This window comes from Aquincola tertiaricarbonis, assembly GCF_000969605.1.
Classification (GTDB): domain Bacteria; phylum Pseudomonadota; class Gammaproteobacteria; order Burkholderiales; family Burkholderiaceae_C; genus Aquincola; species Aquincola tertiaricarbonis.
In genome coordinates this window covers 1-57671 of the sequence record NZ_JZUE01000005.1, presented here as the reverse complement: position 1 = coordinate 57671, position 57671 = coordinate 1, and the positions used below count along the sequence as shown (strand labels likewise).

Annotated in this window: 48 protein-coding genes, 1 tRNA gene and 1 riboswitch (1 of these 50 running past the window's edge); of the genes, 26 read left to right on the top strand and 23 right to left on the bottom strand. The window is 70.4% G+C overall.

The annotated features are described in order from the left end of the window. A protein-coding gene (locus VO99_RS07550; protein WP_046112226.1) for a DoxX family protein crosses the window boundary here: on the top strand, nt 1-238 show its 3' portion. Its footprint begins 218 nt before the window's first position; 238 of the gene's 456 nt are visible here — the last part of the coding sequence; its start codon lies beyond the left edge, outside the window; it ends in the stop codon at nt 236-238. Here the strand turns inward: VO99_RS07550 and tolA are convergent. Genes tolA through VO99_RS07525 form a run of 5 tightly spaced genes read right to left on the bottom strand, consistent with a single transcriptional unit; the run spans nt 235 to nt 3946 of the window. Beyond that, nucleotides 235-1215: a cell envelope integrity protein TolA gene (gene tolA / locus VO99_RS07545; RefSeq protein WP_046112225.1), complete on the bottom strand. Its 981-nt coding sequence runs from the start codon at nt 1213-1215 to the stop codon at nt 235-237. The genes VO99_RS07550 and tolA overlap by 4 nt on opposite strands. 6 nt (nt 1216-1221) lie before the next feature. Beyond that, nucleotides 1222-1647: a biopolymer transporter ExbD gene (locus tag VO99_RS07540; RefSeq protein ID WP_046112224.1), complete on the bottom strand. Its 426-nt coding sequence runs from the start codon at nt 1645-1647 to the stop codon at nt 1222-1224. Nucleotides 1648-1659: 12 nt separating this feature from the next. After that, nucleotides 1660-2340 carry a protein TolQ gene (gene tolQ / locus VO99_RS07535; protein ID WP_046112223.1) on the bottom strand — a complete coding sequence of 227 codons (681 nt, stop codon included), beginning with the start codon at nt 2338-2340 and terminating at the stop codon, nt 1660-1662. Then, nucleotides 2337-2753 carry a tol-pal system-associated acyl-CoA thioesterase gene (gene ybgC / locus VO99_RS07530; protein ID WP_046112399.1) on the bottom strand — a complete coding sequence of 139 codons (417 nt, stop codon included), beginning with the start codon at nt 2751-2753 and terminating at the stop codon, nt 2337-2339. The genes tolQ and ybgC overlap by 4 nt, the downstream gene beginning before the upstream one ends. Nucleotides 2754-2761: 8 nt before the next feature. Then, nucleotides 2762-3946, bottom strand: coding sequence for a pyridoxal phosphate-dependent aminotransferase (locus VO99_RS07525; RefSeq protein WP_046112222.1), 1185 nt, complete (start codon nt 3944-3946; stop codon nt 2762-2764). Nucleotides 3947-4140: 194 nt separating this feature from the next. Between VO99_RS07525 and VO99_RS28690 the strand changes: the two genes are divergently transcribed. The 3 genes from VO99_RS28690 (at nt 4141) to VO99_RS07510 (ending at nt 9788) form a co-directional block, all read left to right on the top strand. Then, the gene (locus VO99_RS28690) at nt 4141-4560 is read left to right on the top strand and encodes a response regulator (protein WP_052736178.1); all 420 of its coding nucleotides are present in this window, start codon (nt 4141-4143) and stop codon (nt 4558-4560) included. Next, a complete protein-coding gene (locus VO99_RS28685) occupies nt 4557-9062 on the top strand; it encodes a PAS domain-containing hybrid sensor histidine kinase/response regulator (RefSeq protein ID WP_052736177.1) in 4506 nt (1501 codons plus the stop codon). Before VO99_RS28690 ends, VO99_RS28685 begins: the two co-directional genes overlap by 4 nt. 8 nt (nt 9063-9070) lie before the next feature. After that, nucleotides 9071-9224: riboswitch (FMN riboswitch) on the top strand. Between the two features lie 78 nt (nt 9225-9302). Then, complete coding sequence (locus tag VO99_RS07510; RefSeq protein ID WP_046112221.1) at nt 9303-9788, top strand: 6,7-dimethyl-8-ribityllumazine synthase; 486 nt, start codon at nt 9303-9305, stop codon at nt 9786-9788. A gap of 39 nt (nt 9789-9827) precedes the next feature. On the opposite strand, the gene VO99_RS07505 is transcribed toward VO99_RS07510, so the two are convergent. The 6 genes from VO99_RS07505 to VO99_RS07480 form a co-directional block, all read right to left on the bottom strand. Next, on the bottom strand, nt 9828-10247 hold the full coding sequence (locus VO99_RS07505; RefSeq protein WP_046112220.1) for a hypothetical protein: 420 nt from the start codon (nt 10245-10247) through the stop codon (nt 9828-9830). 81 nt (nt 10248-10328) lie between these two features. Then, nucleotides 10329-10604: a DUF4212 domain-containing protein gene (locus VO99_RS07500; RefSeq protein ID WP_046112219.1), complete on the bottom strand. Its 276-nt coding sequence runs from the start codon at nt 10602-10604 to the stop codon at nt 10329-10331. 34 nt (nt 10605-10638) lie between these two features. Continuing rightward, a complete protein-coding gene (locus tag VO99_RS07495) occupies nt 10639-11763 on the bottom strand; it encodes a hybrid sensor histidine kinase/response regulator (RefSeq protein ID WP_232315298.1) in 1125 nt (374 codons plus the stop codon). Continuing rightward, on the bottom strand, nt 11763-12341 hold the full coding sequence (locus tag VO99_RS07490) for a chemotaxis protein CheB (RefSeq protein ID WP_232315297.1): 579 nt from the start codon (nt 12339-12341) through the stop codon (nt 11763-11765). The genes VO99_RS07495 and VO99_RS07490 overlap by 1 nt, the downstream gene beginning before the upstream one ends. An 80-nt stretch (nt 12342-12421) precedes the next feature. Further along, nucleotides 12422-13276, bottom strand: coding sequence for a CheR family methyltransferase (locus tag VO99_RS07485; protein ID WP_232315308.1), 855 nt, complete (start codon nt 13274-13276; stop codon nt 12422-12424). Between the two features lie 5 nt (nt 13277-13281). After that, nucleotides 13282-16440, bottom strand: coding sequence for a response regulator (locus VO99_RS07480; RefSeq protein WP_046112217.1), 3159 nt, complete (start codon nt 16438-16440; stop codon nt 13282-13284). Between the two features lie 132 nt (nt 16441-16572). On the opposite strand from VO99_RS07480, the gene VO99_RS07475 reads away from it, so the two are divergent. The 5 genes from VO99_RS07475 (at nt 16573) to VO99_RS28680 (ending at nt 24690) form a co-directional block, all read left to right on the top strand. After that, the gene (locus tag VO99_RS07475; RefSeq protein WP_052736174.1) at nt 16573-17988 is read left to right on the top strand and encodes a GAF domain-containing protein; all 1416 of its coding nucleotides are present in this window, start codon (nt 16573-16575) and stop codon (nt 17986-17988) included. Further along, nucleotides 17985-20141: an efflux RND transporter periplasmic adaptor subunit gene (locus VO99_RS07470; RefSeq protein ID WP_046112393.1), complete on the top strand. Its 2157-nt coding sequence runs from the start codon at nt 17985-17987 to the stop codon at nt 20139-20141. The genes VO99_RS07475 and VO99_RS07470 overlap by 4 nt, the downstream gene beginning before the upstream one ends. Nucleotides 20142-20167: 26 nt before the next feature. Then, a complete protein-coding gene (locus tag VO99_RS07465) occupies nt 20168-22126 on the top strand; it encodes a preprotein translocase subunit SecA (RefSeq protein ID WP_046112216.1) in 1959 nt (652 codons plus the stop codon). 90 nt (nt 22127-22216) lie between these two features. Next, on the top strand, nt 22217-23179 hold the full coding sequence (locus VO99_RS07460) for an efflux RND transporter periplasmic adaptor subunit (protein ID WP_052736172.1): 963 nt from the start codon (nt 22217-22219) through the stop codon (nt 23177-23179). Then, on the top strand, nt 23176-24690 hold the full coding sequence (locus VO99_RS28680; RefSeq protein WP_052736171.1) for a sensor domain-containing diguanylate cyclase: 1515 nt from the start codon (nt 23176-23178) through the stop codon (nt 24688-24690). Before VO99_RS07460 ends, VO99_RS28680 begins: the two co-directional genes overlap by 4 nt. A 9-nt stretch (nt 24691-24699) precedes the next feature. Here VO99_RS28680 and VO99_RS07450 read toward each other — a convergent pair whose 3' ends face one another. Next, a complete protein-coding gene (locus VO99_RS07450) occupies nt 24700-26766 on the bottom strand; it encodes a sodium-translocating pyrophosphatase (protein WP_046112215.1) in 2067 nt (688 codons plus the stop codon). 226 nt (nt 26767-26992) lie between these two features. Here VO99_RS07450 and ppa point away from each other — a divergent pair, with 226 nt between their 5' ends. Next, nucleotides 26993-27535: an inorganic diphosphatase gene (gene ppa / locus VO99_RS07445; RefSeq protein WP_046112214.1), complete on the top strand. Its 543-nt coding sequence runs from the start codon at nt 26993-26995 to the stop codon at nt 27533-27535. A 9-nt stretch (nt 27536-27544) separates the two neighbouring features. Here ppa and VO99_RS07440 read toward each other — a convergent pair whose 3' ends face one another. Further along, a complete protein-coding gene (locus VO99_RS07440) occupies nt 27545-28693 on the bottom strand; it encodes a GNAT family N-acetyltransferase (RefSeq protein ID WP_232315296.1) in 1149 nt (382 codons plus the stop codon). A gap of 200 nt (nt 28694-28893) precedes the next feature. Between VO99_RS07440 and VO99_RS07435 the strand changes: the two genes are divergently transcribed. After that, nucleotides 28894-29232: a P-II family nitrogen regulator gene (locus tag VO99_RS07435; RefSeq protein ID WP_046112213.1), complete on the top strand. Its 339-nt coding sequence runs from the start codon at nt 28894-28896 to the stop codon at nt 29230-29232. Between the two features lie 16 nt (nt 29233-29248). Here the strand turns inward: VO99_RS07435 and VO99_RS07430 are convergent, their stop codons facing one another. Genes VO99_RS07430 through VO99_RS07405 form a run of 6 tightly spaced genes read right to left on the bottom strand, consistent with a single transcriptional unit; the run spans nt 29249 to nt 32515 of the window. Next, on the bottom strand, nt 29249-29830 hold the full coding sequence (locus VO99_RS07430) for an LOG family protein (protein ID WP_046112212.1): 582 nt from the start codon (nt 29828-29830) through the stop codon (nt 29249-29251). Nucleotides 29831-29832: 2 nt separating this feature from the next. Further along, on the bottom strand, nt 29833-30216 hold the full coding sequence (locus tag VO99_RS07425) for a diacylglycerol kinase (protein WP_046112211.1): 384 nt from the start codon (nt 30214-30216) through the stop codon (nt 29833-29835). Continuing rightward, entirely contained in the window at nt 30213-30746 is a 534-nt protein-coding gene (locus VO99_RS07420) for an RDD family protein (protein ID WP_046112210.1), read from the bottom strand. Before VO99_RS07420 ends, VO99_RS07425 begins: the two co-directional genes overlap by 4 nt. 10 nt (nt 30747-30756) lie before the next feature. Beyond that, nucleotides 30757-31500: a DUF3106 domain-containing protein gene (locus VO99_RS31810; protein ID WP_052736170.1), complete on the bottom strand. Its 744-nt coding sequence runs from the start codon at nt 31498-31500 to the stop codon at nt 30757-30759. Continuing rightward, nucleotides 31497-31943, bottom strand: a complete 447-nt coding sequence (locus VO99_RS07410) for a DUF3619 family protein (RefSeq protein WP_046112209.1) — start codon at nt 31941-31943, stop codon at nt 31497-31499. Before VO99_RS07410 ends, VO99_RS31810 begins: the two co-directional genes overlap by 4 nt. Next, complete coding sequence (locus VO99_RS07405) at nt 31940-32515, bottom strand: RNA polymerase sigma factor (protein ID WP_046112208.1); 576 nt, start codon at nt 32513-32515, stop codon at nt 31940-31942. Before VO99_RS07405 ends, VO99_RS07410 begins: the two co-directional genes overlap by 4 nt. Before the next feature lie 234 nt (nt 32516-32749). Here VO99_RS07405 and VO99_RS07400 point away from each other — a divergent pair, with 234 nt between their 5' ends. The 7 genes from VO99_RS07400 to pbpG all read left to right on the top strand — a co-directional run bounded on the left by VO99_RS07400 (nt 32750) and on the right by pbpG (nt 41869). Then, entirely contained in the window at nt 32750-34531 is a 1782-nt protein-coding gene (locus VO99_RS07400; protein WP_046112207.1) for an acetolactate synthase 3 catalytic subunit, read from the top strand. Nucleotides 34532-34700: 169 nt separating this feature from the next. After that, nucleotides 34701-35192 (top strand): acetolactate synthase small subunit, encoded by a 492-nt coding sequence (ilvN, locus tag VO99_RS07395; protein ID WP_046112206.1) that lies wholly within the window; start codon nt 34701-34703, stop codon nt 35190-35192. A gap of 74 nt (nt 35193-35266) precedes the next feature. Continuing rightward, nucleotides 35267-36283 (top strand): ketol-acid reductoisomerase, encoded by a 1017-nt coding sequence (gene ilvC / locus VO99_RS07390; RefSeq protein ID WP_046112205.1) that lies wholly within the window; start codon nt 35267-35269, stop codon nt 36281-36283. Between the two features lie 108 nt (nt 36284-36391). Further along, nucleotides 36392-37225: a CDP-diacylglycerol--serine O-phosphatidyltransferase gene (gene pssA, locus VO99_RS07385; RefSeq protein ID WP_046112204.1), complete on the top strand. Its 834-nt coding sequence runs from the start codon at nt 36392-36394 to the stop codon at nt 37223-37225. A gap of 211 nt (nt 37226-37436) precedes the next feature. Continuing rightward, nucleotides 37437-39116 (top strand): 2-isopropylmalate synthase, encoded by a 1680-nt coding sequence (gene leuA, locus VO99_RS07380; protein ID WP_046112388.1) that lies wholly within the window; start codon nt 37437-37439, stop codon nt 39114-39116. A gap of 54 nt (nt 39117-39170) precedes the next feature. Next, a complete protein-coding gene (locus VO99_RS07375) occupies nt 39171-40712 on the top strand; it encodes a 2-isopropylmalate synthase (protein ID WP_046112203.1) in 1542 nt (513 codons plus the stop codon). 161 nt (nt 40713-40873) lie between these two features. Continuing rightward, on the top strand, nt 40874-41869 hold the full coding sequence (pbpG, locus tag VO99_RS07370) for a D-alanyl-D-alanine endopeptidase (RefSeq protein ID WP_232315295.1): 996 nt from the start codon (nt 40874-40876) through the stop codon (nt 41867-41869). Here pbpG and VO99_RS07365 read toward each other — a convergent pair. Beyond that, complete coding sequence (locus tag VO99_RS07365) at nt 41853-42656, bottom strand: IclR family transcriptional regulator (RefSeq protein ID WP_046112201.1); 804 nt, start codon at nt 42654-42656, stop codon at nt 41853-41855. The two genes, pbpG and VO99_RS07365, sit on opposite strands and share 17 nt — an antisense overlap. A 213-nt stretch (nt 42657-42869) precedes the next feature. Here VO99_RS07365 and VO99_RS07360 point away from each other — a divergent pair, with 213 nt between their 5' ends. Further along, nucleotides 42870-43892, top strand: a complete 1023-nt coding sequence (locus VO99_RS07360) for a TIGR03790 family protein (protein ID WP_232315294.1) — start codon at nt 42870-42872, stop codon at nt 43890-43892. Between the two features lie 13 nt (nt 43893-43905). Here VO99_RS07360 and hpnE read toward each other — a convergent pair whose 3' ends face one another. From hpnE to hpnC, 3 genes are read right to left on the bottom strand one after another with little or no spacing between them, the layout of a single operon-like run. Beyond that, nucleotides 43906-45192, bottom strand: coding sequence for a hydroxysqualene dehydroxylase HpnE (hpnE, locus tag VO99_RS07355; RefSeq protein ID WP_157039481.1), 1287 nt, complete (start codon nt 45190-45192; stop codon nt 43906-43908). 2 nt (nt 45193-45194) lie between these two features. Then, nucleotides 45195-46043, bottom strand: a complete 849-nt coding sequence (gene hpnD / locus VO99_RS07350) for a presqualene diphosphate synthase HpnD (protein ID WP_046112200.1) — start codon at nt 46041-46043, stop codon at nt 45195-45197. Continuing rightward, nucleotides 46040-46900, bottom strand: a complete 861-nt coding sequence (gene hpnC, locus VO99_RS07345; RefSeq protein ID WP_083440427.1) for a squalene synthase HpnC — start codon at nt 46898-46900, stop codon at nt 46040-46042. The genes hpnD and hpnC overlap by 4 nt, the downstream gene beginning before the upstream one ends. A 179-nt stretch (nt 46901-47079) precedes the next feature. On the opposite strand from hpnC, the gene VO99_RS07340 reads away from it, so the two are divergent. The 7 genes from VO99_RS07340 to lon all read left to right on the top strand — a co-directional run bounded on the left by VO99_RS07340 (nt 47080) and on the right by lon (nt 57557). Further along, nucleotides 47080-48213 (top strand): efflux RND transporter periplasmic adaptor subunit, encoded by a 1134-nt coding sequence (locus VO99_RS07340; protein WP_046112198.1) that lies wholly within the window; start codon nt 47080-47082, stop codon nt 48211-48213. Between the two features lie 19 nt (nt 48214-48232). Beyond that, a complete protein-coding gene (locus tag VO99_RS07335) occupies nt 48233-51373 on the top strand; it encodes an efflux RND transporter permease subunit (RefSeq protein ID WP_046112197.1) in 3141 nt (1046 codons plus the stop codon). Nucleotides 51374-51441: 68 nt separating this feature from the next. Then, nucleotides 51442-51528: transfer RNA gene (locus VO99_RS07330), tRNA-Leu, on the top strand. 26 nt (nt 51529-51554) lie between these two features. Next, nucleotides 51555-52862: a trigger factor gene (gene tig, locus VO99_RS07325; RefSeq protein ID WP_046112196.1), complete on the top strand. Its 1308-nt coding sequence runs from the start codon at nt 51555-51557 to the stop codon at nt 52860-52862. 138 nt (nt 52863-53000) lie between these two features. Next, on the top strand, nt 53001-53609 hold the full coding sequence (clpP, locus tag VO99_RS07320) for an ATP-dependent Clp endopeptidase proteolytic subunit ClpP (protein WP_046112195.1): 609 nt from the start codon (nt 53001-53003) through the stop codon (nt 53607-53609). Between the two features lie 132 nt (nt 53610-53741). After that, complete coding sequence (clpX, locus tag VO99_RS07315; protein ID WP_046112194.1) at nt 53742-55010, top strand: ATP-dependent Clp protease ATP-binding subunit ClpX; 1269 nt, start codon at nt 53742-53744, stop codon at nt 55008-55010. A 123-nt stretch (nt 55011-55133) separates the two neighbouring features. After that, the gene (gene lon, locus VO99_RS07310) at nt 55134-57557 is read left to right on the top strand and encodes an endopeptidase La (protein WP_046112193.1); all 2424 of its coding nucleotides are present in this window, start codon (nt 55134-55136) and stop codon (nt 57555-57557) included. The last annotated feature ends 114 nt before the right edge of the window (nt 57558-57671 follow it).

Here is a 57671-nt window from a genome sequence, read left to right as displayed (position 1 = left end):
GCTGATGGGCACGGCGGGCGAGCTGGTGCTGCCGGTGTTGCTGGTGCTCGGCCTGGCCGGCCGCTTCGCCGCGCTGGGCCTGTTCGTCGTCAATGCGGTGGCCGTCGTCAGCCTGCCCGACATCGGCGAGGCCGCGCTGCAGCAGCATGTGTTCTGGGGCAGCCTGCTGCTCGGCCTCCTCCTGTGGGGGCCGGGGCGTTGGTCGGTGGATGGGTGGTGGGTGCGGCGCGGCCGCTAGTCGCCCCGCCGGAACACGATCTCCATCGACGACGGCACGCGCCCGTCCACGTCGCGCGGCAGGGTATCGGTGCGGTCGATGGCACGCAGCACCGCATCGTCCCAGGCCTTCACGCCGCTGGCCTTGACCAGGCGGCGGCCCAGGATGGTGCCGTCGGGCGCGGCGCGCACCTCCACCACCGCCACGGGGCTGCCGGGCACCTCGTCCGTCAGCACGATGTTGGGCCGCACACGGGCGATGATGCGGCCCGCATAGCTGGCCGAGGGGCCCGCGGCGCGCTGGGCGGTGCCGGTGGCATCCGGTGCGCCGGTGGCGCCGGCCTGGCCCATCATGCGGGCCAGCTGGTCCTTGCGCAGCTGCTCCCGACGGGCCTCGGCGGCCTTCTCGGCCTTGTCCCGCTCGGCCTTCTCGCGGGCGGCCTTGGCCTGCTGCTCGGCCCGTTCCTTCTTCTCTTCCTCCGCCTTCTCGCGCCGCGCCTGTTCCTCGGCCTTCTGGCGCTCTGCCTTCTGCCGGGCCTCGCGTTCGCGGCGCTCCTCCTGGCGTTCGCGTTCCTGCTCCCGCTGCTTCTCGCGCTCGCGTTCACGGGCCAGCTCGGCCTGGCGTTCCTTCTCCTTCTTCGCCTTCTCCACCGCGATCTCGGCATCACGCTCGGCCGGCGAGGGCCGCGGCGGGGGCGCCGGCACCGGCGCGGGTGCCGGGGCGGGAGGAGGCGGCGGGGGCGGCGGCTCGGGAGCCGGGGCGGGCGCGGGCGCCGACGTGGGGGCTGGCGGCGGCGGCTCGCCGCGCGGCGCGGCTTCGGTGGTGTTGGCGGCCCACAGCTCGGCGGTGGTGCCCTCGGGCTCGCTCACGCGCCACTTCACGGCCAGCGCGATGGCGCCCACCAGCGCCAGGTGCGCCAGCACCGCAGCCACGGCGCCGGCCCGCATGCCGCCCGGTTGTTGCGGGCGCAGCACGTCGACGGCTTGTTCGTCGGCCATCCGCGTTCAGCCCCCCGCCTTGACCGACAGGCCCACGCGCTGGATGCCCGCGCGCTGCAGCGTGTCCATCACCTTCACCACGGTGTCGTACTTGACGTTGCGGTCGGCCGCGATCACCACCGGCACCTGCGCGTCGCCGGCCTGCGCGGCGCGCACGTTGGCGGCCAGTTCCTTCAGCGTGATGCTGCGCTCGTTGCCTTCGGAGGCCAGCTTCATGCTGCCGTCCAGCGCCACCTGCACATCGATCTTGCGGCTCTCGGCCTGCCTGGCCTTGCCCACGGTGGGCACGTCGATGGTGGCGGTGGTGATGAGCGGCGCGCTGACCATGAAGATGATCAGCAGCACCAGCATCACGTCGATGAACGGGACCATGTTGATCTCGTTCATCGCACGGCGCCGGCGGCCGCCGCCTCGGGAGTTGAGTGCTGCCATGGTCGGGGCCCTTCAGCGCGCGGCGGGCTGCGTGGCGTTGCGTTGCAGGATATTGGAGAACTCCTCGATGAAGGTCTCCAGCTGCGTGGCGATGCGGTCGATGTCGCGGGCGAAGCGGTTGTAGGCGATCACCGCCGGAATGGCCGCGAACAGGCCGATGGCCGTGGCCACCAGCGCCTCGGCGATGCCGGGGGCCACCGTGGCCAGCGACACCTGCTGCAGGTTGGCCAGGCCGACGAAGGCATGCATGATCCCCCACACCGTGCCGAACAGGCCCACGTACGGGCTGACCGAGGCCACCGAGCCGAGGAAGCTCAGGTTGCTCTCGATCACGTCCAGCTCGCGCTGGTAGCTGGCGCGCATGGCGCGGCGGGCGCCGTCCAGTTGCGCACCGCCGTCCAGCCGCTTCTCGCGCAGCTTCAGGAATTCGCGCATGCCGCTGGCGAAGATGCGCTCCATCGGCGCGGTGGTCTTGGAGGAGGTGGCCGCCTGCTGCAGCTCGGTCAGGCTGCGGCCGGACCAGAACTCGCGCTCGAAGCCTTCGTTCAGGCCGCGCACGCGCTTCAGGCCCACCAGCTTGCCGAAGATCACCGTCCAGCTGATCAGCGAGACGGTGAGCAGCCCGGCCATCACGAGTTGCACGACGAAGCTCGCTTCCAGCACGAGCGAGATGATGGACATGTCCTGGTTCATGGATGCATGGCGATGTCGGGCATCGCTTCGAGAAGGGGATTCGGAATGCGGCGCGGGCGGAAGGTTCCGGGCTCGACGCAGGCGATGCGCACCTCGCCCTCGGCAAGCAGCTCGCCCGCGCGGCGCGCATGCTGGCGCAGCGTGAGCGTGGCACGGCTTCGTTCCGCCAGTACCACGTCGATGTGAAGCAAGTCGTCGAGCCGGGCCGGCTTCAGGTGGCGGGTGCGGGTGTCGGTGACGACGAACATCGCGCCGCCCTCGTCCTTCAGCCGCTGCTGCTCATGGCCCAGGCTGCGCAGCCATTCGGTGCGCGCCCGTTCGAAGAACTTCAGGTAGTTGGCATAGAACACCACGCCGCCGGCGTCGGTGTCCTCCCAGTACACCCGCACCGGATATTCGAAGTGCGGCTTCACGGCGCCGGTCACAGCGCCTGGGAAAGCCGGCGCACGGCTTCCTCCAGTTGCGGCAGGCTGTTGGCGAAGGACAGCCGCATGTAGCGCTCGCCGGCCGCCGGGCCGAAGTCGCGGCCGGGGGTCAGGGCCACGTGGGCCTTGTCCATCATGCTGAAGCAGAAGTCCCAGCTGCTGGCTGCATGGGCGCTGACGTCGGCCCATACGTAGAAGGCGCCGTCCGGCACCACCGGCACGCCGAAGCCCAGGCTTTGCAGCGCCGGCACGATGAAGTCGCGCCGGGCGCGGAAGGCGGCTCGGCGGTCCTCGTAGGTGGCGATGGACTCGGGCAGGAAGCAGGCCAGCGCGGCCTGCTGCGCGATGCTGGAGGCGCAGATGAACAGGTTCTGCGCCAGCCGCTCCACCGGGGCCACCAGCCGCTCGGGCAGCACCATCCAGCCCAGCCGCCAGCCGGTCATGCTGAAGTACTTGCTGAAGCTGTTGATCGAGATGACGTCCTCGCCCAGCTGCAGCGCGCTGGCCGCGAAATGATCGTCGTAGCTCAGGCCGAGGTAGATCTCGTCGACGATGGCGAAGCCGTGGCGCTCGCGCACCACGTCGACGATGCGGCGCATCTCGTCCGGCGCGATGGAGGTGCCGGTGGGATTGGAGGGCGAGGCCAGCAGCACGCCGCGGGTGTGCGGCCCCCAGGCGGCCTGCACCGCGGTCGCATCCAGCTGGAAGCGGGACTGGGCACCGGCCGGCAGCAACACCGCCTGGCCGCCCGCCGCGGCCACGAAGTGCCGGTTGCAGGGGTAGCTGGGGTCGGGCAGCAGCACCTGGTCGCCCGGGTTCACCAGCGCCAGCGTGGCCAGCTGCAATGCGGCCGAGGCGCCCGCGGTGACGACGATGCGGCGCGCCGGCACTTCCAGACCGAAGCGCTCGGCATACCAGCGGCTGATGGCTTCGCGCAGCGCCGGCAGGCCGGTGGCCGCGGTGTATTGGGTGCGGCCGGCGGCCAGGCAGGCCTGCGCGGCCTGCAGCACTGGCGGCGGGGCGGTGAAGTCGGGTTCGCCGATGTTCAGGTAGATCATCGGCCGGCCGCCTTGGGCGGGGTCGCAGGCCGGGCTGCGGGCGATCTCGTCGGCCGCCTTGGCGCACTCCATCACGTAGAACGGATCGATGAACTGCAGTCGGTCGGCGAGCGGGAGCGGCATCTGGGAGGGCGTTGGCACGGCACGGCCCGGGCCGGGCGGGCCGGGGCAAAAGCCGCCAGTCTAAAGCCGCGGCCCGGGGCCGGCCCCGCGATTGCCCCTGCCGCAGGACGTCCCCAGGGCAGGGCATGCGCCTATCGAAGGCACGCACCGGGGCCACTCAGAATGCTTGCAGCACAGCAGTCCGCCGGTGAACGATGAACGCGCCACATGACCTTCTCATCGTCGACGACGATCCCACCGTCATCGTGGTGGTGGGCGCATGCCTGCGGTCGCTGGGCAAGGTGCGCTTCGCCAAGCGGGGCGCCGACGGCCTGCGGCTGGCCCGCCAGGCGATCCCCAACCTGGTGCTGCTGGACCTGAACCTGCCCGACCTGCCGGGGCTGCAGCTGCTGGCCGAGATGCGCGCCTCGGCGCCGCTGGCCACGGTGCCGGTGCTGCTGATGAGCGGCAGCGAGCCGGATGCCCGGGTGCAGGCCTGGTGCGAGCAGCCCGGGGTGGCCTTCCAGATGAAGCCGCCGCAGCCGCAGCGCCTGCTGGCCTGCGCGCAGGCGCTGCTGCAGGCGGCCGCGGACGGTGGCGTGGTGCCTCGCCGCCGCGGGGAGGACGCCGCTTGACCAGCGCCCGGCCGTGGCGCGCGCTGCACCAGCCCGCGGCCGGCGCGATCGCGCTGCTGCTGGCCGGGCTGCTGGTGGCGGCGCTGCTGGCGCTGCAGCAGTCGCAGCTGAACCAGGCCTTCGCCCAATCCCGCTTCGAGCAGCAGGCCGGCCGCGTGGCCGACCGGCTGATGGCCCGCATGCAGGACTATGAAAAGGGCCTGCGCGGCGCACGCGGCGTGGTGATGGCCGCCGGCGACCGCCTGAGCCGCGAGGTGTTCCGCCGCTACCACCTGTCCCGCGACATCGACCGCGAGTTTCCCGGCGCGCGCGGCTTCGGCTTCATCCGCCGCGTGCCGGTGGATGAGGAGGTGGCCTTCATCGAGGCCGCGCGGCGCGACGGCTGGCCCACCTTCGGGGTGCAGCAGTTCGCGCCGCATGCGGGCGAGCGCTTCGTCATCCTCTACATCGAGCCGGTGGAGCGCGGGCCCAATGCCGTGGGGCTGGACATCGCCTCCGAGGCCCGCCGCCGCAACGCCGCGCTGCAGGCCCTGGCCAGCGGCCGGGCCGCGCTCACCGCGCCCATCACGCTGGTGCAGGCGCGCGAACGGCCGATGCATTCCTTCCTGCTGCTGCTGCCGGTGTATGCCCCAGGCCTGCCAGTGGACACGCCCGAGCAGCGGCAGGCGGCGGGCATCGGCTGGGTATATGCGCCGCTGTCGATCGACGACGTGCTCAGGGAGGTGGCTTTGCGCGAGGTGGGCTTCGCCATCGGCGTGGCCGACAGCCAGCCGGGCGGGCCGGCGGAGCACTTCTTCGCATCGCCGGGCTTCCATGCCGGCGCGACCGCCGACCTGGGCATCCAGCTGCAGCGGGAGCTGTTCGGCCGGGCCTGGCACCTGGAGCTGCGGGCGCAGCCGGCCTTCATGCAGGGGCTGAACCTGGTGTCGCCGACGCGGGTGTTCGCCGGGGGTGTCGTCGCCTCGCTGCTGCTGGCGGCGCTGGGCTATGTGGTGCTGCGCAACCGGCGTGCGGAGCTGCGGGCGCGGCTGCACCAGAGCCGGCTGGCCGGCATCCTGCAGACCTCCAGCGACGCGATCATCGGCGAGTCGATGGCGGGCACGGTGATCGGCTGGAACCATGCGGCCGAACGCATCTTCGGCTACGGCGCGGCCGAGGCCATGGGCCAGCCGCTGTCCAGCGTGCTGCTGGCGCAGGACGGCACGCTGCCGCACGAGGGCCTGCGCGAGCGCATGGCGCGCGGCGAGTCGGTGCCGCCCTTCGATGCCGTGTGCCGGGTGCGCGACGGCTCGCTGGCCGAGGTGTCCATCGCGGTCTCGCCCATCCGCGATGCCCACGGCCGGCTGCAGGGCGTGGGCATGACCATCCGCGACGTGGGCGCACGCAAGGCCGCCGAGCGCCGGCTGCGCGAGCTGAGCGCCACCCTGGAGCAGCAGGTGCTGGACCGCACCGCCGCGCTGGAAGGCGCCCGTCGCGACCTGCAGACGCTGCTGGACGCGCTGCCTTCCATGGTCGGCTACTGGGACCGCCACCTGGACAACCGCTTTGCCAACGATGCATACCACCACTGGTTCGGCCTGCCGCGCGGCGCCATGCCCGGGCGCAACCTGCGCTCGGTGATGAGCCCGGAGATCTTCCGCAGCAACGAGCCGCACCTGCTGGCCGCGCTGGCTGGCGAGCCGCAGACCTTCGAGCGCACCTTCCCGGCGATGCACGGCCTGCCCGAGCGCCATACCCTTGCCCACTACGTGCCCGACAAGGTGGACGGCGAGGTGCGCGGCCTGTACGTGCTGGTGCACGACATCACCGAGCTGACCGAGCAGCGCCGCCGCCTCGATGCGCTGGTGCAGGAAAGCCGCGGCGCCCAGCGCGAGCTGGCCGACCGCGAACGGTTGCTGCGGCTGGCCATGGATGCCTTTCCCGGCGTGCTGGCGCACTGGGACACCGACATGCGCTGCACCTTCGCCAACAAGGCCTACCGCAGCTGGCTGGGGCTGGACCCGGCCGAGATGGTCGGCCGCACCCAGCGCGAGCTGTTCGGCCCCGAGCTGTATGCGCTGAACGAGCCGCTGATGCGGGCCGCGCTGCGCGGCGAGCGCGTGCGTGCCGAGCGCAGCCGCCAGCTGCCCGACGGCAGCACCGTGCACTACTGGCTGCACTACCTGCCCGACCGCGACGAGCACGGCGTGCACGGCTTTGTCTCGGTGGTGATGGACGTGACGGAGCTGAAGACGGTGCAGCTGCAGCTGGAGGAACGCACCGCGCAGGCCGAGCTGGCCAACATCGCCAAGAGCCAGTTCCTGGCCAACATGAGCCACGAGATCCGCACGCCGCTCAATGCGGTGATGGGGCTGTCGTACCTGCTGGAGCAATCGGCGCTGGATGCCGAGCAGCGCGGCTTCATCCAGCGCATCCAGACCGCCGGCCGGGCGCTGATGGGGGTCATCGACGACGTGCTCGACCTGTCGAAGATCGAGGCCGGCGAGATGCTGCTGGAGGAGGCGCCCTTCGACCTGGCGCGGCTGCTGGCCGAGCTGACCGAGGTGCTGTCGGTGCAGGCCGACGGCAAGGGCCTGGCCCTGCGCATGCCGGCGCTGGCCGGCGTGCCGCGCCATGTGCGCGGCGACGCCACCCGCGTGCGGCAGATCCTCACCAACCTGCTGAGCAATGCCATCAAGTTCACCGAGCAGGGCATCGTCTCGCTGGACGTGGAGGTGCTGCACCGGCAGGACGAGCGGGCGTGGCTGCGCTGGACGGTGCGCGACACCGGCATCGGCATCGCGCCGGAGGTGCAGCAGCGGCTGTTCGCGCCCTTCACCCAGGCCGATGCCTCCACCACCCGCCGCTTCGGCGGCACGGGCCTGGGCCTGTCCATCGTGCGCCGCCTGGCCGGGCTGATGGGCGGCGAGGTGGGCGTGCACAGCCGCCCCGGCGAGGGCAGCGAGTTCTGGGTGGTGCTGCCGCTGGGCCTGGCACGCGAGGACGAAGGCGCGCCCGGGCCGGCCGCCGCCGGCACGATGCGGCTGCTGGTGGCCGGCCAGGGCAGCGAGCAGCGGCCGGCGCTGCTGGGCGCCGCCAAGGCCCTGGGTTGGCAGGCCGACGAGCTGGCCGCCGGACCCGAGCGCAGCGCCGGCCGGCTGGCCGCCGCCGACGTGCTGGTGATTGACGCGGCACGGCCGCCGGCCGAGCAGGCCGCGGCCCTGCTGAACGACTGGCGGGCCGCCGTCCCGGCCCCGGGCCAGCCGGCGCTGGTGCTGGTGTGCGTGCCGGCGCCCGCCGCAGTGGCGGCGCCGGCCGATGCACGGCCGCTGGAGGGCGCCGATGCCTGGCTGCGGGAACCGGTGTGCGCGGCCGCGCTCTTCAATGCGGTGAACCAGGCGCTGCGCCGCTTCGGCCGTGGCGGCGCGCTGCTGGAGGCCACGCGGCTGGACGGCCAGTCGCTGCGCTGGCTGCCCGGCGTGCGGGTCATGGTGGTGGACGACAGCGAGGTCAACCTGGAGGTGGCGCGCCGGGTGCTGGAACGCGAGGGCGCCAGCGTGGTGGCCTGCGTCAACGGCCGTGATGCGCTGGAGCAGCTGCGCGGCGGCGAAGGCGGAGTGGACCTGGTGCTGATGGACGTGCAGATGCCGGTGATGGACGGCCTGGAGGCCACGCGCCGGCTGCGCCAGGAACCGGCGCTGCAGGCGCTGCCGGTGGTGGCGCTGACCGCGGGTGCGATGCTGGCCGAGCGGCAGCGGGTGTTCGAGGCCGGCATGAACGATTTCGTGGCCAAGCCGCTGGATGCACGCTCGCTGGTGCGCTGCGTGCGCCGCCATGTGGAGCGGGCACGGGGCCGGGCGCTGGCGGTGGCGCCCGGCGACGGCATCGGCCTGCCGGCCGACTGGCCGGCCATCGAGGGCATCGACGCCGAAGGCGCCGCGGTGCGGCTGGGTGGCGATGCCGACCTCTTCGTCAGACTGCTGGGCCGCATGCTGGACGAGTTCGGCGACCTGGCGGAGCTCGGCGAGACCGCGCCGGCCCACGGGTCCGCCAGCCCGCCGCCGCTGGCCGCGCGGGTGCACAAGCTGCGCGGCTCGGCCGGCACCCTGGGCGCGCTGGCGGTGCAGCGGCTGGCGGGCGAGGCCGAAGCCGCGCTGCTGGCGGAGCCCGGCGCCACGGCCGTGCCGCGTGCCATGGCGGCCCTGGCCCACGCGCTGGCCGCGCTGATGGCCCAGGCGCAGCCGGTGCTGCTGGCGCGTGCCCGGCAACAGCAGCAGGCGCGGGATGGCGCCGCCGCGCAGGCGCCGCTGGACACCGAGGCCCTGCGCCGGCTGCAGGCCCTGCTGCGGGCCCAGGACCTGAATGCGCTGCCGCGCTTCCAGGCGCTCGCGCCGGCGCTGCAGCAGGCGGTGGGCCGCACCCAGTTCGACGCGCTGGCCGCCCGCATCGACGAGCTGGACTTCGAGCAGGCCGCGGCGCTGATCGAAGACCTGCTGCCACCGGGCTCTTCAGCCGGCGCATAGACTGCGCGCCACGTTCTCAGGGCGGGGTGGAATTCCCCACCGGCGGTGATGGCGGCTGCGGCCGCATGAGCCCGCGAGCGCCCGGCCTGCTGCAGGCCGGGGTCAGCAGACCCGGTGCGATGCCGGGGCCGACGGTCACAGTCCGGATGAAAGAGAGCGCATGGCCTGCGGCACGTGACGGTGCGGCGGGCCGCTGCGCCCGTGCGCCCTGATTCTGGTCAACCTTGCAACAGGCCCTCCATGAATCAGCCATCCGCTTCCGCTTCCTCGCAACGCCCGCGCTTCGCCTTCATCCAGGCGGGCTGGCATGCCGACATCGTCGGCCGCGCCCGCGAGGCCTTCTTCGCCGAGCTCGAACAGCGCGACGTGCCGCCCGATGCGGTGGACGTGTTCGACGTGCCGGGCGCGTTCGAGATCCCGCTGCATGCGCAGCGCCTGGCGCGTTCAGGCCGCTATGCCGCCATCGTCGGCTGCGGCCTGGTGGTGGACGGCGGCATCTACCGCCACGACTTCGTCGCCCATGCGGTGATCGACGGCCTGATGCGGGTGCAGCTGGACACCGGCGTGCCGGTCATCTCGGCGGTGCTGACACCGCACCATTTCCACGAGCATGCGGAGCACCGCCGCTACTTCACCGAGCACTTCGTGGTCAAGGGCGGCGAGGCCGCGCGGGCCTGCCTGGCCACCGTGGCCGCGCTGGCGCGCCTGCCCGCTTCAGCCGGCTGAGGCCGGCGGCCGCAGCGCGCGGCCGCGCCAGGCCATCGCCTAGGCCGCCGATCCGGCCGCGCGGGCCAGTACCGCCGGCGTGGCCAGCGCGCCTGCGACCAGCGCATCAGGTCCAGGCCCGAACAGGCGCAGCGGCGCGGCCGCCCGCACCAGCGTCAGCAGCCCCAGGCCGGCGCCATACATCACCACGAAGGCAATGCAACCGGCCACGGCCGGGCTGCCGATGCCAGGCAGCAGCAAGCGCGCGGGCAGCAGGCCGAAGGTGAGGGCGCCCAGCCGCTGCGGCGCCAGCCGGTCGCCGGCGAGTAGATCCAGCATCCCCGCGGCCATGGCGGCGATCACGAAACCCTGTGCCGCGAAGGCCGCGGCCAGCCAGCACAGCCGGGCATCGCGCAGCGGCGGCGGACGGGCGCGCCAGCCCAGCGCCTGCACCAGGGCCAGGGTCAGCGGCCAGAACACTCTGCTGGCGAGGCCGGCGGACCGGCGCGCCCTCACTGCCTGCCGCGTCGGCGCGGCGGGCCGCGCGCATCGGCGCCCGCTTCAAGGGCCTGGCGGCGGAGCCTCGGCCTGCGGGGCCTGGCGCGCTTGCTCATCGGCCCGGTTCATCAGCCGCGCATACAGCGCGATGATGGCCACGTACATCAGCAGCGCGCCCTGCGCCGCGAACCAGAAGGCGAACGGCCAGTTGAGCCACTGGAACATCAGCTCGCGGGCGAAGAACAGCACGCCGAAGGTGGCCACCGACCACACGCCCAGCAGCGCGCCGATCAGGCGGCGGTTGCGTTGCCAGTAGCGTGAGGTTGCGGGGCCGGACATGGCCCGCATTGTGCGGCGGGCCGCAGGCGGCCGGCTATGCCGCGCTGGCCATCGGCAGTCCGCGTGGCAGCGAGAAGCTGAACACGGTGCGCCCCTCGTCGCTGGAGCGGCCCTGCACCTGGCCGCCGTGCGCTTCCAGGAACTGCGCCACGATGTACAGGCCCAGGCCGAGGCCGCCGCTGCTGGCGCTGCTGGTGCGGAAAGGCTCGAACAGCCGCTCGCGCACCGCCGGCGGCAGGGTGCCGGTGTTGCTCACCTCCACCGCGATGACCTCGGCCTGCGTGCCGTCCAGCCGCAGCTCCACCGGCTGGTCGGGCGCGCCGTGCTGCACCGCATTGGTCACCAGGTTGGCGATCACCTGCATCAGCCGGTCGGGGTCGAAGCTGGCGTTCAGGTCGCCTTCGGTATGCAGCTGGATGTGGGCATCGGGCCGCGCCTGGCGGATCTCGTCCAGCACCGTGGCGCACAGCGCGCCCAGGTCCGACGGTGCCTTGTCGATGCGCAGCGAGCCCGAGCGGATGCGCGAGAAGTCCAGCAGCTGCGCGATCATGCGGTTCATGCGCTGGCCGCTGGAGCGGATGCCGTCGGCCGCGTTGCGGGCGCCGCTGTCGGCCGACTTGCGGCGGATCAGGTCCGCGCCGGCCATCATCGCCTGCAGCGGCGTGCGCAGGTCGTGCGTCAGCACCGCGACCATCGCCTCGTTGAGCGCGATCACGCGCTGCAGCTCGCCCACCGTCTGCGCCAGCGTACGGCGCTGCTCGAACAGCTCGACGAACACCGCCACCTTGCTGCGCAGCACCTCGGGGTCGATCGGCTTGTAGAGGAAGTCCACCGCGCCGGCCTCGTAGCCGCGGAACAGCCGCTGGCCGTCGCGCGGCGCGGCGGTCAGGAAGATGATGGGCACGCCGCGGGTGCGTTCGGCGCCGCGCATCAGCTCGGCCAGCTCGAAGCCGTCCATGCCCGGCATCTGCACGTCCAGCAGCGCCAGCGCGATGTCCTGCGTCAGCAGCAGTTCCAGCGCCTCGGGGCCGCTGCGGGCGGTGAGCACCTGCACGCCGGGGCGGGCCAGCAGGGCCTGCATCGCGATGAGGTTCTGCTGCACGTCGTCGACCACCAGCAGGTTGACGTCGTCACGTTCGGGGGTTCGCGTCGTCGTCATCATCGACAGGCCCATGCACCCAGGCGGGCGCCCAGTTCGTCCAGGGGCGCCACCAGGTCGGCGCCGGCGTGGGCCAGCGCGGCCGCCGGCATGGTGGAGACGAGGGCGGTGGAGGGTGCCTCCACCCAGGCCTGGCCGCCTTGCCGCCGCACCGCGGCCAGGCCTTCGCTGCCGTCGCGGCTGGCGCCGGTGAGCACGATGCCCAGCAGCGCCGGGCCGTAGGCGATGGCCGCGCTTTCGAACAGCGGGTCGATGGCGGGGCGCGAATACAGCAGCGGTGCATCCACCGACAGCGCCACGCTGCGGTCGGGCTCCACCAGCAGGTGGTAGTCGGGCGGCGCCAGCAGCACCTGTCCGGGCAGCATCGGCTGCTTGTCGATGGCCTCGGCCACGGGCAGCGCGCAGCTCGCGCCCAGCAACGAGGCCAGCGCGCTCGGCCGGTCGGGCGGCAGGTGCAGCACCACCGCGATGGCCGCCGGGAAGTGCGCGGGCACCGCGGCCAGCAGCGTCTGCAGCGCCTGCACGCCACCGGCGGAGGCACCGATGACCACCGCCTCCGGCCGGAACGGCTCAGGCACCGTGTTCACTGGCGCACCGTCCCGCTGCGCGGGATCCTTCCAGGAGGAGGCGCCGCCTTCGGGCGGTCGGGCGGCGGCGCTCATACCTTGCGGTAGATGCGTTGGTCGGGCACCACCGGCTCGAAGGCACCGGCGTGGCCGCTGAACTGCACCGTCTCGCGCAGGCCCAGGCCGAGGAAGCCGCGGCGCACCAGCGCCTCGGCAAACAAGCCCAGCGCGCGGTCCTGCAGCGGGCGTTTGAAGTAGATGAGCACGTTGCGGCAAGAGACGAAATGCACCTCGGAAAACACGCTGTCGGTGGCCAGGCTGTGGTCCGCGAACACGATCTGCTGCTTGAGCCGACGGTCGAAGGCCACGCCGCCGTAGGCGCTGGTGTAGTGGTCGGAGAGCGAGCCGCGCCCGCCCGCGGCCAGGTAGTTGCGGCTGAAGCCGGCCACGCGGTCCAGCGGATAGATGCCGGCCTCCGCGCGCTGCAGCGCCGCGGCATTGATGTCGGTGGCATAGAGGATGGTGCGCGACAGCAGCCCTTCCTCGGCCAGCAGGATGGCCAGCGACCACACCTCCTCGCCATGGCTGCAGCCGGCCACCCAGATCTTCAGCGACGGGTAGGTGCGCAGCACCGGCAGCACCTGCTCGCGCAGCGCGCGGAAGTAGCTGGGGTCGCGGAACATCTCGCTGACCTGCACGGTGAAGAACTGCAGCATCTGCGCGAACACCTCCGGCTCGTGCAGCACGCGGCCCTGCAGCGCCGAGAGGCTGTCGCAGTGGAAATGCGCCATCGCCTGGCGCATGCGCCGGCGCAGCGAGCTGATGGCGTAGTCGCGGAAATCGTGCTGCCAGCGCTGGTACACCGCCTCCAGCAGCAGCCGGATCTCCAGGTCGAACAGCTGTTCTTCCTGCAGCGCCGCGGCGGGGGTGGTGGCGTGCTCGCCCAGGGTGTTCACTTGGGCATCCACACGCGGCACAGCGACACCAGCTTGTCGATGTCGATGGGCTTGGCGATGTAGTCGTTGGCGCCGGCGGCCAGGCAGCGCTCGCGGTCGTCGGCCATGGCCTTGGCGGTGAGCGCGATGACCGGCAGGCTGGCCCATTCGGCATGCTCGCGGATGTGGCGCAGGGCGGTCAGGCCGTCCATCTCCGGCATCATGATGTCCATCAGCACCAGGTCGATCTGGCTGCGTTCGGCCTCCAGCTTCTGCAGCGCCTCCTTGCCGTTGCGGGCGATCACCAGCTTGGCCCCCAGCGGCTCGAACACGCTGGACAGCGCGAAGATGTTGCGCACGTCGTCCTCGGCCAGCAGGATGCGCCGGCCGTCCAGCACCGCGTCGCGCTGGCGGGCCTGACGCAGCAGCTGGCGCTGGTTGGCCGGCAGTGTGGCTTCCACGCTGTGCAGGAACAGGGTCACCTCGTCCAGCAGCCGCTCGGGCGAGCGCGCGCCCTTGACGATGATGGACCGCGAATGCTTGCGCAGCCGCTGTTCCTCGTCGCGGCTGAGCTCGCGGCCGGTGTAGACGATGACGGGTGGGAAGGCGTAGTCCTCGGTTGCGGCAATCCGTTCCAGCAGGTCGTAACCGGTGCCGTCGGGCAGGGCCAGGTCCATCACCATGCAGTCGAAGGTGGAGCGGCCGAGCTGCGCGAGCGCATCGGCGATCGTTCCCACGGCAGTGATCTCCACACCTTCGCCTCCCAGCAGCAACTGCAGGTGGCTGCGCAAGCCCTCGTCATCCTCCACGATCAGCAACCTGCGTACCTGCTGCTGCATGCGGCGCTGCAGCGCATCCAGCGCGCCGGCCAGGCCTTCGCGGTCCACCGGCTTCTGCAGGTAGCCCACTGCACCCAGCTCGCGGGCGGTCTGCACATGCGGATGGGCCGAGACCACATGCACCGGGATGTGGCGGGTGTCGGGGTCGCGCTTCAGGCGCTCCAGCACCGTCAGGCCCGACTGGTCGGGCAGGCCCACGTCCAGCAGGATGCCGTTGGGCCGCAGCTCGCGCGCCAGCTGCAGCGCTTCCTCGCCGCTGGAGGCGATCTCGCAGTCGAAGCCGAGGTCGGTGGCCAGCTCGCACAGCACCTTGGCGAAGGTGGGATCGTCCTCCACCGCCAGCACCAGCCGGCCGGTGTGGCGGCGCGGGCTGGGCGTGCGTGCCGCGACCGGCGCGGCAGGCGGTGCGGGCTCCGGCGCCGGCGCGGCGGCCGGTGCCGGGGACGGGGCCCGGGCCGGTGCGGGGGACGCGGCGGCTGCCGGTGCCGGTGCCGGCGTGGCGCTGCGCTCGGCCGCCATGTCGGCCGGGCCGCCGGCTTCTTCCTGCAGCTCCACCGGCAGGTCCAGCGTGAAGGTGCTGCCCCGGCCGGGCTCGCTGTCCACCGTGATGTCGCCGCCCAGCCGGCGGGCCAGCTCGCGCGAGATGGACAGGCCCAGCCCGGTGCCGCCGAAGCGGCGGCTGGTGCTGCCGTCGGCCTGGCGGAAGGCCTCGAAGATCACTTCCTGCTGCGACTTCGGAATGCCGATGCCGGTGTCCTGCACCGCGAACGCGATGCGACCCTCTGTCGTGGGCAGGGCACGCAGCGAGACCTGGCCACGCTCGGTGAACTTCAGCGCATTGGCCATCAGGTTCTTCAGCACCTGCTGCAGCCGCAGCGCATCGGTGTGCAGGCGCTCGGGCATGCCGGGCTCGGCCACCACCTGCAGCGCCACGCCCTTCTGCAGGGCCAGCGGCTCGAAGGTGGCGCGCAGGCGCTGCAGCAGGTCGTCGGTGCGCACCGTGCCCAGTTCCAGGTCGGCCTTGCCGGCCTCGATCTTCGACAGGTCCAGCACGTCGTTGATGAGCGCCAGCAGGTCGTTGTTGGCGGCATGGATGGTCTGGGCGTACTTCACCTGCTCGGGCGTCAGCGTGCCTTCGCGGTTGTCGGCCAGCAGGCGCGACAGGATCAGCGCGCTGTTGAGCGGCGTGCGCAGCTCATGCGACATGTTGGCCAGGAACTCCGACTTGTAGCGGCTGGCCTCCTTCAGCTGCTCGGCATGCGTGCGCAGCGCGTTCTGCGCCTGCACCAGGTGCTGCTTCTGCCGTTCCAGCGATGCCTTCTGCTCCGACAACGCCAGGTTGGTGTGCTCCAGCTCCACCTGCTGCGTCTCCAGCCGCGCCTGGGACTCGGAGAGCACGCGGCTCTGCTCCTCCAGCTCCTCGTTGGTCACGCGCAGCTCTTCCTGCTGGGCCTGCAGCTCCTCGCTCTGGCGCTGGGTCTCCTCCAGCAGCGACAGCAACCGCTCGCGGTACAGCGCGCTGCGCATGGCCACGCCCACCGCCTCGCCCACGTCGCGCATCAGCGCGCGCTTGCGGGCCATGCGGGCCTCGCCCAGTTCCTCGGCACTGGTGGCGAAGCCCAGCTCGATCACGCCGCAGACCTGTCCGTCGGCGCGCAGCGGCGCGATGAGCAACTGCGCCGAGGGACTGCGGCCCAGGCCACTGGCGATCGGCAGGTGCTCGATGGGTACCTTGCGCAGGTGGCGCAGCTGGCCGCTGACGGCCACCTCGCCCAGCAGGCCGTCGGGCAGCTGCCAGCGCTCGGCGGTGGTGGCCGGGTCGAAGCCATGGCCGCCGCAGCGCAGCAGGGTCTGGCCTTCCAGCCGGTACAGCACGCCCACCGGCGCATGGGTGAACTCGCACAGCGCGCTCATCGCCTTCTGGCCGATCTGCTCGGGCGTCAGCTCGCCCAACAGCGCCTGCGCCACCGCGCTCTCGCCCTGCTGCTGCCACAGGATGTCGTTGACCTGGTGGCGCGTCTTCAGCGCATTGACCACGGTGAAGGCGATGGTCCACACCGCCGTGATACCGATGCCGCGGTTGATGTGGGCGAAGCCCGACGCGGTGGTGGCCCCGGCCGACTGGTAGTAGCCCACGATGATGAGCACCGTGCACACCGCCGCTTCCACCAGCGGCACCGCGCTGCGGTTCTGCAGCAGCGTCAGCGACATCGGGATGATGTACATGGCCCATTCGGCATAGCCGAGCGGTGTTTGCACATCCAGCAGAAAGATCAATGCGGGCAGGGCCGCGAGCAAGAAGGTGACGAACAGCTGACGCGTCTGGGTGTACTGCATCGGGCCATTCTAGGAAGAGCCGGCGCCACGGCCGCCGCGGTCGTCGAACCGCTGGTTGTGCCCGCGTATGCGCCGGCTTGCGGCCTCTTTTTGCGGTTTCTATCACTTGGGTGGCCGCTATCGTGGCTGCTTATGTCACTTGTCGAATCTTCCTGCGCCGCGGCCGATCCGCCCGCCCTCGCACTGCGCCTGCAGGCCGCCACGCTGGCCCATGCCCGGCTGGCCGAAGCCGCCGCGGCCGCCGCCACCGAGCTGTCGGTGGCCCTGGGCTGCGACCGCGTGGCCATTGGCCTGCGCGACGAGGCCGATGCCACCCGGCTGCTGGGCGTGTCCCACCAGGCGCAGGCGCCGGCCGGGCGGGCGCTGGCCCGGGCCTTGGCCGCCGCGATGGACGAGGCCATCGACCAGGCCGCCACGCTGGTGCATCCGCAGCCCACGGACGGGCCACCAGACATCCACTGGGCGCACGAAGCCCTGGCCCGCGACCATGCGGGCACGCATGCAGCGCTGTGCAGCGTGCCGCTGGCCGATGCCGGCCGGCCGCTGGGCGCCATCGTGTTCGAGCGCGGCGCTGGCCGCGGCTTCGAGCCGGCGGAGGTGGCGCTGTGCGAGCACCTGGCCTGCCTGCTCGGCCCGCTGCTGGAGCTCAAGCGCCGGCAGCAACGCAGCCTGCCGCGCCATGCGCTGGACGAGCTGCGCGCGCTGCGCGACCGGCTGCTCGGCCCCGGCCACGCCGGCACCAAGCTGCTGGCCTGCGCCGTGGCCCTGGCGGCTTCGGCGGCCCTGGTGGCGGCCGTGGTGCCGGCGGACCACCGCATCACCGGCCAGGCCCGCATCGAGGGCGCGGTGCAGCGGGTGCTGGTGGCGCCGGTGGACGGCTTCATCGAGCAGGTGCATGCGCGGCCGGGCGACGTGGTGGCTGCCGGCCAGGTGCTGGCCGAGCTGGCCCGCGACGAACTCGACAGCGAACGCCGGCGCTGGCAGAGCCAGGCCCAGCAGCAGGGCCAGGCCTATGCCGAGGCGCTGGCCCGCCACGACCGTGCGCAGCTGGTGATGGCGTTGTCCCGCGCCGAGGAAGCGCGTGCCCAGCTCGACCTGGCCGAGCAGACGCTGCGCCGCGCTCGGTTGGAGGCGCCGTTTGCCGGCGTGGTGATCCAGGGCGACCTGTCGGCCTCGCTGGGTGCGCCGGTGCGCCGGGGCGACGTGCTGATGACGGTGGCCCAGGGCGACGGCCACCGCGTGATCGTGGAGGTGGACGAGCGCGACATCGCCGGCCTGCGGGTGGGCCAGCCCGGCCGCATGGTGCTGGCCGCCTCGCCGGCGCAGCCGCTGGCGCTGCGCATCCGCCGCATCACGCCGGTGGCCGCGGTGGTGCAGGGCCGCAACGTGTTCGAGGTGGAAGCCGCGATCGAGGGCGCCACGCCGCCGCTGCGGCCAGGCCTGCGCGGCATCGCCCGCATCGAGGCCGGCCGCCGCCCCGCGTTGTGGATCGCCAGCCACCGCCTGGTGGATTGGCTGCGCCTGCAGTGGTGGAGCTGGGTGGCATGAACGAGCCCGTCGACAGCCCCCACTGGTACCGCGTGGCCGGCCTGCATCCTCGGCTGCATGCGCAGGTGCGGGTGCAGCGGCGCCCGGCGCGCGGCGGCGTCTGGTACGTGCTGGAGGACACCCTGTCCGGCCGCCACCACCGCATCAATGCCGCGGCCTGGCGGCTGGCCGGCCGCTTCGATGGCCGTGCCAGCGTCCAGCAGGCGTGGGATGCGGTGCGGGCCCTGGGCGACGACGCCGCGCCCACCCAGCGCGAGGTGATCGTGCTGCTGGCGCAGCTGGATGCCGCCGGACTGATGCAGTGCGAGCGCACGCCCGACGTGGCGCTGCTGTTCCGCCGCGCCGACGAGCGCCGGCGTGCCGAGCGGCGGCGCGCCGTCAATCCGCTGGCCTTCAAGGTGACGCTGGGCGATCCGTCGTCGCTGCTGCGGCGGCTGGATCCGCTGTCGCGCCGGCTGGCCAGCGGCCCGGTGCTGCTGGCCTGGCTGGCCTGCATCGCCGCAGCCGCCGTCGCCGCCTGCCTGCATGCGCAGGAGATCGCCGCCTTCGCCGCGGCGCACATGGCGTCGCCGCGGCACCTGCTCATCGCCTGGCTGGCCTACCCGGTGCTCAAGGGCCTGCACGAGCTGGCCCACGGCATGGCGGTGCGGGCCTTCGGCGGCGAGGTGCACAAGGTGGGCATCACGCTGATGCTGGCGCTGCCGGTGCCCTTCGTGGATGCATCGGCCTCCAACGGCTTTCCGGCACGCAGGCATCGCATCGCGGTGGCGGCGGCCGGCATCGTGGCCGAGCTGCTGCTGGCCGCCTGCGCGCTGGCGGTGTGGCTGCTGGTGGAGCCGGGCCTGGTGCAGGACACGGCCTTCGTGGTGATGTTCGTCTGCGGCGTGTCCACGCTGCTGTTCAACGGCAATCCGCTGCTGCGCATGGACGGCTACTTCATGCTCAGCGACCTGCTGGACATGCCCAACCTGGCCCAGCGCAGCCAGGCCTACCTGCTGTGGCTGCTGCAGCGCCACCTGCTGGGCTTGCGGGCCCGTGCCGCGCCGGTGCAAGGCCCGGGCGAGGTGCCCTGGCTGGTGGGCTACGGCCTGGCCGCGGCCGCTTACCGCTGGGTGGTGGCGGTGATGGTGGTGGGCTGGGTCACCGCGCAATCGGTGGCGCTGGGCGCGGTGGCGCTGCTGTGGGCGGCCGTCACGCTGGTGCTGGCCCCGCTGTGGAAGCTGGTGCAGTTCCTGCGGCACGACGGCCGGCTGCACCGGCGCCGCGGCCGCGCGGTGGCCACCGCCGCCGGCCTGGCCGCGGCGCTGCTGCTGCTGCTGGTGGCCGTGCCGCTGCCGCAGCGCACGCTGGCGCAGGGCGTGGTCACCGCGCCCGAAGGCGCCCAGCTGCGCGCGGGCAGCGCCGGCTTCGTCACCGAGGTGCTGGCCGCCGATGGCGACAGCGTGCGCGAGGGCCAGCTGCTGCTGCGGCTGGACGACCCGGCACTGCGCGCCGAGCGCAGCTCGCTGGCCGCGCGGGCCGAGGCGCTGGAGGTGGAACGGCTGCAGCGGCTGTTCATCGACCCCGCGCAGGCGCAGCGGCTGGGTACCGAGCTGGCCCGGCTGGATGCCGAGCTGGCGCGGCTGGATGCCCGCATCGCCGCGCTGGCGCTGCACAGCCCGGCCGACGGCCGCCTGGTGCTGCCCAAGCCGCAGGACCTGCCGCTGCAGTACGCCGCCCAGGGCAGCCTGCTGGGCTACGTGCTGGACGGCCGGCCGCTGTCGCTGCGGGTGCCGGTGCCGGAGGCCGACATCGACCTGCTTCGTCGCAGCCCGCCGGCGGTGTCGGTGCGGCTGTCGGATGCGCCCGCGGCGCTGCAAGGCCGCGCGCTCACCGCCGTCGCGCTGCGCGAAGTGCCGGCCGCCGCCGGCCAGCTGCCCAGCGCCGCGCTGGGCGAGGCCGCCGGCGGCCGCTGGCTCACCGATCCGGCCGATCCGCAGGGGCTGAAGACGCTGTCCCCCGCCTTCGTCGTCGACCTGCAGGTGCCGGCCGCGCCGGCCGAGCGCATCGGCGCCCGTGCCTGGGTGCGCTTCGACCACGGCAGCGCGCCGCTGGCCACGCAGGCCTGGCGCCGCGCCCGCCAGCTGCTGCTGCGCCATTTCCAGGCGGCCTGACGGTGTTGCTGTCCTTTGCGCCCCCCATGCCGCTGCCGCGCCCGGGCGTGCTGCACGGCGCCTATCCGCAGCGGCCCGATGCGCCGCCGCCGCGCTGGCTGGCCGCGCTGGCCACCGCCTGGCGGCTGCTGCCCCGGCCGGGCGAGTGCCTGGGCACGCGCCGCTTCCTGCAGGCGGTGCAGCAGGCGACCGCGGTGCTGGCGGCGCTGCCCGAGCCCGGCCGCATCGCGCGGCTGCAGGCGGTGCGCGCCACGCTGGCCCGCCAGGGCCTGGCCGCGGCGGTGCTGCCCGAAGCCCTGGCGCTGGCCGCCGATGCGGCGCAGCGCCAGCTGGGGCTGGTGCCGCATGCGGTGCAGCTGCTGGCCGCCCGCACGATGCTGCAGGGCCGGCTGGCCGAGATGGCCACCGGCGAAGGCAAGACGCTGGCCGCCTTCCTGGCCGCGGCGGTGGCCGGCCTGGCCGGCGTGCCGGTGCACCTGGTCACCGCCAACGACTACCTCGTGCAGCGCGACGCCGCCTGGCTGCAGCCGGCCTATGCGGCGCTGGGCCTCGGCGTGGGCACCGTGGTGCAGCCCGACGGCCCGGTGCAGCGCATGGCCGCCTACCGCTGCCACGTGACCTACTGCACCGCGCGCGAGCTGGTGTTCGACTGGCTGCGCGACCAGCTCGCGCGCCGCGGCGCCACCACCGACCTGCAGCTGCGCGCGGCCACCGGCCTGCCGCTGCTGCTGCGCGGCCTGTGCTGCGCCTTCATCGACGAGGCCGACGCCATCCTGCTCGACGACGCCATGACCCCGCTGGTGCTCAGCCACAGCCTGCCCGACGAAGACGAGCTGGCCCGCTGCCGTGCGGCCTGGCGCATCAGCGGCCTGCTGGGCGCGCGGCGCGACTACCGGCTGCACACCGCCGAGCGCAGCGCCGAGCTCACCGAGGCCGGCAGCGCCGCCGTGGCCGCCCATCTGCAGCGGCTGGGCGTGGCGCCGGCGGCGCGGCGGCAGACCACCGATGCGGTGCGGCTGGCCCTGGCCGCACGCCACCTGTACCAGCGCGACCGGCACTACCTGGTGCGCGACGGCAAGCTGCTGCTGATCGACGAAACCACCGGCCGCGTGGCCGAGGGCCGGGTCTGGTCGCGCGGCCTGCAGGCGCTGGTGGAGCTGAAGGAAGGCTGCAAGCCCAGCGGCAGCAGCCGCACGCTGACGCAGACCACCTTCCAGCGCTTCTTTCCGCGCTATCTGCTGCTGGGCGGCATGAGCGGCACGCTGAACGAATCGCGGGCCGAGCTGGCCACGGCCTACGGCCTGGCGCTGCGCCGCATTCCGCTGCGCCGTCCCAGCCGCCGCCTGCACCGGCCGACGCGCCTGCATGCCACCGACGCCGCCCGCTGGACCGGCGTGGTGGCCGAGGCACAGCGGCTGCATGCGGCCGGCCTGCCGGTGCTGCTGGCCACCGATTCGGTGGCCGATTCCGAGCAGGCGTCCGCGCTGCTGGCCCGCGCCGGCCTGCCGCATGAAGTGCTCAATGCCCGCCACGATGCCGCCGAGGCCGCCATCGTGGCGTGCGCCGGCCAGGCCGGTGCCATCACCGTGGCCACCAACATGGCCGGCCGAGGCACCGACATCGCCGTGCCCGCAGACGTGGCGGCCGCCGGGGGCCTGCAGATACTGGCCTGCCAGCACAACCCCGCCCGCCGGCTGGACCGCCAGTTGGCCGGCCGCTGCGCGCGCCAGGGCCAGCCCGGTGCGGTGCAGCGCTGGCTGGCGCTGGACGCCGGCCTGTTCCTGCTGCATCCGCGGCTGGCGCGCGCGGCGGCGGCACTGTGCCGCCGGTTGCCCGGCGCGGTGGTGCAGGGCCCGCTGGCCGACCTGCTGGCGGCGCTGCCGCAGCGCCTGGCCGAGCGCCATGACGCGGGCCGCCGGGCCGCCCTGCGCCAGGACGACCGGACCACCTGCGAGCAGCTGGGTTTTGCAGGGCCGGCGGATTGATTGGAGGTGGCAAAAATGACCAAAACACTACTTTGGTATGGGCTTTCTGCCGATATCCACCCATCGCAATGTGGCCGCCGGCCCCGCACCATGACGTTTCGTGTCTTCCATCCGCAGTCACTGTCGCAGTTGCATCCGCCTTCCCGCCCGCGCGGCCGACTGCGCCGCCTGGCCGCCGGGGCTGCCTTGTGCGCCGCCGCCCTGGCCCCGGTCGACGCCGCTGCCCAGCAGGCGCTGGGCTGCCTGATCGAGCCTTCGCAGACGGTGGAGCTGGGCGCGCCCGTGGTGGGCGTGGTCAGCCGCATGCTGGCCGAGCGCGGCGACAACGTGCGCAAAGGCCAGGTGCTGGTGCAGCTGTCCGCCGCGGTGGAACGCGCCGGTTATTCCGCCGCCGAGCAGCGCAGCCGCGCGCAGGCCGAGCTGGCCTCGGCCGAGAGCGCCGAGGCCTTCGCCCACAGCAAGCTGCAGCGCACCCGCGAGCTGCATGGCCAGGCCTTCGTCTCCGCGGTGGCGGTGGACCAGGCGGTGGCCGATCACGCCATGGCCGCCGCCCGCACCCGCCAGGTGCGCGAGCAGCTCGAAGTGGCCGCGCAGGACCTGGCCGTGGCCGGTGCGCAGCTGGGCCAGCGGGTGATCCGCAGTCCGCTGGACGGCGTGGTGCTGGAGCGCTACGCCTCGCCCGGCGAGCGGGTGGAGGACAAGCCGGTGCTGCGCCTGGCGGTGCTGGACCCGCTGCGGGTGGAGGTGCTGATGCCGGCCGCCGCCTTCCTGCGCATCCGCCCCGGCATGGCCGCCACCGTGCTGCCCGAACTGCCCGGCCTGCCGCCCCAGCAGGCGCAGGTGCAGCTGGTGGACCGCACCATCGACGCGGCCAGCAGCTCCTTCCGCGTGCGGCTGCTGCTGCCCAACCCCGACGGCGCGCTGCCCGGCGGCCTGCGCTGCAAGGTCAGCTTTGCCGGCCTGGCGGCACCGGCGCCCACGCCCGCCGCCACGCCCGCCGCCGCGCCCGCCGCCGTGCCCATGCCCGCGGCCCTGGCGGCGCCGCGGCCATGATGCTGGTGCGCCTGGGCCCGGCCGAACGCATCGCCATCGGCCTGGCGGCCCTCACCAGCCTGCTGGTGCTGCTGCTGGACCTGCTGCTGGGCGTGTTCCCGCCGGCCGGCGAGCCGGAGCGCATGGCCCGCGTGCGGCTGGCCAACACCGTGTCCACGCAGCTGGCGGTGCTGGTGCAGCAGCCCGATCCGGCGCCGCTGCTGCGCCGGGCGATGGAGCAGGCGGTGGCCGCCGACGGCGAGCTGCTGTCGATGGCGGTGCGCCGCATCGACGGCAGCCTGCTGGCCGCCACCGAAGGCCATGCGCACTGGGTGCCGCCGCCCGGTGGTGGCTCCTCGGTCACCCACCTGATGGTGGAGGTGCGGCGCCAGGCCCAGCCCTGGGGCCAGGTGGAGATGCGCTTCGCCCCGCCGGCGGCCGACTGGCGCTGGCTGCAGTTCATGGCCGGCATGTGGCTGGCCGGCGGCCTGCTGTATGCCTTGTTCCTGCGCCGCGTGCTGCACCACCTGGACCCCGGCGCCGCCGTGCCCGAGCGTGTCAAGCATGCCTTCGACACGCTGACCGAGGCGGTGATGATCGTGGACCGCGCCGGCCGCATCGTCATGGCCAACCGCGCCTTCGACGGGCTGCATCCGCAGGCGGCCGCGGCCGACCGGCTGGGCAAGCCGGCCTCGGGCCTGCAATGGCTGGTGCAGGCCATGCCCGCCGAGCCGCACGAGCATGCCTGGCACCGTGTGATGGACAGCCGCGAAGCCAGCACCGGCGAGGTGCTGGCCATCCCGCAGCCCGACGGTGCGCCGCCGCGCCGGCTGGTGCTGCATGCCACGCCGGTGAAGGACACCCGTGGTGCCGTGCGGGGCGCACTGGTCACCTTCGACGACGTGACCGAGCTGGACCGCATGAACACCGAGCTGCGGGCCGCACTGGGCGCGCTGGAGGCGTCGCGCCAGGAGATCGAGGCCAAGAACCGCGAGCTGACCGAGCTGGCCACGCGCGATCCGCTGTCGGGCTGCTTCAACCGGCGTGCATTGTTTGCCGCCTTCGAGCCGATCTTCGCCCGTGCGCTGGCCGCGCGGCAGCATGGCGATGCCAGCGGCGGCGGCCTGTGCGTGGTGATGGCCGACATCGACCACTTCAAGTCCTTCAACGACCGCTATGGCCATGCGGTGGGCGACCTGGTGATCAAGGCCGTGGCCCGGGCACTGGGCACCACGCTGCGGCCGCAGGACATCCTGGCGCGCTACGGCGGCGAGGAGTTCTGCATCCTGCTGCCCGGCCTGGACATCGACGAGGCCCGCCAAGTGGCCGACCGGCTGCGCCAGCAGATCGAGCGCCATGCCGGCGAGCACATCGAAGGACAGGGCACGCTGCGCATCACCAGCAGCTTCGGCGTGGCCTCGGTGGCGGGCGGCGCGGCCAGCGCCCAGGCGCTGCTGGAGCAGGCCGACGCCGCCCTGTACGCGGCCAAGAAGGCCGGCCGCAACCGCGTGGAATGCGCGGTGCTTGTCTAGACAGGTCGTCTATCCGATCACACCGGCCGGCAGCAGCGGCACGATCAGCAGCGCCACGATGTTGATGATCTTGATCAGCGGATTGACCGCCGGGCCGGCGGTGTCCTTGTAGGGATCGCCCACGGTGTCGCCGGTGACGGCGGCCTTGTGCGCCTCGCTGCCCTTGCCGCCGTGGTGGCCGTCCTCGATGTACTTCTTGGCGTTGTCCCAGGCGCCGCCGCCGGTGCACATGCTGATGGCCACGAACAGGCCGGTGACGATGGTGCCCATCAGCAGCCCGCCGAGCGCGGCCGGGCCCAGCAGCAGGCCCACCAGGATCGGCACCACCACCGGCAGCAGGCTGGGGATCACCATCTCCTTGATGGCGGCGCTGGTCAGCATGTCCACCGCCTGGCCGTACTGCGGCTTGGCCGTGCCTTCCATGATGCCGGGGATCTCCTTGAACTGCCGGCGCACCTCGACCACCACGCTGCCCGCGGCGCGGCCCACGGCCTCCATCGCCATGGCGCCGAACAGGTAGGGGATCAGCCCGCCGATGAACAGCCCCACGATCACCATGTGGTTGCTCAGGTCGAAGCTCACCTGCATGCCGCGGGCCTCCAGCGCATGGGTGTAGTCGGCGAACAGCACCAGAGCGGCGAGGCCGGCGGAGCCGATGGCATAACCCTTGGTGACGGCCTTGGTGGTGTTGCCCACCGCGTCCAGCGGGTCGGTGACGGCGCGCACGCTGTCAGGCAGCTCGGCCATCTCGGCGATGCCGCCGGCGTTGTCGGTGATGGGGCCGTAGGCATCCAGCGCCACCACGATGCCGGCCATGCTCAGCATGGAGGTGGCGGCGATGGCGATGCCGTACAGCCCGCCCAGCGCATAGGCGGCCACGATGGCGATGCACACGAAGATCACCGGCCAGGCGGTGGAGCGCATCGACACGCCCAGGCCCGCGATGATGTTGGTGCCGTGGCCGGTGGTGCTGGCCTGCGCCACATGTTGCACCGGCTTGTATTGGGTGCCGGTGTAGTACTCGGTGACCCACACCAGCGCGGCAGTGAGCAGCAGGCCCACGATGCAGGCGCCGAACAGCCGCATCTGCGTGCCCGCACCCAGCGCGTCGTCGGGCATCACCGCGGCGGTGACGAACCAGAAGGCGATGAGCGAGAGCAGGCCCGAGACCACCAGGCCCTTGTACAGCGCCGGCATCACGTTCTTCATGCCCGGGCTGGCCTTGACGAAGGCGCAGCCGACGATGGAGGCGATGATGGAGACACCGCCGAGCACCAGCGGATACAGAACCGCGGCCATCGGGGCCGCGGTCACCATCAGCGCGCCGAGCGCCATGGTTGCAATGAGCGTGACGGCATACGTCTCGAACAGGTCGGCCGCCATGCCGGCGCAGTCGCCCACGTTGTCGCCCACGTTGTCGGCGATCACCGCCGGGTTGCGCGGGTCGTCCTCGGGGATGCCGGCCTCCACCTTGCCCACCAGGTCGGCGCCCACGTCGGCGCCCTTGGTGAAGATGCCGCCGCCCAGCCGCGCGAAGATGGAGATGAGCGAGGAGCCGAAGGCCAGCCCCAGCATCGGCTTGAGCGCGGCCGACAGCGCCTTGCCGTCGGTGGTGGAAGCGTTGCCCGCCACGAACCAGAAGAAGAGCGACACGCCCAGCAGGCCCAGGCCTACCACCAGCATGCCGGTGATGGCGCCACCCTTGAAGGCCACGTCCAGCGCCGGGCCGATGCCTCGCGTGGCGGCCTGCGCGGTGCGCACATTGGCCCGTACCGAGACGTTCATGCCGATGAAGCCGCAGGCGCCCGACAGCACCGCGCCCACCACGAAGCCGATGGCGGTGGTGAGGTCCAGGAAGATGCCCATCAGCACCGCCAATACCACGCCCACGATGGCGATGGTGCGGTATTGCCGCGCCAGGTAGGCCGCCGCACCCTGCTGGATGGCGGCGGCGATCTCCTGCATGCGCGCGGTGCCCGCGTCCTGCCGCAGGATCCAGCTTCGCTGCACGAAGCCGTAGATGACAGCGGCCAGGCCGCAGGCCAGCGCTGCATACAGCGCCATCTGATTCGACATCGGTTCTCTCCTCTTCCAGTGGGTCACATGGTGCGGATCGAGTGCCAGTCTTGTCTTGTTACGCACGCCTGTGGGTGGCGCCTGGGCTGGCAGTGCCGGGCCATGCTACGGGAAGGTCATGCACGGATTGCATGGTGTTTTCCTTGTGCTGCCGGCGCGCCGTCAGGGCCGCGAAAAGTGCGGCTCATAGAATCGCGCACCTCCCATCAGAGCCTCGAGAAACCGCATGAGCCTTGAAAAAGTCAGCCCTGGCAAGAACGCCCCGGACCAGTTCAACGTGATCATCGAGATACCGATGAACGCGGACCCGATCAAGTACGAAGTGGACAAGGACAGCGGTGCGCTCTTCGTCGACCGCTTCATGACCACGGCCATGCACTACCCGTGCAACTACGGCTACGTGCCGCAGACGCTGTCCGACGACGGCGACCCGGTGGACGTGCTGGTGATCACGCCGTTCGCGCTGTCGCCCGGCGTGGTGGTCACCTGCCGCCCGATCGGCGTGCTGAAGATGGAAGACGAAGCCGGCGGCGACGCCAAGCTGCTGGCCGTGCCCATCGACAAGGTGCTGCCCATCTATACCCACTGGCAGAAGCCCGAGGACATCAACCAGATGCGCCTGAAGGCCATCCAGCACTTCTTCGAGCACTACAAGGACCTGGAAGCCGGCAAGTGGGTCAAGGTGCAGGGCTGGGAAGGCCCCGAGGCCGCCAAGGAAGAGATCCGCTCGGGCATCGAGGCCTACAAGAAGGCCAGGCAACAGGCCTGAGCCGAACCGCTAGCCGGGCGGCTTGAAGGGGTTGCGCTCCTTCAGTTCGTCCACGTAGGCGCCAATGCCGGCGCCTTCCTGTTCCAGGAAATCGGCCACGGCCGATGCAAAGCGGCGGTCGGCCAGCCAGTGGGCCGAGGCCGTCTTCACCGGCAGCAGGCCGCGGGCCATCTTGTGCTCGCCCTGCGCCCCGCCTTCGAAGCGCTGGTAGCCGTTGGCAATGCACCAGGCCAGCGGCTGGTAGTAGCAGGCCTCGAAGTGCAGGCAGGGCACGTACGCGGTGGCCCCCCAATAGCGGCCGTAGGCCACCCGGCGCTGCGGATCCAGCGCGATCAGCGATGCGCCGATGCGCTGCCGCTGCGCCCCTTCACCCTGCCACGCCACGAACAGCAGCCAGTGCTTCGGCATGTGGCGCGCCATCTCGGTGAAGAAGGCCCGCTGGAGGTAGGGCCTGGAATGGTGCGCCCGGTAGGTGAGGGTGTAGCAGCGGTGGAAGAAGTCCCACAGGTCGTCGTCGATCTGCTCGCCGTGATGCACCGTGAAGCTCACGCCGGCCTCGGCCACCTTGCGCCGCTCCTGCTGGATCTTCTTGCGCTTCTCGCGCTGCAGGCTGCCCAGGAAGGCCTCGAAGCTGGACCACGGCTGGCCCTGCGGCGCGGTCCAGTGGAACTGCACGCCTTCGCGCAGCAGCCAGCCGGCACGCTCGAAGGCGGCGCGGTCGGTCTCGTCGAAGAACAGCAGGTGGGCCGACGACAGCTTGGCCTGGCGGGCAAAGGCGGCAATGGCCTGCACCAGCAGGTCGCGCGCGGCCTCGTCCACCGCCAGCAGCCGCGTGCCGGGCACCGGCGTGAAGGGCACCGCGCCCAGCAGCTTGGGGTAGTAGGCGAGGCCGTGGCGCTCGTAGGCATCGGCCCAGGCCCAGTCGAACACGTATTCACCGTAGGAATGGGTCTTCAGGTACAGCGGGCAGGCGGCCAGCAGCCGGCCGTCCTGCTCCACCGTGACGAAGGCGGCCGACCAGCCGGTGGACGCCACCGCGCTGCGCGAACGCTGCATCGCCAGCAGGTATTCATGGCGCAGGAACGGGGTGGGCGAGGGCTGGGCGGCCAGCAGGGCGTTCCAGGCTGCGGCGTCGATGCCGGCGAGGTCGTCGTGCACCCGGATCACCGGCTCGGAACCCGGCGGCAGGGGGGTCGGGGCGGGGGGCAGATCATGTGCTTTCACCCCCGGATCATCGCCTGCCGGGCGGCGCCCGCGCGGTGACCCGCCATGAGGCCGGGGCGCTGCCGCCACCATCCCCGGGGCCGGGGGCTTCCATGCTTAAATCAGCGTAATTTGACGCATTCCCGGAGCCCGCCATGAAACAGATCACCGCCGTCATCAAGCCCTTCAAGCTCGAGGAAGTGCGCGAGGCGCTGGCCGAGGTGGGCGTCTCCGGCCTCACCGTGGTGGAGGTCAAGGGCTTCGGCCGCCAGAAGGGCCACACCGAGCTCTACCGCGGCGCCGAATACGTGGTGGACTTCCTGCCCAAGGTGAAGGTGGAAGTGGTGGTCAAGGACGATGACGTCGACCGCTGCATCGAGGCCATCGTCAAGGCCGCCAAGACCGGCAAGATCGGCGACGGCAAGATCTTCGTCTCGCCGATCGACCAGGTGGTGCGCATCCGCACCGGCGAGACGGACGAGTCGGCGATCTGAAGCACCCCGCCGGGCGCTACAGCTTGGAGTAGTCGTCCGGCGCGGTGGCCCGTGCCGCTGCGGCGGCCAGCCGCTGCATCAGCCGCTGCGCGTCGGTGTCCACGATCAAGGCCTCGAACTGGGGCTGGGACACGAAGCCGCGCTGGTGGCTGATGCGCGTGAATTCGAGCAGCGCGTCGTAGTAGCCATCGACGTTGAGCAGCGCCACCGGCTTGTCGTGGTAGCCCAGCTGCTGCCACGACCACATCTCGTAGATCTCCTCCAGCGTGCCGATGCCGCCGGGCAGCGCGACGAACACGTCGGATGCCTCGGCCATGGCCAGCTTGCGCTGGTGCATGGTGTCCACCACCTGCAGCTCGGTCAGGCCGCGGTGGCCCACTTCCCGCGCCATCAGTGCCTGCGGGATCACGCCCAGCACCTCGGCGCCGGCGGCCAGCGCCGCATCGGCCACCGCGCCCATCAGGCCCACCTTGCCGCCGCCGTACACCAGCCGGCCACCGGCCTGGCCGATGAGCATGCCCACCTCGCGGGCGGCCTGCAGGAAGAGCGACGAATCCCCCGTGCGGGAGCCGCAGTACACACACACCGACAACGCCATCGTCAACCTCCTCCCCACCGATGCCACCCGGCGGCAAGCCAGATGCCGCCGCACAGCAGCAGCGACATCAGCACCGCCGCACTGCCGATGTCCTTGGCGCGCTTGGACAGCGGGTGATGCTCCAGCGACACCCGGTCCACCACCGCTTCGACGGCGGAATTGAGCAGCTCCACGATCAGCACCAGCAGCACGCTGCCGGCCAGCAGCGCCACCTCCACCCAGCCCCGCCCCAGCCAGAAGGCGGCCGGCAGCATCAGCACCGCCACCCACACTTCCTGGCGGAAAGACGGTTCGCCGGCATAGGCCGCGCGCAGCCCCGCGGCCGAGTAGCCGGTGGCATACAGGATGCGGGCGAGGCCGCTGCGGCCCTTGTCGGGCCGGGTCATGCCGCGGCCGTGCGCCGCGGCGGGCGCACCGGCCGCCAGGTGATGAGCTGCGTGCCGCACAGGGCGTCGTGCAGGAACTGCCGCTGCGGATGCAGCCGGGCCAGCGCGGCATAGGTGGCCACGCCGGCGATCAGCAAGGCGGTGATGGCGCCCAGGCTGTGCAGCCCGGCCAGCCAGGCGGTGGCCGTGGCGGGCAGGAACCAGATCCAGCTCAGCAACGAGCGCGCCAGCGCCCGGCCCTGGCTCAGCGGCTGGCCGTCACGGCGCACCACCCGCACATGCCAGGCCTTCATGGCCACCGTCTGGCCGCCATGCGACCAGAACCACACGAAATACACCGTGAGCACCAGGAAGAGGAAGGCCATCAGCCCGTGGCGGCCCTCCAGTGCATTGCGCTGCTGCGTGAGGCTGCTGTAGAGGTAGCCGGCGATCATCACCACGCCGAACAGCAGCACGCCTTCGTAGAGGAAACAGGCCAGCCGGCGCCAGATGCCGGGAATGTCGAATTGCGGGGGGCGCTCAGCCGTCATGTAACAGGGGTCAAGGGCCCTCGGACGCCGGCTCGGAGGCCGGCGCCGAACGCGCCGCGGCTCCCTGGGCGCCACGCTTGGGCAGCAGGGTGGTGGAGTCGACGAAGGCCGGCGTGGCCGCGATCTTGGGCACGCCGGTCTGCTGGTGCAGCGGCGGCTTGGCCGGGCGCGACAGCAAGGTGGTGGTGGCGCCGGGCCCGGCCTGCACCACGGTGGGCGCCACTGGCCGCACCGGCGTGGGCGCCGAGGGCGCGCGCACGATGTTGCTCTTGCTGCCGTCGGTGTGGGTGGCCGAGCCGGGCAGCAGGGTGTCGCGGTCGTTGCGCGGCGGGCGGGCCCGGTCGGCCAGCCGGCGCTTCTCGTCGGGCGGCAGGGCCTGGTAGCTCTCCCAGCGGGCCTTGCGCTCCTCGGGGCTGATCTGCCGCGCTTCCTGGAAATTGATGCGGGCCTGGCCGCGCTCGCGCGGCGACAGCTTGGCCCATTCGGCCATGCGCTGCTGCATGCGCTCGCGCTCGTCGGCCGACATCCCCGGGAAGCGCGCGGCAATCTCCAGCCACTTCTGCTGGCGCGACGCATCCAGCGTCGCCCAGTCGCGCTCCAGCGGGGCCAGGGCGCTGCGCTGCGGCGCGCTCAGGCGCTTCCAGGGCGTGCCGTCACCGCTGGTCTGCGCCAAGGTGGCGCCGGTGGTGCACAGCAGTGCCAGCAGCAGCCCGCGGGCCGCCTGCCGTTGCAGCAAGCGCAGTGCAGCGGTCATTCGGCCGCGGTGCGCAGGAACTCGACGAAGCCGGGATCGGCATAGGCGTCGGGCGGCACGCTGTCGGACAGCAAGGCGGTGTCGATCTCCACCGCGGCCTGGATCTGCGAGCGGCTCTGCCATTCCTGGATCAGCAGCAGGCCGCCGGCCAGCACCAGCAGCGGCAGCGCCGAGCCCAGCCGCAGCCACCAGTTGGTGCCGCCGCCGCGGCCCAGGCGCAGGGTGCCGGCCATGCCGTGGCCCAGGGCCACCACCGGCTCGGCGCTTTCAGCGGCCTGGCGCACCGCACGGGCGCGCTGCAGCGCCTGCTCGCGCGCGAAGCGCAGGCGGGTGTCGATGTCCGGCGGGGTGCCGGCGGCCACCGCTTCGCTCAGCCGCGCGGCCACGCGGCGCGCGAACTGGTCCTGCAACGATTCGGGGGCCAAGGAAGATGTGTTCGTCATGGTGCAATTCCCTTGGAGCGAAGTGCCTTCGCGAGTGCATGGACCGCCCGTGAGCAGTGCGTCTTGACGCTGCCTTCGGAGCAACCCATCACGGAGGCGGTCTCTGCGACGTCGAGTTCCTCCCAGTAACGAAGCAGGAAGGCCTCGCGTTGACGGGCCGGAAGCTCGCCGACCTGGGTATCGATCAGTTGCAGGATCTGCGCCCGCGACACGCTGTCGGCCGCGCTCTCGGCGCCCAGGCTGCCGTCGGCGCTTTCCAGCGCTTCCAGCAGATCGAAATCGCCGCCGCCCGCGTCGTCTTCGGACGATTCGAACGACGAGAGGTTCCGTACCACCGCATTGCGCACCTTCTGCCGCCGGAACCAGTCCATGGTGGCGTTGGACAGGATGCGCGGAAACACCAGCGGCAGCTCGGCCGCAGGCCGGTCGGCGTACTTCTCGGCCAGCCGGATCATCGAGTCCTGCACGATGTCCAGTGCGGCATCGTCGTCGCGCACCGCGTACACGGTGCGCTTGAAGGCGCGCTTTTCCACGCTCTTCAGGAAATCGGATAGTTCTTTGTCGGTGGCCAAGGCAGCAAGAGGCGGCAGCCCCTGTTGCGAGGCCGGCGGATTATGGCACCGGGCCTGCACGTCCATCCCCCAAAGGTGCCAGGAGTGATGCCATAATCCTCGGCTCAGCACATCTTGCTGGGGGGCACGCCGATCTGGGGCGCCTCCCGGCAGCACCGGCTCCACATCCGCCTCACGAGGGCGCGAGAAGGGGCACCGATGGTTTTTCGTCAGAGAAAATCGCAAAGGTCAGTCATGGACATCTCCCCCGCCGAAATCAAGCGCGCCGCCTCGGCGCAGCCTTCCTCCCCCCACGCCGCCTCCGCCGACCCCAACGGGTCCGAGATCCTCGTGCGCTGCCTGCAGGCCGAAGGCGTCAAGTATCTCTGGGGCTATCCCGGCGGTGCCGTCCTCTACATCTACGACGCCCTGTACAAGCAGGACACGATCGAGCACGTGCTGGTGCGCCACGAACAGGCCGCCGTGCATGCCGCCGACGGCTACGCACGCGCCACCGGCGACGTGGGCGTGGCGCTGGTCACCTCGGGCCCGGGCGTCACCAATGCCATCACCGGCATTGCCACCGCGTACATGGATTCCATCCCGATGGTGATCATCACCGGGCAGGTTCCCACGCCGGCCATCGGCCTGGACGCCTTCCAGGAATGCGACACCGTCGGCATCACGCGGCCCATCGTCAAGCACAACTTCCTCGTCAAGGACGTGCGCGACCTGGCCGCCACGCTGAAGAAGGCCTTCCACATCGCCCGCACCGGCCGGCCCGGCCCGGTGGTGGTCGACATCCCGAAGGACGTCTCGCTCAACACCGCCCCCTTCGTCTACCCGGACAAGGTGGAGATGCGTTCGTACAACCCGGTGCGCAAGGGCCACGGCGGCCAGATCCGCAAGGCGGTGCAGCTGCTGCTGCAGGCCAAGCGCCCCTACATCTACACCGGCGGCGGCGTGATCCTGGGCAATGCCTCGGCTGAGCTGCGCGAGCTCACCGCGCTGCTGGGCGCGCCCGTCACCAACACGCTGATGGGCCTGGGCGCCTCGGCCGCCAGCGACCCGCAGTTCCTGGGCATGCTGGGCATGCACGGCACCTACGAAGCCAACATGACGATGCAGAACTGCGACGTCCTGCTGGCGGTGGGCGCGCGCTTCGACGACCGCGTGATCGGCAACCCGAAGCACTTCGCCTCGGTGGAACGCAAGATCATCCACGTGGACATCGATCCCTCGTCGATCTCCAAGCGCGTGCGGGTGGACATCCCCATCGTCGGCGACGTGAAGGACGTGCTGGTCGAGCTGATCGCCCAGATCCGCGAGGCGCAGAGCAAGCCGGACACCGCGTCGATGTCGGCCTGGTGGAGCCAGATCAACGAGTGGCGCAAGCGCGAGTGCCTGAAGTACAAGGGCAGCAGCGAGGTCATCAAGCCGCAGTACGTGATCGAGACGCTGTGCGAGCTCACGCGCGACCGCGACACCTACATCACGTCCGACGTCGGCCAGCACCAGATGTGGGCCGCGCAGTACTTCCGCTTCGAACAGCCGCGCCGCTGGATCAACTCCGGCGGCCTGGGCACCATGGGCGTGGGCCTGCCGTATGCGATGGGCATCAAGCTGGCCAAGCCGGACAGCGACGTGTTCTGCGTCACCGGCGAAGGCTCGATCCAGATGTGCATCCAGGAGCTGTCGACCTGCCTGCAGTACAAGACGCCGGTCAAGATCCTGTCGCTGAACAACCGCTACCTGGGCATGGTGCGCCAGTGGCAGCAGCTGGACTACGGCGGCCGCTACTCGCACAGCTACATGGACGCGCTGCCCGACTTTGTGAAGCTGGCCGAGGCCTATGGCCACGTGGGCCTGAAGATCGAGAAGCCGGGCGACGTGGAAGGCGCGCTGCGCGAAGCCATGGCGCTGAAGGACCGCACCGTGTTCCTCGACATCCGCACCGACCCCACCGAGAACGTGTGGCCGATGGTGCAGGCCGGCAAGGGCATCAGCGAGATGCTGCTGGGCTCGGAAGACCTGTGAAGCGCCACTAGGCAGGTGAGGGCGGCTGGCGTTACCGCGCGGCCGCAGCCACCTGCCGAAGGGTGCCGACCAGCTTCCGGCCGACTCACTTTTTCCTCAACCTCGCACAGCGTGGCCAAGGGCCGTCGGTTACCGCCGCCGGTCTGAAGAGCGCGCAGGACGAAAACTCATGAAACACGTCATTGCCCTGTTGCTCGAGAACGAGCCGGGCGCCCTCTCGCGCGTGGTGGCCTTGTTTTCCGCCCGCGGCTACAACATCGAGAGCCTCACGGTCGCCCCGACCGAGGACCCTTCGCTGTCGCGCATGACCATCGTCACCAGCGGCAGCGACGAGGTGATCGAGCAGATCACCAAGCACCTGAACCGCCTGATCGAAGTGGTCAAGGTCGTCGACCTGACCGAAGGCGCCTTCACCGAGCGCGAGTTGATGCTCATCAAGGTGCGCGCCGTCGGCAAGGAGCGCGAGGAGATGAAGCGCATGGCCGACATCTTCCGCGGCCGCATCATCGACGTCACCGAGAAGAGCTACACCATCGAGCTGACCGGCGACTCCGGCAAGCTCGACGCCTTCATCGAGGCGATCGACCGCACGGCCATCCTGGAGACCGTGCGCACCGGCACCAGCGGCATCGGCCGCGGCGAACGGATTCTTAGAGTCTGACCCACCCCCGGCAGAGCCGTTTTCGCGGCGGCTGCTTGTTCACTGAACCCACCTAATTTCTGCTGGAGAGAACCATGAAGGTCTATTACGACAAGGACGCCGACCTGAGCCTGATCAAGGGCAAGAACGTCACCATCATCGGCTACGGCTCGCAAGGCCATGCCCATGCCCAGAACCTGACCGACAGCGGTGTCAAGGTCACGGTCGGCCTGCGCAAGGGCGGTGCCTCGTGGAGCAAGGTCGAGAAGGCCGGCCTGAAGGTGGCCGAGGTGGCCGAGGCCGTCAAGGGCGCCGATGTCGTGATGATGCTGCTGCCCGACGAGCAGATCGCCGACGTGTACAAGCGCGACGTGGAGCCCAACATCAAGGAAGGCGCCTCGCTGGCCTTCGCCCACGGCTTCAACGTGCACTACGGCCAGGTGATCCCGCGTGCCGACCTGGACGTGTGGATGGTCGCACCCAAGGCCCCGGGCCACACCGTGCGCGCCACCTACCAGCAAGGCGGTGGCGTGCCCCACCTGATCGCCGTGCATGGAGACAAGAGCGGCAAGGCGCGTGACCTGGCCCTGAGCTACGCCGTGGCCAACGGCGGCGGCAAGGCCGGCGTGATCGAGACCAACTTCCGCGAAGAGACCGAGACCGACCTGTTCGGCGAGCAGGCCGTGCTGTGCGGCGGCACCGTCGAGCTGATCAAGGCCGGTTTCGAGACGCTGGTGGAAGCCGGCTACGCACCCGAGATGGCCTACTTCGAGTGCCTGCACGAGCTGAAGCTGATCGTGGACCTGATCTACGAAGGCGGCATCGCCAACATGAACTACTCGATCTCGAACAACGCCGAATACGGCGAGTACGTCACCGGCCCGCGCGTGGTGACCGAAGAGACCAAGAAGGCCATGAAGCAGTGCCTGAAGGACATCCAGACCGGCGAATACGCCAAGAGCTTCATCCTGGAGAACAAGGCCGGCGCGCCCACGCTGCAATCGCGCCGCCGCCTGACGGCCGAGCACGACATCGAGGTGGTCGGCGAGAAGCTGCGCGCGATGATGCCGTGGATCAAGAAGAACCGCCTGGTCGACCAGTCGAAGAACTGATCGCCATCGGCGATCTCCGGGCCGCGGCGGCCCGGGCCTTCGCCGGCCCGGGTTCCGCGGCCTTCGGCTGTCTGCGGCCCTCATATCTCTGCGGGGTATGCTTTGAAGATGAATGACCAGAACGACGCAGCCCTGTCGCTGCAGGAACCCGACGACCTGCGCGACCGGCCCCGCCGCAAGGGCATCTACATCCTGCCCAACCTGTTCACGCTGGCCGCGCTGTTCGGCGGCTTCTATGCGGTGGTGATGGCGATGAACGGCCGCTTCGAGCAGGCGGCCATCGGCATCTTCATGGCCGCGGTGCTGGACAGCCTGGACGGCCGCGTCGCCCGCATGACCAACACGCAGAGCGCCTTCGGCGAGCAGATGGACAGCCTGTCGGACATGGTGAGCTTCGGCGCCGCGCCGGCGCTCATCACCTACGAATGGGCGCTCAAGGGCCTGGGCAAGGCGGGCTGGATCGCGGCCTTCGTGTACTGCGCCTGCGCCGCGCTGCGGCTGGCGCGCTTCAACACCAACATTGGCGTGGTGGACAAGCGCTACTTCCAGGGCTTGCCCAGCCCGGCCGCGGCGGCGCTGATCATCGGCTTCATCTGGGTGATGGACGACGCGGGCTTCCGCGAGGTGTGGAGCCTGCCGTGGCTGGCCTGGTCCGCCTTCGGCGCCACGCTGTACGCGGGGCTGACGATGGTGACCAACGTGCCGTTCTACAGCTTCAAGGACGTGAGCTTCAAGCGCTCGGTGCCGTTCATCGTCATCGTGCTGATCGCGCTCGGCATCGCGGTGATCAACATCCACCCGCCGATCGTGCTGTTCGCGCTGTTCTGCGTGTACGGCCTCTCGGGCTACGGCGTGTACGTATACCGCAAGATGAAGGGCCGGCCGGTGAGCGTGATCGCCACGTCCACCGATGAGCCGGACGAGGAAGGCCTTCATCGCTAGAACACGTTCCCCCATTCGGGTGATATATTCGTGGCCATGTCGTTCCGCATCGCAACCACCTCGCTGCTACTAGGCGTGCTTCAGGCGCGCTGAACGATCTCGTCCAGAATTTTTTTCTCCCCGGATCAACGGCCCGCCCAGCGCAACGCAGCGGGCCGTTTGCTTTTGGGAAATCCGGCTGCGTTCACACCAACGAAAGACCACCATGTCGATGTTGAAGAACCCTGCCGCCAAGTACCGCGCTGCCACCACCGTCGGCCTCGTCGACCGCCGCTGGCCCGATGTTGTGATCGACAAGCCGCCCGTGTGGTGCAGCGTCGACCTGCGCGACGGCAACCAGGCGCTGATCGAGCCGATGGACCCGGCGCGCAAGCTGCGCATGTTCGAGCAGCTCGTGCGCATCGGCTTCAAGGAGATCGAGGTCGGCTTCCCGTCGGCGTCGCAGGCCGACTTCGACTTCGTGCGGCTGCTGATCGAGCGCAACCTCGTGCCCGACGACGTGACCATCCAGGTGCTGACGCAGGCGCGTGACCACCTCATCACCCGCACCTTCGAATCGCTGGTGGGCGCCAAGCGCGTGATCGTGCACCTGTACAACGCCACCGCGCCGGTGATGCGCCGCGTGGTGCTGGGTCTGGACGAAGACGGCGTGGTCGATCTCGCCGTCAGGCATGCCCGCATGATCCGCGAATGCGCAGAGCGCCAGCCCGGTACGCAGTGGACCTTCGAGTATTCGCCGGAGATGTTCTCCAACACCGAGCTGCCGTTCGCCAAGCGCATCGTCGATGCGGTGTCGGCCGAATGGCGCGCCACGCCGCAGCGGCCTTGCATCATCAACCTGCCTTCGACGGTGGAGTGCTGCACGCCCAATGTGTTCGCTGACATGGTGGAGTGGATGCACCGCCACCTTGAGCGGCGCGACGGCATCGTGATGTCGATCCACCCGCACAACGACCGCGGCACCGGCAGCGCCGCCGCCGAGATGGCCCTGATGGCCGGCGCCGACCGGCTGGAAGGCTGCCTGTTCGGCAACGGCGAGCGCACCGGCAACCTCGACGTGGTGAACGTGGCGCTCAACCTGTACACCCAGGGCGTGGCGCCGGGCCTCGACTTTTCCGACATCGACGAGATCCGCCGCACGGTGGAGCACTGCAACCAGCTGCCGGTGCACCCGCGCCATCCGTACGTGGGCGATCTTGTCTATACAAGTTTCTCGGGCTCGCACCAGGACGCGATCAAGAAGGCCTTCGCCGCGCGGCGCGAGGGCGACATCTGGGACATGCCCTACCTGCCCATCGACCCGATGGACCTCGGCCGCAGCTACGAGGCGGTGATCCGCGTCAACAGCCAGTCGGGCAAGGGCGGCATCGCGTACCTGCTCGAGAGCGAATACGGCCTGGAGCTGCCGCGCCGGGTGCAGATCGACTTCAGCCGCGTGGTGCAGCAGGTGATGGACACCGAGGGCAAGGAGCTGAACGCCGCCGACCTGTGGGCCATCTTCGAGCGTGAATACGGCGTGGCACAGGCCCATATCGCGCATGTGCAGGTGACCGAGCAGGACGAAGGCCGCGTGACGGTGCGCGCCGACGTGCTGCACGCCGGCCGCACCCATCGCCTGCAGGGCGAAGGCAACGGTCCGGTGGACGCGTTCGTCGACGGCCTGCGCGCGCTGTCGCCGGCCACGGTGGAGGTGCTGGACTACCATCAGCACGCGATCGGCGGCGGTGCCCAGGCCCGCGCGGCGGCCTACCTGGAGCTGCGCATCGATGGCGCCACCCGCTTCGGCGTGGGCATCGATGCCAACACCACCACTGCGTCGATGAAGGCGGTGCTGGGCGGCCTGATGCGCGCCGGGCGCTTCGAGCCACAGGCCGAAGGCGCCACTGCCTGACGCTGCCGCTCGACACGACAAAGACACCCACGAGGCATCCGAAGGAGACCCGCCATGGCCGACAAGCTCATCATCTTCGACACCACCTTGCGCGATGGCGAGCAGTCGCCCGGCGCGTCGATGACCAAGGACGAGAAGCTGCGCATCGCGCGGCAGCTCGAGCGGCTGCGCGTTGACGTGATCGAGGCGGGCTTCGCGGCCTCGAGCAACGGCGATTTCGAGGCGGTGAAGGCGATCGCCGACGTCATCAAGGAGTCGACCGTGTGCTCGCTGGCCCGCGCCAACGACCGCGACATCGCCCGCGCTGCGGAGGCGCTGAAAGGTGCGGCGCGCTCACGCATCCACACCTTCATCGCCACCAGCGAACTGCACATGGAGAAGAAGCTGCGCATGACGCGCGAGCAGGTGCTGGAGCAGGCGCGGCAGGCGGTGCGCTTCGCCCGCAACCTGACGGCCGACGTGGAGTTCTCGCCCGAGGACGGCTACCGGTCGGACCCGGACTTCCTGTGCCGCGTGCTGGAGGCCGTGATCGAGGAGGGCGCCACCACGCTGAACATCCCGGACACGGTGGGCTATGCCATTCCGGAGCTGTACGGCAACTTCATCCGGCAGCTGCGCGAGCGGGTGCCCAACAGCGACAAGGCGATCTGGTCGGTGCACTGCCACAACGACCTGGGCATGGCCGTGGCCAACTCGCTGGCCGGCGTCAAGCTGGGCGGCGCGCGGCAGATCGAATGCACGATCAACGGCCTGGGCGAGCGCGCGGGCAACTGCTCGCTCGAAGAGATCGTGATGGCGGTGAAGACCCGCCGCGACTACTTCGGCCTGGAGCTGGGCATCGACGCGACGCAGATCGTGCCGGCCTCGCGCATGGTCAGCCAGACCACCGGCTTCGTGGTGCAGCCCAACAAGGCGGTGGTGGGCGCCAATGCCTTCGCACATGCCTCGGGCATCCACCAGGACGGCGTGCTGAAGGCGCGCGACACCTACGAGATCATGCGCGCCGAGGACGTGGGCTGGTCGGCCAACAAGATCGTGCTGGGCAAGCTGTCGGGCCGCAATGCCTTCAAGCAGCGGCTGCAGGAGCTGGGCATCGGGCTCGAATCGGAAGCCGACGTGAACGCGGCCTTCACCCGCTTCAAGGACCTGGCCGACCGAAAGTCGGAGATCTTCGACGAGGACATCCTGGCGCTGGTGTCGGACGAAAGCGTTACGCCCGACCGCGAGCACTACCGGCTGCTGGCGCTGTCCCAGCGCTCGGAGATGGGCGAGCGCCCGCACGCCACAGTGGCCTTCGCGGCCGGCGAAGTGGAGCATCACGCCAGCAGCGACGGCAACGGCCCGGTGGACGCGAGCCTGAAGGCCATCGAGTCCCGCGTCGGAAGTGGCGCCGAACTGCTGCTCTATTCGGTCAATGCGATTACATCCGGAAGCACAGAATCCCAGGGAGAGGTGACCGTGCGCCTGCAGCTGGGCGGACGTGTCGTCAATGGTGTGGGTGCCGATCCGGACATCGTGGTGGCTTCGGCCAAGGCGTACCTGGCGGCGTTGAACAAGTTGCACAGCAAGACCGAACGTGTCGCGGCCCAAGGCTGAGGCCCCAGGTGGCGCCAAAAGGCGCCACTTGAGGAACGTGGCGTAAGTTTCTGATCTTGCGTGTGTTTTTTGCTTCGCCTACACTGACTTCTTGACAGGAGCCGGGTGTGGTACGCGCACTGAAATCTTTACGTTTGTTGTGTGTGGCAGGTGCTGTCGGCGTGGCCGCGGCATTGTTCCAACCGCTCACCGCGGAAGCGGCGACCAAGCCCGCGAAGACGGTCAAGGCCAAGAAGCCGGCGGCGCGCCAGGCCAGCGCCAAGGTCAAGGCCGACCGCACCACCAAGGTGGTGGCCAAGCGCCGCGTGGCGATCGTCAACCCCGAGCCGGCCCGCATGTCCTTCGGCCAGCTCTACGGCCTGCATGGCGCCACCGATCCGCTGGACCTCAAGTCCAGCGTCGCGCTGGTGCTGGACCAGGACACCAACGAGGTGTTGTTCAGCAAGAACTCCCAGGCCGTGCTGCCGATCGCCTCCATCACCAAGCTGATGACGGCGCTGGTGGTGGCCGAAGCCAACCTGCCGGCCGACGAGGTGCTGACCATCACGCAGGACGACGTCGACACCGAGAAGCACAGCGGCTCCCGGCTGGCCGTGGGCACGCAGCTCACGCGTGGCGAGATGATGCACCTGGCGCTGATGTCGTCGGAGAACCGCGCAGCCAATGCGCTGGGCCGGCACTACCCGGGCGGCCTGCAGGCCTTCGTCGCGGCGATGAACCGCAAGGCCCACCAGCTGGGCATGAACGACACGCGCTATGTTGAGCCCACCGGCCTGTCGAGCAACAACCAGTCCAGCGCCCATGACCTGGCCGAGCTGGTGAAGGAAGCCAGCAAGCACGAGGTGATCCGCCAGCTCTCCACATCGCCCGAGCACCGGGTGGAGGTGGGCAGCCGGCTGCTTCAGTTCCGCAACAGCAACGGCCTGGTGCGCAGCGGCTCCTGGGACATCGGCCTGCAGAAGACCGGCTATATCTCCGAAGCTGGCCGCTGCCTCGTGATGCAGGCCCAGGTGGCCGGCCGAAAGGTCATCATGGTGCTGCTGGATTCGGCCGGAAAGTATTCGCGCATCGGCGATGCCGAGCGCATCCGCAAGTGGGTCACCACCGAGCTGCCGGGCAGCCTGGCGGTGAGCACGGCGGTCAAGACGACGCCTTGAGCCCCGCCGCCGGGCCCTGCGAGATGCGGTGGCCCAGGGCCGACGAGATCTGGCTGGCGGTGGCCTTCAGGCGCTCCAGCCAGCCTTCTTCCAGCCGGTCCGCCGGCGCCGAGATCGACAGTCCGGCCACCAGCTTGTTCTGGTCGTCGTAGATGCCGGCGGCCATGCAGCGCACGCCCAGCTCCAGTTCCTCGTCGTCGCGTGCCACCGTCTGGTGGCGCACGCCGTGCAGCTCGCGCTCCAGCCGCGCGATGTCGGTGATGCTGTTGCGCGTGTGGCCGGCCAGGCCGGTGCGCGTGGCATAGGCGCGTACCCGCTGCGGGTCTTCATGGGCCAGGAACAGCTTGCCCACCGAGGTGAGGTGCAGCGGCGCGCGGCCGCCGATGGCACGCACCACCTGCATGCCCGAGCGTTCGCTGTACGTGCGCTCGATGTAGACGATCTCGTCGCCCTGCCGCACCGAGAGGTTCACCGGCTGGTGGGTGAGCTTGTGCAGTTCGCGCATCGGCGCCAGCGCCGCGTCGCGCACGTCCAGCCGCGCCTTCACCAGGTTGCCGAGCTCCAGCAGGCGCATGCCGAGCCGATAACTGCCGGCCTGGGGCCGGTCCACCAGGCGGCCGACCGCCATGTCGTTGAGGATGCGGTGCGCGGTGGAAGGATGCAGTCCCGACCGCTCGCTGATTTCCTTGAGCGAGACAGGATCCTGGTGCTCGGCCAGTACATCGAGTAGCGCGAAAGCCCGTTCCAATACCTGGATCGTGGGCGTTTGACCATCATTTTTTCGCATGCCGATATTGTGAAGCGCTTCTTGAATTTTTGCATCGCGAAACTGGCGTGCGCCGCGCGGCATGCCGTCGTGTTACTGGCCGGCGTGTCGCTGGCTGCAGTGGCCACCGCGCAAGCGCCTTCGGCTGCGGCATCCGCCGGATCCGCCGCTGCCGAAGCCCCGGCCTCCGAGCCCGCACCAGAAGCTGCGCGGCAATGGATCCAGGTGCCACGCGTGGGCACGCGGCTCATGCCGGCCGACATCGGCCTGGTGATCAACACCGCGGACCCGTACTCGGTGGCGGTGGGCGCCTACTACATCGAGCGGCGGGGCTTGAAGCCGCGACAGGTGCTGCGGTTGGAGCTGCCGATGCGCGGCAGCCTGACACCGGAGGAATTCGCCGCGCTGCGCCAGCAGGTGGAAAGCCATTTCGGCGACACCACGCAGGCGCTGGCCCTGGCCTGGACGGTGCCTTATGGGGTGCAGTGCCAGTCCATCACCGGCGCGCTGGCGCTGGGCTTCGATGCCGATTTCTGCCGCCGCAGCTGCGACCGCTCGCGGCCTTCGCCCTACTTCAACTCGGCCAGCAGCATGCCGTGGCGGGACCATCAGCTGCGGCCGTCGATGCTGCTGGCTGCGCGTGACGTGGAGCAGGCCCGGCGGCTGATCGACCGCGGCGTCTCGGCCGACGGGCGGCTGGGCCGGCGCTGGTCCGGGCCGGCGAATGCGCTGTTCCTGTCCACCACCGACGCAGCGCGCAACGTGCGCCATCGGCTGTTTCCGCCGGCCGGGCCGGTACCGGCGCTGGGCCTGGCGGTGCGGGTGGAGCAGGCCGACCAGCCGCGGCAGCAGCAGCGCCTGCTGCTGCTGCAGACCGGTACTGCACAGCTCAGCGGGCTGGACGGCCTGGGGTGGGTGGACGGCGCCCTGGCCGACCATCTGACCTCCTTCGGCGGCCAGCTGGATCGGGTGGGCGGGCAGAGCACCGCGCTGGAATGGCTGGACTCGGGCGCCACCGCCAGCTACGGCACGGTGAGCGAGCCCTGCAACCACCTGCAGAAGTTTCCGCATCCGCAGGTGCTGCTGCTGCACTACGCGCAGGGCGCCACGGCCATCGAGGCCTACTGGAAGAGCGTGGCCTGGCCACTGCAGGGCGTGTTCGTGGGCGAACCGCTGGCGGCGCCGTTCGGGCCGGTTCTTCCAGCGCCGGCGGGCGGCGGCCTGGAGCCGGTGTCGATGCGCGCGCCGAAGCGCTGAGCAAGCTCGGGGCTCAGCCGGCCAGCGCCGCGGCGAGCGCCGCCTGCCCGGCCCGCACCGCGCCTTCCAGCGTGGCGGGGTAGGGGCCTTCCACGTAGTCGCCGGCGGCCCACAGGCCGGGTGCCACCGCGGCGGGCGGGCGGTCCAGCCCCGGGGTGCAGAGGAAGGTGGCGCGCCGCTCGGCCAGCGTGCGCAGCACCGTGGGCACCACCGGCCAGGTGCCGGGGGCAAAGGCGGCCTGGGCCTGCAGCAGCGTGGCCTCGGCCGTGGCCTCCAGACCGAGTGCCGCCCAATCGCGGGCGCCGCTGATGACGAAGGCAAACACGCCATGGGTGCCGCGGTCGCCGGCCAGCGCTCCCAGGTCGAACACGAACTGCGCCGGCGCCTGCGGGCCGGCCTGCAACGCCATCATCGGCAGCGGCAGGCGGGCGCCGGGGCAGCGCAGGTACACGGTGATGATGGGTTCGTAGTCGAAGGCCGCGGCGCGCGCGGCCCAGGCGGGCGCCAGCGGCTGAGCCAGCCGGGCCGCCTCGCGGGCGGAGGTGGCCAGCAGCACCTGGTCGAACGCCTGGCCTTCCATCTGCCAGGCGCTGCCTTCGCGCTGCAGCTGCTGCACCCGCTGGCCCATGCGCACGGTGGCGCCGCGCGACTGCAGCCAGGCCTGCGCCGGCGCGGGCAGCAGCGCGCCCAGGCTGGCGCGCGGCAGCAGCAAGTCGGCGCTGCCGGCGCCGCTGAACAGCGCATCGCGCAGCACCCGCAGGAACACCCGCCCGCTGGCGCGCTCGGTTGGCGTGTTGAGCGCGGCCACGCACAGCGGCTCGATGAGCTGCTGGCGCACCGCCGGGCTCAGGCTGCGGGTGAGCTGCGCCACGCTGGCGTGCGGCGCGCAGCGGAAGCCGCTGGCGCCCCAGCGGCCGGCGGCCAGCAGCAGCGAAGCGCGGTCGCGCCAGCCCCAGCCGGGATAGGCCAGCACGCCGCGCACGAAGGCCGGGATGGCCGGCCCGGGCGGCAGCCGCAGCCCGCTGCCGTCGGGATACACCAGCGCCAGCGGGCAGCGCAGCAGCAGGGCCTCGGGCGATGCACCCACGGTGCGCATCAGGGCCAGCGTATGGCGGTAGGCGCCGATGAGGATGTGCTGGCCGTTGTCCAGCGGCAGTCCGTCCACCGGCACCTCGCGGGCGCGGCCGCCCAGCTGCGGTGCCATCTCGAACAGCGTCACCTGGGCACCCCGCTGCACGCCGGCCACCGCGGCGGCCAGGCCGGCCCAGCCGCCACCGATCACCGCGACGCGGCAGGCCACGGCTAGCGCGCTTGCCAGTTGGTGCGCATCGCGATCCACACCTTGCGCACCGGCGTGAGGGCGATGCGCTGGTGCAGCACCTGGAAGTCGCTGGCCTCGATCTCGCGCAGCAGCGTGCGGTAGATGTTGGCCATCATCAGCCCCGGGCGCTGGGCGCGGCGGTCCTGCGCGGGCAGCAGCGCGAAGGCCTCGTCGTAGAAGCGGTGGGCACGCTCGGCCTGGAAGCGCATCAGCGCGGTGAAGCGGTCGCTGTAGCCCCAGGGCGCGGTGCGCTGCAGCAGCTCATGCGCCTTCACGTCGAACTGCTGAAGTTCCGAGACCGGCAGGTAGATGCGGCCGCGGCGCGCGTCCTCGCCCACGTCGCGGATGATGTTGGTGAGCTGCAGGGCCAGGCCCAGGCGGTGCGCGTACTCGATCGTCTGCGCCTGGGTACGGCCGAAGATGCTGGCCGCCACCTCGCCCACCACGCCGGCCACCAGGTGGCAATAGCGCTGCAGGCCGGCGAAGTCGAGGTAGCGGCTCTGCTCCAGGTCCATCTGGCAGCCGTCGATCACCGCCATCAGGTGCTCGGGGCGGATGTCGTAGTCGCCTGCGTGCGGCATCAGCGCCTTCATCACCGGATGGGTGGCGGTGCCGGCGAAGGACTGCGCCACCTCCTTGCGCCACCAGGCCAGCTTGGTGGCGGCCACGCCGGTGTCGTGGACCTCGTCCACCACGTCGTCCACCTCGCGGCAGAAGGCGTAGAAGGCGGTGATCGCCGCGCGCCGTGGCGGCGTGAGGAACTTGAACGCGTAATAGAAGGAGGAGCCGCTGCGCGCGGCCTTCTCCTGCACGTATTGCTCGGGGGTCATGCGGGCCTTCGGGCCGGTGCGTCGGCGGGGGTCATGGTGAGCGCGCGCCACAGCAGGCGCGGCGCGTCGGCGGCGCCCACGGTGGGGCGGCGGCGCAGGCTGTCGTGGTTCTGGCCGGCGATCTTGTCGAGGATGCGCAGGCCGCCCTGCACCACCAGGCGCAGCTCCCAGCCGGCACGGCCGGGCAGGCGGTGCACCAGCGGCGCGCCGGCCAGCATGGACTGGCGGGCCCAGGCGCACAGCTCGCGCACCAGTGCGCGGGTGGCGGGCGAGGCCTGCTGCGCCGCGGCCTCGGCCTCCAGGCCAGCCGGCGTCAGGCCATGCCGGCGGGCATCGGCCAGCGGCACGTAGTGGCGGCTGCGCGGCAGGTCGATGCGCAGGTCCTGCCAGAAGTTGATGAGTTGCAAGGCGGTGCAGACGGCGTCGGATTCGGCCAGCGCCGCCGGCGTATCCACGCCGTACAGGTGCAGCAGCAGGCGGCCGATGGGATTGGCGGAGCGCGCGCAATAGTCCAGCAGCGCGGCGCGGTCGGGGTAGAGCGGGTTGCGGGTGTCCTGCTCGAAGGCGCTGAGCAGGTCTTCCAGCGGCTGGCGCGGCAGGCGGTGCGCAATGATCATGCGCTGCAGTGGCGCGAACACCGGCGCCCAGCGGCCGGAGCAGTCGCCGTCGAAGGCGCGCTGCAGCGCCGCGCGGTACTCGGCCAGCGCGGCCAGGCGCTCGTCAGCCGGCAGGTCGCCCTCGTCGGCCAGGTCGTCGGCGGTGCGCGCGAACCAGTAGATGGCCTGGATCGGCGGCCGCAATCCTGGCGGGCACAGCCAGGAGGCAACGGGGAAGTTTTCGTAGTGGTCGACGCTCACGGGACCGCGATTGTCCACATAAGCGGCACTCAACCCTCGCAGGTGCGCAGTCGATTGACATGCCACCCGCGCGACTTCTACATTACTGACCGGTCAGTCAGTACCAGAGAACAGCCGCAAAACACGGCACACGACAATCCGCGAACCGCGGGGTTCCGACGTCACAAGGACACGTTTCGATGCGCCTTCACCTCCTTTCCGTCGCCGCTGGCGCGCTGTCGCTGGCCCTGCTGGCCGCTTGTTCGCGGCCCGAGCCGGAAGCCGAGCCCATCCGCGCCGTGCGCACCACGGTGATCGCCGCGGGCAGCGCGGGCGGCAGCGTCGATTACGCGGCGGAGGTGCGGGCGCGCACCGAATCGCGGCTGTCCTTCCAGGTGCCGGGCAAGATCACCCGCCGCCCGGTGGACCTGGGCGACACCGTCAAGCGCGGCCAGCTGCTGGCCCAGCTGGACCCGCAGGACCTGCGCCTGGGCGAAGCCGCCGCCCAGGCCGCGGTGCGCGCCGCGCAGGTGAACTACGACCTGGCTGCCGCCGACCTCAAGCGCTATCGCGAGCTGAAGGCCCAGGGCTTCATCAGCGGCGCCGAGCTGGAACGCCGCGAGACCGCCACCCAGGCGGCCCAGGCGCAGCTGGAGCAGGCGCGGGCGCAGGCCGGCGTGCAGGGCAACCAGCGGGCGTACACCGCGCTGCTGGCCGACGCGCCCGGCGTCATCACCTCGGTGGATGCGGAGCCCGGCACGGTGGTGGCCGCCGGCACGCCGGTGCTGCGCCTGGCCCACGACGGCCCGCGCGACGTGGTGTTCAGCGTGCCGGAAGACCGGCTCAACGGCATGCGGGCGCTGATGGGCAAGGCCGGCGCGGTGCAGGTGTCGCTGTGGGGCCAGGAAGGCAAGCCCATTCCCGCCACGGTGCGGGAGGTGGCGGCCGCCGCCGATCCGGTGACGCGCACCTTCCTGGTCAAGGCGGACGTGGGCAGCACCGGCGTGCGGCTGGGCCAGACCGCCACCGCCTCCATCGCGCTGCCGCGGGTGGAGGGCGTGACGAAGCTGCCGCTGTCGGCCGTGTTCGAGGAGCAGGGCCGCTCCACCGTGTGGGTGGTGGAGCCGGGCACGATGACGGTGCGTGCGCAGCCGGTGCAGGTGGGTGGTGCCGACGGCAAGGACGTGGTGATCGCCGGCGGCCTGCAGCCGGGCCAGCGGGTGGTGACGGCCGGCGTGCATGTGCTGACACCGGGGCAGAAGGTCACGCTGTATGCCGAGCCGGGCGCGCCGGTGCCGCCGCCGGCCGCACCGGCCGCTTCCGCCGCACGCTGAGCCACCGGAGCCGCCCCCCATGACCGACCCGACTCCGCTGGCCGTCGAGCCTTCGCGCTTCAATGTCTCGCGCTGGGCGCTGGAGCATCCGGCGCTCACCCGCTACCTGATGATCGTGCTGATGGTGCTCGGCGTGGCCGCGTACTTCCAGCTCGGCCAGGACGAGGACCCGCCCTTCACCTTCCGTGCGATGGTGGTGCAGGCCTACTGGCCCGGCGCCACCGCGCAGCAGGTGGCCGACCAGGTCACCGACAAGATCGAAAAGGCGCTGCAGGAGGTGCCGCATGCCGACAAGATCCGCAGCTACACCAAGCCCGGCGAATCGCTGACCATCTTCCAGCTGCAGGAAAGCACGCCGCCCAAGGAGGTCTCGGGCACCTGGTACCAGGTGCGCAAGAAGATCGGCGACATGCGCGCCACGCTGCCGGCGGGCGTGATCGGCCCCTTCTTCAACGACGAGTTCGGCGACGTCTACGGCACCATCTACGCGCTGTCGGCCGACGGCTTCAGCGACGAGGAGCTGCGGGTGCAGGCCGAGGCCGTGCGCCAGGAGCTGCTGAAGGTGCCCTACGTGGCCAAGGTGGAGCTGTTCGGCGTGCAGCCCGAAAAGCTGTTCATCGAGATCTCGGCCCGCCGCCTGGCGCAGCTGGGGCTGGACTTCAACCAGGTGATCGGCCAGCTCGGCGCGCAGAACGCGGTGGAAGGCGCCGGCGTGCTCAACGCCGGCACCGACAACCTGCAGGTGCGCATCGGCGGCGCCTTCAATTCGGTGGAGGAGCTGCGCCAGTTCCCCATCCGCGGCACCAACCCGGCCACCGGGGCCGGCAGCACGCTGCGTCTGGGCGACATCGCCGAGATCCGCCGCGACTACGCCGACCCGCCTTCCACCATGGTGCGCCACCAGGGCCGCCAGGTGGTGGCGCTGGGCATCTCGATGGCCAAGGGCGGCGACATCATCGAGCTGGGCAAGCAGCTGCGCGCCCGTGCCGACACCGTGCGCCGCACGCTGCCCGCCGGGCTGGAGCTGTCGCAGGTGCAGGACCAGCCTTCGGCCGTCTCGCGCTCGGTGGGCGAGTTCGTCAAGGTGCTGGTGGAGGCGGTGGTGGTGGTGCTGGCGGTGAGCTTCATCAGCCTGGGCCTGCACACCCGGCCGCTGCGCATCGACGTGTGGCCGGGGCTGGTGGTGGGCATCACCATTCCGCTGGTGCTGGCCATCACCTTCGTCACGATGTTCTATTGGGGCATCGGCCTGCACAAGATCTCGCTGGGTTCGCTGATCATCGCGCTGGGCCTGCTGGTGGACGACGCCATCATTGCGGTCGAGATGATGGTGCGCAAGCTGGAGGAGGGCTTCGACAAGCTGCATGCCGCCACCTACGCCTACGAGGTGACGGCCATGCCGATGCTCACCGGCACGCTGATCACCGCGGCCGGCTTCCTGCCCATCGGCCTGGCCAAGTCGATGACCGGCGAATACACCTTCGCCATCTTCGCCGTCACCACCGCGGCGCTGGTCATCTCCTGGGTTGTTTCGGTGTACTTCGTGCCCTACCTGGGCGCCCGCCTGCTGCACACCCACAGCCGGGTGCAGGGCGGCGAGGTGCACGAGCTGTTCGATTCGCCGTTCTACATGCGCTTTCGCCGCCTGGTGGACTGGTGCGTGCACCACCGCTGGATCACCATCGGCCTGACGGTGCTCACCTTCGCGCTGGGCATCGTGGGCATGGGCAAGGTGCAGCAGCAGTTCTTCCCCGATTCCAGCCGCCCCGAGGTGCTGGTGGACCTGTGGTTGCCCGAAGGCAGCACCATCCAGCACAGCAACGAGGTGGCCAAGCGCTTCGAGGCCCGGATGATGAAGGAGCCCGGCGTCGAGAGCGTCACCCTCTGGGTGGGCTCGGGCCTGCCGCGCTTCTACCTGCCGCTGGACCAGATCTTCCCGCAGGCCAACGTCTCGCAGGCCATCGTGCTGCCCAAGGACCTGGAAACCCGCGAGCACCTGCGCAAGGCGCTGCCGGCCATCCTCGCCGCCGAATTCCCGGACGTCCGCGGCCGCGTGAAGCTGCTGCCCAACGGCCCGCCGGTGCCGTATCCGGTGCAGTTCCGGGTGATGGGCGACGACGTGACCCAGGTGCGCCAGTGGGCCGACCAGGCGCTGGCCATCCTGCGCGCCAGCCCCAACATGCGCGGTGTCAACGACAACTGGAACGAGTCGGTCAAGGTGCTGCGGCTGGAGATCGACCAGGACAAGGCGCGCGCGCTGGGCGTCACCAGCCAGGGCATCGCCCAGGCGTCACGCACGCTGCTGTCCGGCACGCCGGTGGGCCAGTACCGCGAAGGCGACCGGCTGATCGACATCCTGCTGCGCCAGCCGGCCGACGAGCGCGCCGCCGTCACGTCGCTGGCCAACGGCTACGTGCCCACCGCCACCGGCCGCGTCATCCCGCTGACGCAGATCGCCAGCATCCGCTTCGACTGGGAGCCGGGCGTGATCTGGCGCGAGGGGCGACAGTTCGCCGTCACCGTGCAGGGCGACGTGGCCGAAGGCCTGCAGGGCCCGACAGTCACCGCCGAGCTGTGGCCGCAGCTCAATGAGCTGCGCCAGCGCATGCCGCCGGGCTACACCATCGAGATCGCCGGCGCGGTGGAGGAAAGCAGCAAGGGCCAGGGCTCCATCGCCGCCGGCGTGCCGCTGATGCTGTTCATCATCTTCACCCTGCTGATGCTGCAGCTGCAGAGCTTCAGCCGCTCGGTGCTGGTGTTCCTCACCGGGCCGCTGGGCATCGCCGGCGTGGCCGGCGCGCTGCTGCTGCTGAACCGGCCGTTCGGCTTCGTCGCGCTGCTGGGCGTGATCGCGCTGATGGGCATGATCATGCGCAACTCGGTCATCCTGATCGACCAGATCGAGCACGACCGCGCCCGCGGCGTGCCCACCTGGACGGCGGTGGTGGAGTCGGCGGTGCGCCGCTTCCGCCCCATCGTGCTGACGGCCGCGGCCGCGGTGCTGGCGATGATCCCTCTGTCGCGCAGCGTGTTCTGGGGTCCGATGGCGGTGGCCATCATGGGCGGGCTCATCGTCGCCACCGCGCTCACGCTGCTGGCGCTGCCGGCGATGTACGCGGCATGGTTCCGTGTGAAACGTGAGCCCGCGCAGGCTGGTTAGAATCCGCGGTTCACAAAAACAGCGAAGGGGCGCTTCCGCCCGGAAGCAGCCCCTTCTTTCCACTTCCAGCGCGGGTGGCGAAATTGGTAGACGCACCAGGTTTAGGTCCTGACGCCAGCAATGGTGTGGGGGTTCGAGTCCCCCCCCGCGCACCACAGTACGCAACAAGAGAGTCGGACAAATGACGGTCACGGTTGAAACCCTCGAGAAACTGCAACGCCGGATCACGCTGACGCTGCCGGCCGATGTCATCGCCGGCGAAGTGTCGACGCGGCTGAAGAAGCTGGCTCGCACCGTCAAGGCCGACGGCTTCCGCCCCGGCAAGGTGCCGATGAGCGTGGTGACGCAGCGCTACGGCTACTCGGTGCAGTACGAGGTGGTGAACGACAAGGTCGGCGAGGCCTTCAACACCGCCGCCAACGAAGCCAAGCTGCGCGTGGCCGGCATGCCCAGCATCACGCAGAAGGACGAAGCGCCCGAGGGCTCCTTTGCATTCGACGCCACCTTCGAGGTGTATCCGGAAGTGGTCATCGGCGACCTGGCCGGCGCCGAGGTGGAGCGCGTGTCGTCCGAGGTGACCGACGCCGCCATCGACAAGACCGTCGACATCCTGCGCAAGCAGCGCCGCACCTTCGCCCAGCGCCCGGCCGACGCCGCCGCCGAGGAAGGCGACCGCGTGACCATCGACTTCGAAGGCAAGATCGACGGCGAGCCTTTCGCCGGCGGCAAGGCCGAGGCCTTCCAGTTCATCGTCGGCGAAGGCCAGATGCTGGAGCAGTTCGACAAGGCCGTGCGCGGCATGAAGGCCGGCGAGAGCAAGACCTTCCCGCTGCAGTTCCCCGAGGACTACCAGGGCAAGGACGTCGCCGGCAAGGAAGCCGACTTCCTGGTCACGATGACCAAGATCGAATCGCAGGTGCTGCCGGAGATCGACGCCGCCTTCGCCCAGTCGCTCGGCATCGCCGACGGCACGGTGGAAGCGCTGCGCGCCGACATCAAGAAGAACCTGGAGCGCGAGGTCAAGTTCCGCGTGCTGGCCCGCAACAAGGCCTCCGTGATGGACGCACTGGTGTCGGTGGCCCAGCTGGACGTGCCGCAGGCGCTGGTCAAGACCGAGACCGAGCGCATGGTCGAGTCGGCCCGCGCCGACCTGAAGCAGCGCGGTGTCAAGGACGCCGACAAGGCGCCGATCCCGGCCGAACTGTTCACCGCGCAGGCCGAAAAGCGCGTGCGCCTGGGCCTGGTGGTGGCCGAACTGGTGCGTGCCAACAACCTGCAGGCCAAGCCCGAGCAGCTGCAGGCCCACATCGAAGAGATGAGCCAGAGCTACGAGAAGCCGGCCGAGGTGGTGCGCTGGTACCTGAGCGACCGACAGCGCATGGCCGAGGTGGAAGCCGTGGTGATCGAGAACAACGTGACCGACTTCGTGCTCGGCCGCGCCAAGGTCACCGACAAGCAGCTGCCTTTCGACGAGCTGATGACCGCCTGACCTCCCTGCGCGATCCGCAGGTCGCAACGGAAGGCGCCGCGCCGCAAGGCAGGCGCCTTTTCCGTTCTTAGGGCCTCCTCTTGCAGGCCCATAATCGACCCGCATGTTGTACAGACTCCCTATTCGCAAGGACAACTCATGAGCGCGCTTGAAACCACCGGCCTGGGCATGGTGCCCGTGGTCATCGAACAATCCGGCCGCGGTGAGCGGGCTTACGACATCTACAGCCGCCTGCTGCGCGAACGGGTCATCTTCCTCGTCGGCCCGGTGAACGACCAGACTGCCAACCTCGTGGTGGCGCAGCTGCTGTTCCTGGAGAGCGAAAACCCCGACAAGGACATCCACCTGTACATCAACTCGCCGGGCGGCAGCGTCAGCGCGGGCCTGTCGATCTTCGACACGATGCAGTTCATCAAGCCCGACGTGTCCACGCTGTGCATGGGCATCGCCGCCAGCATGGGCTCGTTCCTGCTGATGGCCGGCGCCAAGGGCAAGCGCTTCGCGCTGCCGAACTCCCGCGTGATGATCCACCAGCCGTCGGGCGGCGCGCAGGGCCAGGCCACCGACATCGAGATCCATGCCCGCGAGATCCTCAAGACCCGCGAGCAGCTCAACCGCATCTACGCCGACCGCACCGGCCAGTCCATCGAGAAGATCCGCGCCGACATGGAGCGCGACTTCTTCCTGGACCCCGAGGAATCGAAGGCCTACGGCCTGATCGACCAGGTGCTGGACAAGCGCCCGTAACAGCCCTGCCACCCGGGGCGGGCGGCTGAGCTGCGAGGCCCCGTCAGGGGCTTTGCCGGCCCGCCGGTACCCCGGTGGCGTTGGACTATCATTCCCTGCATTGACCTTCGCGTCTGCGAAACCTGAATACCCATGGCCGAGAAAAAAGGCGCTTCGAGCGAAAAGGTTCTGTACTGCTCCTTCTGCGGCAAGAGCCAGCACGAGGTGAAGAAGCTCATCGCCGGTCCGTCGGTGTTCATCTGCGACGAGTGCATCGAGCTGTGCAACGACATCATCCGTGACGAGGTGCCGGCCGACGGCGCCACCGCCAAGGCGGCCAAGTCCGACCTGCCGACGCCCGCGGAGATCAAGACCAGCCTCGACCAGTACGTGATCGGCCAGGAAGTGGCCAAGCGCACGCTGTCGGTGGCCGTCTACAACCACTACAAGCGCCTGAAGCACATGGGCGCCAGCAGCAAGGATGAGGTAGAGCTCAGCAAGAGCAACATCCTGCTGATCGGCCCCACCGGCTCGGGCAAGACGCTGCTGGCGCAGACGCTGGCGCGGCTGCTGAACGTGCCCTTCGTGATCGCCGACGCCACCACGCTGACCGAAGCCGGCTACGTGGGCGAGGACGTCGAGAACATCATCCAGAAGCTGCTGCAGAACTGCAACTACGACGTCGAGCGCGCCCAGCGCGGCATCGTCTACATCGACGAAATCGACAAGATCAGCCGCAAGGCCGACAACCCCAGCATCACGCGCGACGTGTCGGGCGAAGGCGTGCAGCAGGCGCTGCTGAAGCTGGTGGAAGGCACCATGGCCAGCGTGCCGCCGCAGGGCGGGCGCAAGCATCCGAACCAGGATTTCCTGCAGATCGACACGACGAACATCCTGTTCATCTGCGGCGGCGCGTTCGACGGCCTTGAGAAGGTCATCCAGAACCGCACGGAGAAGTCGGGCATCGGTTTTGGCGCCACGGTGCACACCAAGACCGAGAAGCGCGTCTCGGAGGTGTTCCGCTCCACCGAGCCGGAAGACCTGATCAAGTTCGGCCTGATTCCGGAACTGGTCGGCCGCCTGCCGGTGGTCGCCACGCTGGGCGAGCTGACCGAGGACGCACTGGTGCAGATCCTGACCGAGCCGAAGAACGCGCTGCTCAAGCAGTACCAGCGCCTGTTCGGCATGGACGGCGTCGAGCTGGAGATCCGCACTTCGGCGCTCCAGGCCATCTCGCGAAAGGCGCTGGCCCGCAAGACCGGCGCCCGCGGCCTGCGCTCGATCATGGAACATGCGCTGATCGACACGATGTTCGACCTGCCCAACCTCGATGGCGTGGCCAAGGTGGTGGTCGATGAACACAACATCGAAGAGGGCTCCAAGCCCCTGCTGGTCTACCACGAGGCCAAGGCGAGTGCCTGAGTTGCTGCCGCCCGCACCCGCGGCCGGCGGCGGTCTCCTGGAAGCTTCTCATGCGGCCCTGGCGGGCCGCCTTGCAATCCCCCGCTCGGGCCCCACGTCGGCTTGAGAAAGAGAGGTTTCTACATGTCCGGACATCCTGTTTTGCCCTCGGATCCGATCACCCTGCCGTTGCTGCCCTTGCGCGACGTGGTGGTGTTTCCGCACATGGTGATCCCGCTGTTCGTGGGTCGCCCGAAATCGATCAAGGCGCTGGAAGCCGCCATGGAAGCCGGCCGCCAGATCATGCTGGTGGCGCAGAAGGCCGCCGGCAAGGACGAGCCCAAGGCCGACGACATGTTCGACGTCGGCTGCGTCTCCAGCATCCTGCAGATGCTGAAACTGCCTGACGGCACCGTGAAGGTGTTGGTCGAAGGCACCCAGCGCGCCAATACGCTGTCGATCACCGAGACGGAGGAGCACTTCGTCTCCGAGGTGTCGCCGATCCAGCCGGCCGTTGACACCAAGCCCGAGATCGAGGCCCTGCGCCGCGCGGTCACGCAGCAGTTCGACCAGTACGTCAAGCTGAACAAGAAGATCCCGCCCGAGATCCTCACGTCCATCGCCGGGATCGACGATGCGGGCCGCCTGGCCGACACCATCGCCGCGCATCTGCCGCTCAAGCTCGAGGCCAAGCAGTCGGTGCTGGACCTGTTCGAGACCGACAAGCGGCTGGAAAAGCTGCTGGAACTGCTCGAGCACGAAGTCGACATCCTGCAGGTGGAAAAGCGCATCCGCGGCCGCGTCAAGCGCCAGATGGAAAAGAGCCAGCGCGAGTACTACCTGAACGAGCAGGTCAAGGCCATCCAGAAGGAACTGGGCGACGGCGAAGAGGGCGCGGATCTCGAGGAACTCGAGAAGAAGATCGCCGCGGCCAAGATGCCGAAGGACGCGCGCAAGAAGGCCGAGAGCGAGCTGAAGAAGCTCAAACTGATGTCGCCGATGTCGGCCGAAGCCACGGTCGTGCGCAACTACATCGACACCCTGGTCGGCCTGCCCTGGGCCAAGAAGACCAAGATCAAGCATGACCTGTCGAACGCCGAGGAGGTGCTCAACGAGGACCACTACGGGCTGGACAAGGTCAAGGACCGCATCCTGGAATACCTCGCGGTGCAGCAGCGCGTCGACAAGGTGAAGGCGCCGATCCTGTGCCTGGTGGGCCCTCCGGGCGTGGGCAAGACCTCGCTCGGCCAGAGCGTGGCGCGCGCCACCGGCCGCAAGTTCGTGCGCATGGCGCTGGGCGGCATGCGTGACGAAGCCGAGATCCGCGGCCACCGCCGCACCTACATCGGCTCCATGCCGGGCAAGGTGCTGCAGAGCCTGAGCAAGGTGGGCACGCGCAATCCGCTGTTCCTGCTCGACGAGATCGACAAGCTGGGCATGGACTTCCGCGGCGATCCGTCTTCGGCGCTGCTGGAAGTGCTCGACCCCGAGCAGAACCACACCTTCAGCGACCACTACGTCGAGGTCGACTTCGACTTGTCGGACGTGATGTTCGTGGCGACGTCCAACTCGATGAACATCCCGCCGGCGCTGCTGGACCGGATGGAAGTGATCCGCCTGTCGGGCTACACCGAGGACGAGAAGCTCAACATCGCCCAGCGCTACCTGCTGCCCAAGCAGGCCAAGAACAACGGCGTGCTGGACGACGAGATGGAAGTCACCGAGAGCGCGCTGCGCGGCATCATCCGCTACTACACGCGGGAGGCCGGCGTGCGTTCGCTGGAACGCGAGATCTCGAAGATCTGCCGCAAGGTGGTCAAGGGCATCCAGCTGAAGAAGTACGAGGGCAAGGTCGTCGTCACCGACGAGAACCTGCATGACTTCCTGGGCGTGCGCAAGTACGACTACGGCCGTGCCGAGAAGAAGAACCAGGTGGGGCAGGTGTCCGGCCTCGCCTGGACCGAGGTGGGCGGCGACCTGCTGACCATCGAGGCGGCGGTGATGCCCGGCAAGGGCAACATCATCCGCACCGGCTCGCTCGGTGACGTCATGAAGGAATCGGTCGAGGCGGCACGCTCGGTGGTCCGGTCACGCTCGCGGCGCCTGGGCATCAAGGACGAGCTCTTCGAGAAGCGCGACGTGCACATCCACGTGCCCGATGGCGCCACGCCGAAGGATGGCCCGAGTGCCGGCATCGCGATGACCACGGCATTCGTCTCGGCGCTGCTGGGCATCCCCGTCAAGGCCGACGTGGCCATGACCGGCGAGATCACCCTGCGCGGCGAAGTGACGGCCATTGGCGGCTTGAAGGAGAAGCTGCTGGCGGCGCACCGGGGTGGCATCAAGACGGTGATCATCCCGGAGGAGAACGTCAAGGACCTGCAGGAGATCCCCGAGAACGTGAAGAACAATCTCGAGATCGTGCCGGTGAAGTGGATCGACCGCGTGCTGGAAGTGGCGCTCGAAAGCGCGCCGCAGCCTCTGCCGGACGAGGAAGTGGTGCTGGAGACCAAGGCCGCGCCGGCTGCGGGCGAAGGTAGCGTGACGCCCGCGGGCATCAAGCATTGAGTTTTAGTCGGGATTAGGCTTGCCTCAGTCGCTGGGGCTGCCTATACTGCAGAGCTTCGCTGAACACACCAAGTCAGCGTCGTATGCGGGAATAGCTCAGTTGGTAGAGCGCAA

Bases quoted from the DNA above. Each gene is read 5' to 3' on its own strand.
- tolA (WP_046112225.1), bottom strand. From the start codon at position 1,215: ATGGCCGACGAACAAGCCGTCGACGTGCTGCGCCCGCAACAACCGGGC.
- VO99_RS07540 (WP_046112224.1), bottom strand. From the start codon at position 1,647: ATGGCAGCACTCAACTCCCGAGGCGGCGGCCGCCGGCGCCGTGCGATG.
- tolQ (WP_046112223.1), bottom strand. From the start codon at position 2,340: ATGAACCAGGACATGTCCATCATCTCGCTCGTGCTGGAAGCGAGCTTC.
- VO99_RS07525 (WP_046112222.1), bottom strand. From the start codon at position 3,946: ATGCCGCTCCCGCTCGCCGACCGACTGCAGTTCATCGATCCGTTCTAC.
- VO99_RS28690 (WP_052736178.1), top strand. From the start codon at position 4,141: ATGAACGCGCCACATGACCTTCTCATCGTCGACGACGATCCCACCGTC.
- VO99_RS07510 (WP_046112221.1), top strand. From the start codon at position 9,303: ATGAATCAGCCATCCGCTTCCGCTTCCTCGCAACGCCCGCGCTTCGCC.
- VO99_RS07500 (WP_046112219.1), bottom strand. From the start codon at position 10,604: ATGTCCGGCCCCGCAACCTCACGCTACTGGCAACGCAACCGCCGCCTG.
- VO99_RS07495 (WP_232315298.1), bottom strand. From the start codon at position 11,763: ATGACGACGACGCGAACCCCCGAACGTGACGACGTCAACCTGCTGGTG.
- VO99_RS07480 (WP_046112217.1), bottom strand. From the start codon at position 16,440: ATGCAGTACACCCAGACGCGTCAGCTGTTCGTCACCTTCTTGCTCGCG.
- VO99_RS07475 (WP_052736174.1), top strand. From the start codon at position 16,573: ATGTCACTTGTCGAATCTTCCTGCGCCGCGGCCGATCCGCCCGCCCTC.
- VO99_RS07470 (WP_046112393.1), top strand. From the start codon at position 17,985: ATGAACGAGCCCGTCGACAGCCCCCACTGGTACCGCGTGGCCGGCCTG.
- VO99_RS07465 (WP_046112216.1), top strand. From the start codon at position 20,168: ATGCCGCTGCCGCGCCCGGGCGTGCTGCACGGCGCCTATCCGCAGCGG.
- VO99_RS07460 (WP_052736172.1), top strand. From the start codon at position 22,217: ATGACGTTTCGTGTCTTCCATCCGCAGTCACTGTCGCAGTTGCATCCG.
- VO99_RS28680 (WP_052736171.1), top strand. From the start codon at position 23,176: ATGATGCTGGTGCGCCTGGGCCCGGCCGAACGCATCGCCATCGGCCTG.
- VO99_RS07450 (WP_046112215.1), bottom strand. From the start codon at position 26,766: ATGTCGAATCAGATGGCGCTGTATGCAGCGCTGGCCTGCGGCCTGGCC.
- ppa (WP_046112214.1), top strand. From the start codon at position 26,993: ATGAGCCTTGAAAAAGTCAGCCCTGGCAAGAACGCCCCGGACCAGTTC.
- VO99_RS07435 (WP_046112213.1), top strand. From the start codon at position 28,894: ATGAAACAGATCACCGCCGTCATCAAGCCCTTCAAGCTCGAGGAAGTG.
- VO99_RS07430 (WP_046112212.1), bottom strand. From the start codon at position 29,830: ATGGCGTTGTCGGTGTGTGTGTACTGCGGCTCCCGCACGGGGGATTCG.
- VO99_RS07425 (WP_046112211.1), bottom strand. From the start codon at position 30,216: ATGACCCGGCCCGACAAGGGCCGCAGCGGCCTCGCCCGCATCCTGTAT.
- VO99_RS07420 (WP_046112210.1), bottom strand. From the start codon at position 30,746: ATGACGGCTGAGCGCCCCCCGCAATTCGACATTCCCGGCATCTGGCGC.
- VO99_RS31810 (WP_052736170.1), bottom strand. From the start codon at position 31,500: ATGACCGCTGCACTGCGCTTGCTGCAACGGCAGGCGGCCCGCGGGCTG.
- VO99_RS07410 (WP_046112209.1), bottom strand. From the start codon at position 31,943: ATGACGAACACATCTTCCTTGGCCCCCGAATCGTTGCAGGACCAGTTC.
- VO99_RS07400 (WP_046112207.1), top strand. From the start codon at position 32,750: ATGGACATCTCCCCCGCCGAAATCAAGCGCGCCGCCTCGGCGCAGCCT.
- ilvN (WP_046112206.1), top strand. From the start codon at position 34,701: ATGAAACACGTCATTGCCCTGTTGCTCGAGAACGAGCCGGGCGCCCTC.
- ilvC (WP_046112205.1), top strand. From the start codon at position 35,267: ATGAAGGTCTATTACGACAAGGACGCCGACCTGAGCCTGATCAAGGGC.
- pssA (WP_046112204.1), top strand. From the start codon at position 36,392: ATGAATGACCAGAACGACGCAGCCCTGTCGCTGCAGGAACCCGACGAC.
- leuA (WP_046112388.1), top strand. From the start codon at position 37,437: ATGTTGAAGAACCCTGCCGCCAAGTACCGCGCTGCCACCACCGTCGGC.
- VO99_RS07375 (WP_046112203.1), top strand. From the start codon at position 39,171: ATGGCCGACAAGCTCATCATCTTCGACACCACCTTGCGCGATGGCGAG.
- VO99_RS07365 (WP_046112201.1), bottom strand. From the start codon at position 42,656: ATGCGAAAAAATGATGGTCAAACGCCCACGATCCAGGTATTGGAACGG.
- hpnD (WP_046112200.1), bottom strand. From the start codon at position 46,043: ATGACCCCCGAGCAATACGTGCAGGAGAAGGCCGCGCGCAGCGGCTCC.
- VO99_RS07340 (WP_046112198.1), top strand. From the start codon at position 47,080: ATGCGCCTTCACCTCCTTTCCGTCGCCGCTGGCGCGCTGTCGCTGGCC.
- VO99_RS07335 (WP_046112197.1), top strand. From the start codon at position 48,233: ATGACCGACCCGACTCCGCTGGCCGTCGAGCCTTCGCGCTTCAATGTC.
- tig (WP_046112196.1), top strand. From the start codon at position 51,555: ATGACGGTCACGGTTGAAACCCTCGAGAAACTGCAACGCCGGATCACG.
- clpP (WP_046112195.1), top strand. From the start codon at position 53,001: ATGAGCGCGCTTGAAACCACCGGCCTGGGCATGGTGCCCGTGGTCATC.
- clpX (WP_046112194.1), top strand. From the start codon at position 53,742: ATGGCCGAGAAAAAAGGCGCTTCGAGCGAAAAGGTTCTGTACTGCTCC.
- lon (WP_046112193.1), top strand. From the start codon at position 55,134: ATGTCCGGACATCCTGTTTTGCCCTCGGATCCGATCACCCTGCCGTTG.